This is a genomic window from Streptomyces sp. NPDC050842, assembly GCF_044456565.1.
GTDB lineage: Bacteria > Actinomycetota > Actinomycetes > Streptomycetales > Streptomycetaceae > Streptomyces.
This window is the reverse complement of the sequence record NZ_JBITGA010000003.1, coordinates 838351-888337: the sequence shown is the minus strand read 5'-3', so window position 1 is coordinate 888337 and position 49987 is coordinate 838351. Positions and strand designations below refer to the sequence as shown.

34 protein-coding genes are annotated in these 49987 nt (G+C 74.4%); 10 read left to right on the top strand and 24 right to left on the bottom strand.

The genetic code is table 11. The features are described from left to right. From ACIBG6_RS13140 to ACIBG6_RS13110, 7 genes are all read right to left on the bottom strand, one after another. A partial coding sequence (locus tag ACIBG6_RS13140; protein WP_399222670.1) for a biotin/lipoyl-containing protein occupies positions 1 to 804 on the bottom strand: 804 nt, incomplete at its 3' end. A gap of 29 nt (positions 805 to 833) precedes the next feature. After that, positions 834 to 1838: an alpha-ketoacid dehydrogenase subunit beta gene (locus ACIBG6_RS13135; protein ID WP_399222669.1), complete on the bottom strand. Its 1005-nt coding sequence runs from the start codon at positions 1836 to 1838 to the stop codon at positions 834 to 836. Positions 1839 to 1840: 2 nt separating this feature from the next. Continuing rightward, positions 1841 to 2962, bottom strand: a complete 1122-nt coding sequence (gene pdhA / locus ACIBG6_RS13130) for a pyruvate dehydrogenase (acetyl-transferring) E1 component subunit alpha (RefSeq protein ID WP_399222668.1) — start codon at positions 2960 to 2962, stop codon at positions 1841 to 1843. Positions 2963 to 3108: 146 nt separating this feature from the next. Beyond that, complete coding sequence (locus ACIBG6_RS13125; protein WP_399222667.1) at positions 3109 to 4110, bottom strand: hypothetical protein; 1002 nt, start codon at positions 4108 to 4110, stop codon at positions 3109 to 3111. A gap of 110 nt (positions 4111 to 4220) precedes the next feature. Then, on the bottom strand, positions 4221 to 5744 hold the full coding sequence (locus ACIBG6_RS13120; RefSeq protein ID WP_399222666.1) for an MFS transporter: 1524 nt from the start codon (positions 5742 to 5744) through the stop codon (positions 4221 to 4223). 37 nt (positions 5745 to 5781) lie between these two features. Beyond that, complete coding sequence (locus ACIBG6_RS13115; RefSeq protein WP_024761885.1) at positions 5782 to 6006, bottom strand: phosphopantetheine-binding protein; 225 nt, start codon at positions 6004 to 6006, stop codon at positions 5782 to 5784. Continuing rightward, positions 6003 to 7940: an HAD-IIIC family phosphatase gene (locus ACIBG6_RS13110; protein WP_399222665.1), complete on the bottom strand. Its 1938-nt coding sequence runs from the start codon at positions 7938 to 7940 to the stop codon at positions 6003 to 6005. The genes ACIBG6_RS13115 and ACIBG6_RS13110 overlap by 4 nt, the downstream gene beginning before the upstream one ends. A gap of 266 nt (positions 7941 to 8206) precedes the next feature. On the opposite strand from ACIBG6_RS13110, the gene ACIBG6_RS13105 reads away from it, so the two are divergent. Continuing rightward, positions 8207 to 9010, top strand: coding sequence for an AfsR/SARP family transcriptional regulator (locus ACIBG6_RS13105; RefSeq protein ID WP_024761883.1), 804 nt, complete (start codon positions 8207 to 8209; stop codon positions 9008 to 9010). A 19-nt stretch (positions 9011 to 9029) separates the two neighbouring features. Further along, complete coding sequence (locus ACIBG6_RS13100; RefSeq protein ID WP_399222664.1) at positions 9030 to 9371, top strand: YrdB family protein; 342 nt, start codon at positions 9030 to 9032, stop codon at positions 9369 to 9371. A gap of 33 nt (positions 9372 to 9404) precedes the next feature. Here the strand turns inward: ACIBG6_RS13100 and ACIBG6_RS13095 are convergent, their stop codons facing one another. The 14 genes from ACIBG6_RS13095 to ACIBG6_RS13030 form a co-directional block, all read right to left on the bottom strand. Further along, positions 9405 to 10442: a ketoacyl-ACP synthase III family protein gene (locus ACIBG6_RS13095; RefSeq protein WP_399222663.1), complete on the bottom strand. Its 1038-nt coding sequence runs from the start codon at positions 10440 to 10442 to the stop codon at positions 9405 to 9407. 72 nt (positions 10443 to 10514) lie between these two features. Further along, entirely contained in the window at positions 10515 to 11303 is a 789-nt protein-coding gene (locus ACIBG6_RS13090) for a thioesterase II family protein (RefSeq protein WP_399222662.1), read from the bottom strand. Then, a complete protein-coding gene (locus ACIBG6_RS13085) occupies positions 11300 to 13699 on the bottom strand; it encodes a beta-ketoacyl synthase N-terminal-like domain-containing protein (RefSeq protein WP_399222661.1) in 2400 nt (799 codons plus the stop codon). Before ACIBG6_RS13085 ends, ACIBG6_RS13090 begins: the two co-directional genes overlap by 4 nt. A gap of 78 nt (positions 13700 to 13777) precedes the next feature. Continuing rightward, a complete protein-coding gene (locus tag ACIBG6_RS13080) occupies positions 13778 to 22813 on the bottom strand; it encodes an SDR family NAD(P)-dependent oxidoreductase (protein WP_399222660.1) in 9036 nt (3011 codons plus the stop codon). A gap of 82 nt (positions 22814 to 22895) precedes the next feature. Further along, a complete protein-coding gene (locus tag ACIBG6_RS13075) occupies positions 22896 to 29177 on the bottom strand; it encodes an SDR family NAD(P)-dependent oxidoreductase (RefSeq protein WP_399222659.1) in 6282 nt (2093 codons plus the stop codon). Further along, entirely contained in the window at positions 29170 to 30501 is a 1332-nt protein-coding gene (locus tag ACIBG6_RS13070; RefSeq protein WP_399222658.1) for an FAD-dependent monooxygenase, read from the bottom strand. Before ACIBG6_RS13070 ends, ACIBG6_RS13075 begins: the two co-directional genes overlap by 8 nt. Next, entirely contained in the window at positions 30498 to 31253 is a 756-nt protein-coding gene (locus tag ACIBG6_RS13065; RefSeq protein ID WP_317594512.1) for a 2-oxo acid dehydrogenase subunit E2, read from the bottom strand. The genes ACIBG6_RS13070 and ACIBG6_RS13065 overlap by 4 nt, the downstream gene beginning before the upstream one ends. Next, the gene (locus ACIBG6_RS13060; protein ID WP_399222657.1) at positions 31250 to 31543 is read right to left on the bottom strand and encodes a hypothetical protein; all 294 of its coding nucleotides are present in this window, start codon (positions 31541 to 31543) and stop codon (positions 31250 to 31252) included. The genes ACIBG6_RS13065 and ACIBG6_RS13060 overlap by 4 nt, the downstream gene beginning before the upstream one ends. Further along, positions 31533 to 33416, bottom strand: a complete 1884-nt coding sequence (locus ACIBG6_RS13055; RefSeq protein WP_399222656.1) for an HAD-IIIC family phosphatase — start codon at positions 33414 to 33416, stop codon at positions 31533 to 31535. The genes ACIBG6_RS13060 and ACIBG6_RS13055 overlap by 11 nt, the downstream gene beginning before the upstream one ends. Then, positions 33416 to 34468 carry a 3-oxoacyl-ACP synthase III family protein gene (locus ACIBG6_RS13050; RefSeq protein ID WP_399222654.1) on the bottom strand — a complete coding sequence of 351 codons (1053 nt, stop codon included), beginning with the start codon at positions 34466 to 34468 and terminating at the stop codon, positions 33416 to 33418. Before ACIBG6_RS13050 ends, ACIBG6_RS13055 begins: the two co-directional genes overlap by 1 nt. Further along, on the bottom strand, positions 34465 to 34725 hold the full coding sequence (locus ACIBG6_RS13045) for an acyl carrier protein (RefSeq protein WP_024758534.1): 261 nt from the start codon (positions 34723 to 34725) through the stop codon (positions 34465 to 34467). Before ACIBG6_RS13045 ends, ACIBG6_RS13050 begins: the two co-directional genes overlap by 4 nt. Before the next feature lie 192 nt (positions 34726 to 34917). Beyond that, positions 34918 to 35874 carry a 4'-phosphopantetheinyl transferase family protein gene (locus ACIBG6_RS13040; RefSeq protein WP_399222653.1) on the bottom strand — a complete coding sequence of 319 codons (957 nt, stop codon included), beginning with the start codon at positions 35872 to 35874 and terminating at the stop codon, positions 34918 to 34920. Next, entirely contained in the window at positions 35871 to 37646 is a 1776-nt protein-coding gene (locus tag ACIBG6_RS13035) for an acyl-CoA dehydrogenase (RefSeq protein ID WP_399222652.1), read from the bottom strand. Before ACIBG6_RS13035 ends, ACIBG6_RS13040 begins: the two co-directional genes overlap by 4 nt. Before the next feature lie 176 nt (positions 37647 to 37822). Next, positions 37823 to 38545 (bottom strand): alpha/beta fold hydrolase, encoded by a 723-nt coding sequence (locus ACIBG6_RS13030; RefSeq protein ID WP_399222650.1) that lies wholly within the window; start codon positions 38543 to 38545, stop codon positions 37823 to 37825. Positions 38546 to 38815: 270 nt separating this feature from the next. On the opposite strand from ACIBG6_RS13030, the gene ACIBG6_RS13025 reads away from it, so the two are divergent. Continuing rightward, positions 38816 to 39205: a DUF6059 family protein gene (locus tag ACIBG6_RS13025; RefSeq protein ID WP_399222648.1), complete on the top strand. Its 390-nt coding sequence runs from the start codon at positions 38816 to 38818 to the stop codon at positions 39203 to 39205. Positions 39206 to 39219: 14 nt separating this feature from the next. Here the strand turns inward: ACIBG6_RS13025 and ACIBG6_RS13020 are convergent, their stop codons facing one another. Beyond that, entirely contained in the window at positions 39220 to 40542 is a 1323-nt protein-coding gene (locus tag ACIBG6_RS13020) for a sensor histidine kinase (protein WP_399222647.1), read from the bottom strand. 269 nt (positions 40543 to 40811) lie between these two features. Between ACIBG6_RS13020 and ACIBG6_RS13015 the strand changes: the two genes are divergently transcribed. The 6 genes from ACIBG6_RS13015 (at position 40812) to ACIBG6_RS12990 (ending at position 46582) form a co-directional block, all read left to right on the top strand. Continuing rightward, positions 40812 to 41129, top strand: coding sequence for a hypothetical protein (locus tag ACIBG6_RS13015; protein ID WP_399222646.1), 318 nt, complete (start codon positions 40812 to 40814; stop codon positions 41127 to 41129). A 37-nt stretch (positions 41130 to 41166) separates the two neighbouring features. Continuing rightward, positions 41167 to 43383 carry a TOMM precursor leader peptide-binding protein gene (locus ACIBG6_RS13010; RefSeq protein ID WP_399222645.1) on the top strand — a complete coding sequence of 739 codons (2217 nt, stop codon included), beginning with the start codon at positions 41167 to 41169 and terminating at the stop codon, positions 43381 to 43383. 241 nt (positions 43384 to 43624) lie between these two features. Continuing rightward, complete coding sequence (locus ACIBG6_RS13005; RefSeq protein WP_399222702.1) at positions 43625 to 44230, top strand: DNA-binding response regulator; 606 nt, start codon at positions 43625 to 43627, stop codon at positions 44228 to 44230. Between the two features lie 142 nt (positions 44231 to 44372). After that, positions 44373 to 45149, top strand: a complete 777-nt coding sequence (locus ACIBG6_RS13000; protein ID WP_399222644.1) for a BTAD domain-containing putative transcriptional regulator — start codon at positions 44373 to 44375, stop codon at positions 45147 to 45149. 103 nt (positions 45150 to 45252) lie between these two features. Further along, entirely contained in the window at positions 45253 to 46191 is a 939-nt protein-coding gene (locus ACIBG6_RS12995; RefSeq protein ID WP_399222643.1) for a glycosyltransferase, read from the top strand. A gap of 136 nt (positions 46192 to 46327) precedes the next feature. After that, entirely contained in the window at positions 46328 to 46582 is a 255-nt protein-coding gene (locus ACIBG6_RS12990) for an acyl-CoA carboxylase epsilon subunit (protein WP_399222641.1), read from the top strand. 90 nt (positions 46583 to 46672) lie between these two features. Here ACIBG6_RS12990 and ACIBG6_RS12985 read toward each other — a convergent pair whose 3' ends face one another. Together ACIBG6_RS12985 and ACIBG6_RS12980 are read right to left on the bottom strand one after the other, a co-directional pair. Beyond that, positions 46673 to 47659, bottom strand: a complete 987-nt coding sequence (locus tag ACIBG6_RS12985; RefSeq protein WP_399222640.1) for an MBL fold metallo-hydrolase — start codon at positions 47657 to 47659, stop codon at positions 46673 to 46675. Continuing rightward, positions 47656 to 49215, bottom strand: a complete 1560-nt coding sequence (locus tag ACIBG6_RS12980; protein WP_399222638.1) for a class I adenylate-forming enzyme family protein — start codon at positions 49213 to 49215, stop codon at positions 47656 to 47658. Before ACIBG6_RS12980 ends, ACIBG6_RS12985 begins: the two co-directional genes overlap by 4 nt. A 172-nt stretch (positions 49216 to 49387) precedes the next feature. On the opposite strand from ACIBG6_RS12980, the gene ACIBG6_RS12975 reads away from it, so the two are divergent. Then, a complete protein-coding gene (locus ACIBG6_RS12975; RefSeq protein WP_399222636.1) occupies positions 49388 to 49816 on the top strand; it encodes a nuclear transport factor 2 family protein in 429 nt (142 codons plus the stop codon). Positions 49817 to 49987: the final 171 nt, after the last annotated feature.

Here is a 49987-nt window from a genome sequence, read left to right as displayed (position 1 = left end):
CCGCGTGATGTCGAACGTCACGAACTCCGTGACGTGCGGCGCCGTGAACGCCGAACCGACCATCGCGGCCGCCGTCGCCTTCCGCACACCCTTGACGGGGATACGGGTCTCCCGGGCGTCCGGCACCGCGACGGGGGGTGCGGCCGGCTGGTGCACGACCTCCCGGGTGCCGATGTCGACCACGGCGGCGGCGTGCACGTCGGCGCGCGTGATCGTGCCTCCCCCGCCGGAGGGGCGGACGACCGTCAGGTCGACCCCGAGGTCCTTGGCGAGCTTGCGCACGGGGGGCTTGGCCAGCGGCCGGGGGCCGGCGGCGGGTCCGCGGCCGCCGGAGGCCATGCCGTTGGCCGGCTTGCGGGGGCGGCGCTTCGCGGAGGACTCCACGACGCCGTAGCCGACGAGTACCGGTCGTCGTTCCGGCGGTGCCTCGGGGACTTCGCCGGCTTCGGGGGCCGTGGAGGTCACGGAGGCCGTGGAGGTCGCGGAGGCCGTGGAGGTCGCGGAGGCCGTGGAGGTCGCGGAGGGCGCGGGGGCCTCCACGACGATCCGTTCCTCCGCGCCCGGCGCCGTGTCGACCGAGATGATCACGGCGCCGACGTCCACCGTCGTGCCCTCGGGGAAGCCGATCTCCCGTACGACGCCGTCGTAGGGGACGGGGAGTTCCACCGCCGCCTTGGCCGTCTCGATCTCGCACACGACCTGCCCGTCCACGACGGGGTCGCCGGGCTTGACGTACCAGGTGAGGATGTCGGCCTCGGTCAGCCCCTCCCCCACGTCGGGCATCCTGAATTCGCGAATCGCCATGATCTCTTTCCCTGTTGCGCCGGGTACGCCTAGTACGCCAGCGAGCGGTCGACGGCGTCGAGCACCCTGTCGAGGCCCGGCAGGTACTCCTCCTCCAGGCGGGCCGGCGGATACGGCGCGTGGTAGCCGCCGACCCGCAGGACGGGGGCCTCCAGGTGGTGGAAGCTGCGCTCCGTGATCCGGGCGGCGATCTCCGCGCCCGCGCCGAAGAAGACCGGGGCCTCGTGGACGACGACCAGACGGCCGGTCTTCTCGGCCGAGGCCTGGACGGTGTCGAAGTCGATCGGGGACACCGAGCGGAGGTCGAGGACCTCGATCGACCGGCCCTCCTCCTCGGCGGCGGCGGCCGCCTGGAGGCAGACCTTCACCATCGGGCCGTAGGCGGCGAGGGTGAGGTCGGTGCCGGCGCGGGCGACCCGCGCCTTGTGGAGCCCGCCGGGGACAGCGTCGCCCGCGGCGGAGCCGCTGTCGGGCACAGTCACCTCGCCCTTGTCCCAGTACCGGCGCTTCGGCTCGAAGAAGATGACCGGGTCGTCGCTCTCGACGGCCTGCCGCAGCATCCAGTACGCGTCGGACGAGGTCGACGGCGAGACGATCTTCAGGCCCGCGACGTGCGCGAACAGCGCCTCCGGGGACTCGGAGTGGTGCTCGACCGCGCCGATGCCGCCGCCGTACGGGATACGGATGACGACGGGGAGTCGCACCTTGCCCTGCGAGCGGGCGGGCATCTTCGCGAGCTGGGTGACGATCTGGTCGTACGCGGGGAAGACGAAACCGTCGAACTGGATCTCCACGACCGGCCGGTAGCCGCGCAGGGCCAGACCGATCGCGGTGCCGACGATGCCGGACTCGGCGAGGGGCGAGTCCATGACCCGGTCCTCGCCGAAGTCCTTCTGCAGGCCGTCGGTGACCCGGAAGACACCGCCGAGCTTTCCGATGTCCTCGCCCATGAGCAGGACCTTGGGGTCGGCCTCCAGCGCCGCGCGCAGGGCCTCGTTGAGCGCCTTCGCCACGGGAAGACTCTTGGTGACCATGACTAGTTGCTCCGTCCGGCGTCCTCGAAGGACGCCTGGTAGGCGGCGAACCGGGCACGTTCCTCGTCGACGAGCGCGTGCCCGTCCGCGTACACGTTGTCGAACATCACCGTCGGGTCGGGGTCGGGCATCGTCCTGACGATCTCGCGGACGCGCCGCGCGAGCGCCTCCGCCTCCTCGTCGAGGGCGGCGAACCACGCCTCGTCGGCGTGGCCCTCGCGCTCCAGGAGCCGCCGGAGCCGCAGGATCGGGTCCTTGGCCCGCCACTCCTCGACCTCCGCCTCGTCGCGGTAGCGGGTCGGGTCGTCGGAGGTGGTGTGGGCGCCCATGCGGTACGTGTACGCCTCGACGAACATCGGTCCGGAGCCGGTCCGTACGTGGTCGAGGGCGGCGCGGGTGACGGCCAGGCACGCGAGGACGTCGTTGCCGTCGACGCGGACGCCGGGGAAGCCGAAGCCGGGGGCGCGCCGGTAGAGCGGGACCCGCATCTGGCGCTCGGTGGGCTCGGAGATCGCCCACTGGTTGTTCTGGCAGAAGAAGACGATCGGGGCGTCGTAGACCGCGCCGAAGGTGAAGGCCTCCGCCACGTCGCCCTGGCTGGAGGCGCCGTCGCCGAAGTAGGCGATGACGGCGGTGTCGGCGCCGTCCTTGGCCACGCCCATCGCGTAGCCGGTGGCGTGCAGGGCCTGGGAGCCGATGACGAGGGTGTAGAGGTGGAAGTTGTTCTCCGCCGGGTCCCAGCTGCCGTTGCTGGCGCCGCGGAAGAGCGACAGGAGGTGGGCCGGGTCGAGGTTCCTGACCAGGGCCACGCCGTGCTCGCGGTAGCTGGGGAAGGCGTGGTCCCGGGGACGCAGGGCGCGGGCGGAGCCGATCTGGGCGGCCTCCTGGCCGAGCAGCGAGGGCCACAGGGCCAGCTCACCCTGGCGTTGCAGGGTGACGGCCTCGGCGTCGAGGCGGCGGGCCAGCACCATGTCCCGGTGGAGGCCGCGCAGTTCCTCCGCGCTCGGGTCGGCGGCGTACTCGGGGTGGTGGACCCGACGGCCCTCGGGCGTGAGCAGCTGGATGAGCTCGGTGGTCATTCGGGGTCTCCGGCTCTCGTTCGGTCGGTCCAGACCGACCGGCACATGGGGGGGTGGAAGAAGGAGCGGGGCTGGGTGCGTGCAGCTGCAAGGCGGAGGATTGAGGCATGGCGGAGCCATGGTGATTGACGACAACGCGGCAGATGTGCGCACCCAGCCCCGCGACGCCGCCCCCCATGTGCCGGTCGGTCTCAGTCGGTGCCGCGGCATATGTGGGGCTCCGCCGCCGCTCCCTCGGGCTCGCCCGCGAGGAGGACGAACGGGGGCACGGTCGAGGGGGTGGGCGGCTCGGCGGCCGGGGCGAGGGGCGTCGCGGGGAGGGCCGCCGTGCGGCCCAGGGCGTCGTCGTACACGAGGTTGAAGAGCTCGACGCAGGGCAGCGTCCGGGCCAGGTGGGCCTGGAGGCCGGGGGCTTCGAGGGTGAGGCGGACGTCCGAGACGGCGATGCCCCGGTCGGTGGCGCGCAGGTCCACGCGGAAGACGCCGAAGCAGAGTCCGAGGTGGAGGACGGCCGCGGCGGCCTCGGCGGCGAGGGCCTGGCTGCCTTCCCCGGTGGCCGGTTCCCAGCCGTCCTCGGTGGGCACGGCGAGGAGGAAGACGTGGGGCCGGCCCGAGACGAAGGCCCCGACGGCGGTGAACGCGGTGCCTTCGGGGGCCCGGTCGGGGTCCTCGTCGACGAGGAATCCGCCGGCGGCGAGGGCCGCGAGCCGGGCGCCGGTGTCCTGGACGCGGCGGACGGCGTCCGGGTGGTTGCCGGGCAGGTGCAGGGCGGCCGCGAGGTCGGCGGCGGCGAGCTGGACGTCCTCGCGCAGTCCGAGGACGAGGTCGAAGCGCCGGCCGGCGGCCTGCCGGTCGCGGGCCCAGGCCACACAGGCGTCGGCGTCGACGCTGTCGAGTCCGGTCGCCTCGTCGGAGAGGATCCGGGCCTCGGGGCCGCGGGCCGCGAGCAGCTCCGCGCGGTCGAGGACCCAGGTGCGTACCCCGCTCGACCAGGTCTCCAGGAGCGTGGAGTTGGCGGCGGCCTCGCCCGGGTGCCGGTGGGGTGCCGCCGCTCCGAGAAGGAGGGCGACGGGGGCCTTGGTGCCCGGGGCGGTGGTGGCCGGGGCAGTGGTCGCCGGGGCGGCGGTCGCCGTGGCAGAGGTCGCCGGGGCGGTGGTGGCCGGGGCGGCGGACCGGTGGCGTTGCTGGAGCATCTGTCTGCCTCTCTGCGCGGAGAGAGCGGGCTGGGGATCTCCTCGACCCGGTGCGGGTACGGAGGAGGGCGGGGCCGCCGGGCGGGTGGGGGGCCGCCCGGCGGCGCTGGTCAGGACTTCGGCGCGTCGCCGGCGGCCGGGCGGCCGGCGAACCCGAAGAGGCCGATGGCCAGGTTCGCGGCGATCCAGACGAAGAGGACCAGGAAGCCGCGCTGGAGCGCCTCGGTGAACGCCTCTGCCGTGCCGACTCCCTGGGCGGTGAGCTCGGCGAGGCGGGAGCCGACGACGGTCGCCGTGACGGCGAGGGCGAGGGCGCCGCCGACCTCGGTGGAGGCGTTGAGGATGGCGGAGGTGGTGCCCGCGTCCTGCTCCGAGGCGTCCTGCGTGCCGACGACCGGGGCCGTCATCATGCAGAGCACCAGGCCGACGCCGAGCAGCGCGGTGACCGGCAGCAGCAGCGACCAGTAGCCGCTGGTGGTGGCGGCGCCGAGCATCAGGACCAGCATGACGGCGAGCAGGACCGTACCGATGACGTACGGGACGCGGGGCCCGAACTTGGCGATGAGCACCGGGACGGCGCCGGACACGCCGAGCATCGCGAGACAGGTCGGGATGTAGGCGAGGCCGACCTCCATCGGGGTGTAGCCGAGGCCGAGCTGCATGTACTGCGGCAGCATGAAGAAGGCCGGCAGCATCAGGCCCGCGGTGATCAGCTGGGCGACGGTGCCGGTCGCGACGGACCGGCGGCGCAGCAGGTGCAGGGGCAGCAGCGGCGCCTTGGCGGTGCTCTCCACCCGGACGAACACGGCGAGCAGCACGACGGCGGCGGCGAGCGAGCCGAGGGCGATCGGATCGGTCCAGCCGTCCGTGCCGGCGGTGACGATGCCGAAGACCAGCGCGAGCAGGCCGAGGGTGCCGGTGAGGGCGCCCAGGACGTCGGCGGGCGGGCGGGCGCCGGTGCGGACGATCTTCGGGACGTACACGAACGCGGCGGCGATCAGCAGCACGCCGATGGGGATGTTGATGAGGAACGCCCAGCGCCAGTCGACGTCGGTGACGGCGCCGCCGAGCAGGGTGCCGAGGCTGGCGCCGACGCCCATGACGGTGCCCCAGATGCCGAGGGCCTTGGCGCGCTCGGCGGGCTCCGGGTAGGTCGTGACGAGGATGGAGAGGGCGGCCGGCGAGAGGACGGCGGCGCCGATGCCCTGGAGGCCGCGGCCGGTCAGCAGCATGCCGCCGCTGTCGGCGGTGGCCGCGGCGAGGGAGCCGAGGGTGAACAGGGCGATGCCGCTGACCAGGACGGTGCGGCGGGCGAAGACGTCGGTGAGGCGGCCGCCCAGCAGCATGAGGCCGCCGAAGAGCAGCACGTAGATGTTCATCACCCACTGCAGGCCCGTCGTGCCGAGCCCGAGGTCGCCGCGGAGCTGGGGAAGCATCACGTTGGCGATGGTCGCGTCCAGGACGCAGACGAGCTGGGCGACGGCGACCACGGCGAGGATCAGTCCGCGCTTGCCGGGGGCGGGCGCCTCCGGGCCGGCGGCGGACGGTCCGGGTGGTCCGGTCGGCGCCTCGGGCGACGCGGGCCGGACGTCCCGCGTGGTGTCCCGAGCGGTGTCCCGGGCGTCGATGCTCATGGTGTTCTCTCCTGCCTCTGCTGGAATGCTCGGCGGTTCACGCCGCGCTGATGCGCTCGTAGATGGCGGCGAGGCTGCGGTCGGCCAGCAGCTTGCCGACGGGGACGCGGGAGCCGGTCTCGCGCTCGACGGCGGCGACGAGGCGCAGCATGTGCATCGAGTCCCAGCTCACGACGTGGTCGAAGTCCGCGGAGAGGTCGTCGACGCCGAGGGGCAGGTCGAGCTCGTCGCGTACCAGGTGGATGAAGTCCTCTTTGGTCATGACGCGGTGCCTTCCAGGGTGGAGTCGAGCAGGATGTGGGAGGGGACGACCGGGAGGTTCTCCAGGTCGTGGCGGAAGTGGAGCTCGTCGTCCGCCGTGGAGTCGTCCGCCGTGGAGGTCGGGGTGAAGCCCATGGAGGGCCAGAACTCCCGGACGTTCTTGTTCTTGGCGGTCGGCCGGTAGCTCGCGAGGACCGTGCGGACGCCGGTGGCGGCGGCGTGGGCGAGGAGGCTCGCGATCGCGGTCTGCTCGATGCCGCGGGCGAAGACCCGGCAGGAGAGCAGCATGTTGTCGATGTGCAGGTCGTCGCCGGTACGGCGGGCGAAGACGGTTCCCACGACGCCGTTGTCGCCGAAGCGGTCGCCGGCGCGGATCGCGAGGACGAGGTGGTCGGGGTCGTCGGACCTGGCGGTCACGTCGGCCGGCTGGAGCCGTACCGTCGTCAAGTTGAACTGGTTGGTCCGCAGGGAGAGTTGCGCGACCCGGTCGATGTCGCCGGGGCCGGCCTCGGCGAGCCGGACGCGGACGCCGAGCCCTTCGAGGTACTCCTCCATGGAGCCGGCGCTCTCGAGGAGTTCGGCGCGCTCGGACTCGGTGCGGTAGAGCGCGGCCCGCGCGCGGTCCTCGTCGGTGAGGCGGGCGGTGTCGAACCAGCCGTCGGCGAGCAGCTTCTCGATGTGCAGGGCGGGCTCTTCGTCGAGGCGGACGACGGCGACCTGCGGGAGGCTGTCGGCGACCAGACCGCACTCGAAGGGCGAGTCGTCGGCGAAGACGAAGCTGTCCACGCCGAGGTTGAGCTTCTCGGCGATGTCCAGGAGATTGGCGTCCTTGGGCTGCCAGTTGGCGTTGACGCGGGCGAAGTCGGCCTCGCGCAGCACCATGTCGGGGTGGTCCTTGAGGACCTGGACGACCGGCTCGTGGTCGTTCTTGCTGCTGACCGCGAGCAGGATGCCCTGGGTGCCGATCTGCTTCACGACCCGCTGGAAGTTGCCGAAGGCCTCGCCGCGGAAGGTGGTGGCGGCGGCGATGCCGTCCGGGCCGTCGTCGCCGAGGATCCCGTCCCAGAGGGTGTTGTCGGCGTCGACGACGAGGACCTTCTTGGTGCGGCCGCGCAGCATGCGGGAGAGGTGGGCGACCTCCCGGGCGTAGCGGGCGAGCAGGTCGTCGCCGAGGTTGGCCTTGGCGTAGGCGGCCATGCGGGGCTCGTCGAGCGGGACGCCGGAGGCGACGACCGGGTCGAGGTCGACGACGTGGATCCGCGGGTTGCCGAGGGCGAGGCGCAGGAGTCCGCTGTTGAAGTCGCGCCAGGCGATGCCGGCGCGGGCCCGGGACTCGTGGTCGATGAGCTGGTGGGTGACGCTGCGGGGCAGCGGCACGGTGTTGAGGACCAGCGCGGCCGTGGCGTTCCCGGTGAAGGCGGTGGCGAGGCTCTCGATCTGGGCGAGCTTGCGCTCGGCGGTCCGTACGAGGTCGTCGGCCTGCCAGGGCGTGCCCATCTCGTCGAGGAGGGTCTGCGGGTCGAGGATCCACAGGGCCAGGTCGACGTCGGGGGCGTGCAGGGCGCTCGCCGGGTCGCGCAGGTCGCGCAGGTAGGCGTCGAAGTCGCCGAGGCGGTCCTCGACGAGGACGCCGTGGCGGGCGAACTCGGCGGTCAGCGGCGCTCGTACGCCTCCGATCGTGGAGTGTCCGGTGAGGGCGACGACCGCGGTCTCGGTGTCCGGGCGGGCCGCGAGGACGGCCTGCCGGTCGAGCTGGGCGAGGAGGTTGCCGGCGCGCCGGAAGTCGGCGTCCGCGCCGCCCGACACCATGGCGGCCAGGAGCGGGGCGACGGACGGGTAGTTCTCGGCCAGAGTGCCGTCGGCGCGCAGTGCGCGCAGTGATTCCAGCGGAGACTTCCGGGTTTCGCGATCCGCCGGGCTGGATACCGTGGTCAATGATCTCTCCTCACGCGTGCGCCTCCGTCGGCCGGGCCCTGTCCTCGGTGTGCGGACAGCTCGTCGGTACGGGCCGATCGTCGGCGGCGGCGCTTGAGCCGGACTCGCACTCGCGTCCAGCGCCCTCGTGCGGACCGTGCATTTCTCATGCATCGGCCTGTTCGGGGTTCATGGGACGGCGGTGACCTGGGCACTGTCGCCTCAACAGGCGGGCGGGCCAGACTCGGTAGCACCATTGGAGCTGGCGAGTGGAGGGGTGGAGCTGCATGGACATCAAGGTCCTGGGGTCCTTCGAGGCTTCGGAGAACGGGGTCGCGCTCCTGCCGACCGCGGGGAAGCCCCGCCAGATCCTCGCGCTGCTCGCCCTGCAGGCCGGCCAGATCGTGCCGGTGCCCACGCTCATGGAGGAGCTGTGGGACATGGAGCCGCCGCGGAGCGCGCAGACGACGCTGCAGACGTACATCCTCCAGCTGCGCAAGCGCATCGAGGCGGCGCTGCCGCCGGAGGGCCCGCGACGGGCGAAGGACGTGCTGGCCACGCGGTACGGCGGCTATCTCCTCGACATCACGCCGGAGGAGGTCGACGTGCACGCCTTCGAGCGGCTCGCGGCCGCCGGGCGGCGGGCGCTCGATCTCGGCGACCGGGAGACGGGTTCGCGGCTGCTGCGGCAGTCGCTCGCGGTGTGGCGGGGCCGGGCACTGGTCGACGTGCACCACGGGCTGCGTCTCGGCGTGGAGGTGACGCGTCTGGAGGAGAGTCACCTGTGCGTCGTGGAGTCCCGTGTCGAGGCGGATCTCGCGCTGGGCCGGCACCACGCGCTGCTGAGCGAGCTGGCGGTGCTGACCGCCCGCCATCCGATGCACGAGAACCTGTGCGCCCAGTACATGACGGCGCTCTACCGGTCCGGTCAGCAGTGGCGTGCGCTGGAGGCGTTCACCGCGCTCCGCGGCTTCCTCGTGGAGGAGTTGGGCGTGGAGCCGTCGCCGCGGCTCCAGGAGCTCCAGCGCGCCATCCTCAGCTCCGACCCCCGGCTGACCCGTTTCACGCTCCGTACCGATCTGACGGTCTGACCCGCTCTAGGAGTCCTTCATGCTCTCGTCCCTCAAGGCCTTCAACCTCCTTGTGATGTTCCTGCTGGAACTCTCGGTGTACGCGGCGGTCGCCCTGTGGGGGTTCACCACGACCGACAAGTGGCCGATGAAGCTGCTCCTCGGCGTCGGTGTGCCGATCGGTCTGATCGCCGTGTGGGCGCTGTTCGGGGCGCCGCGCGCCACGTACGCGGTGCACGGCGGCGGCCGGGTGCTCCTGGAGGTGCTGTGGTTCGGAAGCGGCGCCGCCGCCCTGGCCGCCTCGGGGAGGCAGGGCTGGGCGGCGGCGTTCGTGGGGATCTTCCTGGTCAACGCGGGGCTGCGGTTCCTCTGGGACCAGTGAGTCCGCCGGACCCGGCGGCTTCGTGGTGGGGCGTCACCACCGGGGCGACTCGGTGAACTCCAGGACGGCGACGGTCCACATGAAGCCGACGCCGACGCCCATGGTGACGAGCAGGTCGCCGGGCTGCGGGTTCCTGGCCTCCACCACGTGGTTCATGCCGATGAGCTGGTCGCCGGCGCCCATGTGGCCGTAGTCCTGGCCCCAGTCGTACGTGGTGGTGGCGCGGTCCACGCCGAGCAGCGAGTAGAACGAGAACTGAGCGATCGTCTCCGCGATGTTGGCGTGGACGAAGAAGCGGGCGTCGGACAGCTTGGCGTCCGCGTCGTCGAGCGCCTCCTGGAGCACCTGGGAGGCGTTCTTCGTCATCTGCTGGATGACGTGGTCGTAGGCGCCCTCCTCCTTGAGGAGGTAGTCGGACTTGCGGGTGCGCAGGTCGACGGGCTTGCCGTCGAGGAAGGGTCCGTCGGTCCAGCCCTGCGTGCCGCGGTAGATGGGCTCCAGGGAGGAGTCCGTGTAGGTCGCGGTGGACTTGAGGCGGGCGAAGCCGCCCTGGTTGGAGAGGACGAGGGCGCCGGCGCCGTCGCCGTACGCCTGCTGGCTGTCGGAGCCCCAGCGGTCGAAGTACGGCAGCCGGAAGGCGTCGCCGGTGGTGACGAGGGCGGCGGCGGGCTTGCTGCGGCTCGCGAGGTGCGAGGCGGCGATCTCCAGGCCGGCGAGGCCGCCGTTGGAGCCCTGCCGGATCTCCAGGGAGAGGCCGGTGCCGCCGACGGTCTCGTTCTGCACGTAGTTGACCGGGGTCCAGAAGTCCTGGCCCTGGTGGCCGACGCAGCCGTGGAGGACGATGTCGTACTCCTCGTGGGGGCGGCCGGCGCGCTCGACGGCCTGGCGGCCGGCGTGGGCGGCCATGACCGGGCCGGGCTCGTCGGCGCGGGCCACGCGGACCGCGCGGATGCCGTTCGAGGTGGCCTCCTCGGCGTCGTAGCGGCCGGCGGCGACGGCCTCGGCCGCGGTCTCGACCTGCTCCGGAAGGTAGGCCCCGAGTCCGGCCACGTACAGGTTGTCCCAGCGCATCTGTGTTCTCCCTCTGATCTGAACTGATCCGTGTGTGGTGTGGTGCGACTACTGCTGCCGTGCGGTGGGCGCTTACGCGACCTGTACGTCGTCCGCCAGGTCGAGGCAGGTCTCGATCTGGCCGACCACCTGGTCCGCCAGGGCCGGGAAGCCGGAGTCCAGGAAGTAGAAGTGGCCGCCGGGGAAGAACCGCTGGGCGAATCTCGCCCCGGTCTCGCGGCGCCACAGGTGCATGGCGGAGGCCGGGGCCCAGGCGTCCTGGGTGCCGCCGAACACCGTCAGCGGCGAGCTGATCGGCGAACGACCGGGTGCGGGGCGGTAGTTGTCCACGGCCTTCAGGTCGGCGCGGACGGTCCGCAGGAACCGGTCGAGGAAGTCGCTCGCCTCGGTGACCCGTTCGGGCATGCCCCCCAGGTCCAGCATCACGTCGAGGAGCGCGGCGTCGTCGAGCGCGTGCAGGGGTACGGCTCCGACGCCCGGGTGCCGGGGCGCGACCCGCCCCGACACCCCGGTCCACACCGGGTACCGGCCGAGGGCCTCCAGGGCCCGGGCGGTCTCCAGGGCCACCACCGCGCCCATGCTGTGGCCGAACAGGGCGAGCGGCGCGCCGTCGTCCGCCCAGGGCAGGACGTCGGCGACGGCGGTCTCCACCACCTCGGCCATGTCCTCCAGTTGGGTCCCGGCCGCCCGCCGGCCGCGCCCCGGCAGGTCGAGCAGGAGCAGGTCCCAGTCGGCGGGCAGATGGCGGACGAAGGGGTAGTAGACGGCGGCCGAGCCGCCCGCGTGGTGGAAGCCGATCAGCCGGACGGCCGGCTCGTCGACCGGGCGGGGCCGCAGGAACGGGCTCCTTACCGCGGTCACGCGTCCACCCCCATGGCGACGCAGACCTGCTCGCTGAGGTGGGCGAGGAGATCGGCGACCGGCATCTCCACCGGGCAGTCCAGGGTGGGCAGTTCCACCCCGTACTGCTGCTCGACGCTCTTGGTGAGGAGCATCGCGGTGAAGGAGTCGCCGCCGACCTCGCAGAACGGCACGTCGGGGGCGAGCGCCCCGTCCGCCTTGAGGACGGCGGCGAGCTCGGTCGTGAGATAGGCGCCGATCTCGGCCCGGTCGAGCGGTGCCGTACGGGTGGGGGCGACCGGGACCGGCATGGCGTGCACCGGCTCGGGGGCCGCCTCCTCGATCCAGAACCGCTTGCGCTGGAACGGGTAGGTCGGCGCGTCGACGAACACCGCGCCGGGCGCGCCGAGGCGGTCGAGCCGCAGGGGCGCGCCGCCCCGGTAGAGCACGGCCAGCGCCTCGGCGAGGAGGCGGGGCGTGTCCTCGGGGGCTTCGCCCGTGAGCGGCAGGTTCTGATCGCCGGCCGTGATCCGGGCGGCGCCCGGGGTGGCCGTGTCGCCGCCGGTCGCGAGGGTCGTCTTGACGCCGAGCAGCGTCAGGACGGCCCGCAGCCGGGTGGCGGGCGTGCCCTCGGTGCCGGTCGCCTCACCCAACCCGGGGAAGTGGCGGGCCAGTTCGGCCAGCGCGCGCTCCAGCAGGTCGGTGTCGGTGCCGGTGTCCAGGACCACCCGGTCGGCGGTGCGCGCGCCGTCGGCGGGCTGCCCGGCGGCGAGGGCGTCGGCGAGGGCGGCCGCGTCGGTGCCGACGACGGCGAGCCGGTGGCCGAAGTGGACGCGGCCGGCGCGCAGGGTGTGGCAGAGGGAGGCGGTGCCCGCGGCGTCGAGCCCCGTCAGGGCCTCCCGCACCCGCTCGGACAGTTCGGCGAGCGCCCGGGGGTCCTTGGCGGACAGGGTGAGCAGCTCCGGGTGGTGCGCCGGTACGTCGGCGGGGGCGGCGGGCCCCGGGCGGTACGAGGAGAGCACGGCGTGCGCGTTGGTCCCGGAGAGACCGAAGGCGCTGATACCGGCGGTGCGGTCCTCGGGGCCGCCCGCCCACGGTGCCGCCTCGCGGGGCACGGTGAGCGCGATCCGGTCCCAGGGGATGAGGGGGTTGAGCCGGCCGTCGCCGGGCTGGGCGCCCGCCGGGACGGTCCCGTCGCCGAGCATGAGGACCAGCTTCAGGACGCCGGCGATGCCGGCCGCGGCCTCCAGGTGCCCGATCCGCGCCTTGACGCTGCCGAGGGCGACGGGGGCGGTCCGCTCCCCCGCGCCGGTGCCGAGGACGGCGTCCAGGGCGCCGACCTCGATGGGGTCGCCGAGGGCGGTGCCGGTGCCGTGGGCCTCGACGTAGCCGACGGAGCCGGGGGCGACCCGGGCGTCGGCGAGGGCCGCGCGGATCACCTCCTGCTGGGCGGGGCCGCTGGGCACGGTGAAGCCGGAGGAGGCCCCGTCGTGGTTGACGGCGCTGCCCCGGACGACGGCGAGGACGGGGTGGCCCTGCGCGAGGGCGTCGTCGAGCCGCATCAGGGCGACCATGCCGACGCCCTCGCCCCGGCCGTAGCCGTCGGCGTCGGCGAGGAAGCTCCGGGACCTGCCGCCGGGAGAGAGGGCCTCGCCCTGGCACAGGGAGACCATGAGGTCGGGGCCGAGGATCAGGTTGGCGCCGCCGGCGAGCGCGTAGTCGCACTCGCCGCCGCGCAGCGCCCGGACCGCCTGGTGGATCGCCACCAGCGAGGAGGAGCAGGCGGTGTCGACGCTGGTCGCCGGGCCGGAGAGGCCGAGCGCGTAGCTGATCCGGCCGGCGACGAAGCAGTGGCCGCTGCCGGTGGAGTGGTAGGGGTCGATGCGGCTGTAGTCGCCGTCGTGGACGAACCGGCGGCCGTACTCGGAGGCCATGACGCCGACGAACACGCCGATCGGCAGCCGGTCCTGGCGGCGGGCGGCGATGCCGCCGCGCTCCAGCGCCTCCCAGGCCACTTCGAGCAGGAGGCGCTGCTGCGGGTCCATGGTCTCGGCCTCGCGCTGCGAGATCCCGAAGAACGCCGCGTCGAAGGAGGCGATGTCGTCGAGGAACCCGGCCCGGTCGACGTAGGAGTGGCCCTCCTTGCCGCGCTCCGGGTGGTAGACGGACCGCAGGCCGGTGCGGTCCTCGGGGATCGGGCCGACGGCCCGGGTGTCGGGGTCGGGCGCGTACAGGAACGTCCGGTACGCGTCGGGGGTGTCGATCCCGCCGGGCAGCCGCATCGCGGTGCCGACCACGGCCACGGGGGCGTGGGTACGGGCCTCCAGCTCGGCCACCCGGTCCTTGAGGCGACGGGACAGCTTCAGCTGGTCCTGGATCACCTGTCGCAGTGCCGCGGTGTCGGGGACGGTCGCCATCACTGTGCTCCTGCGTTCGTGTGTGTCGCCGTGGTCGTTCGCGCGGTTATCGGGGTCGGTATCGCCTTCATCGCCTGCTCACCGCTCCTGGGAGAGGTCGTCGTGGACGGCCTGGAGCAGATCGTCGAGGGAGAGCTCGTCGAGCTCCTCGGACGACGGCCCGGCCTGCGGGGTGTCGGCGGTGCTGGGCACCAGGGCGGACACCGGCGTCGGCGCCGGTGCGGGGGTGGTGGCGAGGGCGGCCGGCGAGGCGGCGTCCTCGGCCAGGAGGAACTCGCTCATGGACAGGACGCTGGGGTGGTCGATGGCGACGGTGGCCGGCAGGTCCTTGCCCATGGCGTGGGCGAGGGCGGCCCGCAGGTCGATCGCCATGATCGAGTCGAGGCCGAGCTCGGAGAAGCCCTCCGCGTCGGCCGAGCCGTCGGCGGGGAGTCCGTCGTCGGAGCCGAGCATCCGCGCGACGAGCGAGCGGACGGCGGCGCGCAGGACGTGCTCGCGCTCCTCCTCGTCGGTGCCGTGCAGCCGCTCGGTGATCCAGCCGGCCGGTTCGGTGTCCGCGGCCTCGGTGCGTTCGGCGGCCGGCGCGGGGCCGGTGAGTTCGGCGACGAGCGCGGCGCGGGCGTGGCCCGCGTTCTGCTCGGCGTACCGGGCGGGGTCGAGGCCGACGACGACGAGCCGGGCCAGGGGCGCGTCCGTGGCGAGGCCGAGCGGCCCGGCCGCGTCCGCGTCGGACAGGGCCCGGATGCCGAGCCGTCCCGCGGCGCGTTCGACGGCCGCGGCGGCCGCCATGCCGCCCTTCGCCTCCGGGACCCAGGGGCCCCAGTTGACGCTGACGGCGGGGACGCCCCGGGCGCGGAGCCGTTCGGCGAGTCCGTCCAGGTAGCCGTTGGCCGCGGCGTAGTTGGCCTGTCCGGCGGCGCCGAGCACGGCCGAGACCGAGGAGAACAGCACCAGGGCCCGCGGGTCGTGGCCGGTGATCGCCTCGGCGAGGACGTCCGCGCCGCGTGCCTTGGCGTGGAAGACCTTCTCGTACGAGGCATCGGTGAGCGAGCCGAAGGCCGCGTCGGCGTTGACGCCGGCCAGGTGGTAGACGGTGCCGAGCGGTCCGTCGGCGGTGGCGGCCGCGACGGCGGCGGCCACGTCGGCGGGGTCGGTGACGTCGCCGCGGACGACGGTGACGCGGACGCCCGAGGCGCGCAGTCCGTCGATGACGCCCTGTTCGGTGTCTCCGGGCGCGGACCTGGCCATCAGGGTGAGGCGGTCGCCGCCGCGGGCGGCGTGGGCGGTGGCGACGGCGAGGCCGAGGGCCCCGAGTCCGCCGGTGACGAGGGCGCCGCCGGCGGGACGGTCCCCGTCGGCTTCGGCCGCGACCTTGACGAGCCGGGCGGCCCGGACGCCGTCGTCGGTCAGCGCGAGCCGGGTCTCCCCGGGCAGCGCGCCGATCAGCTCGGCGAGGGGCCGGGCCGCGTGGGCGGCGTCGAGCCGGACCCGGGTGAGGCGCCGGTCGGCCTGCTCGGCCTCCAGAGCGGTCGCCATGCCGAAGAGGGCCTCGCGGAGCGGGGCGCGTCCGGCGGAGCCGTCGACGGCCAGGACGTACGGCAGGGTCTGCGGGAGGGTGCGCAGGTCGGCGGCGAGGGTCTGGGCCGCGTGCAGGGCGTCGCCCGCGTCGCCGGTGCCGGGGGCCTGGGCGGGGGCGGCCCAGCGGGCGTCGACGACGAGGTCGGCGTCGGGGTGGGCGGGCAGGTCGCCGGTGTGGACGGAGGCCCGGTGTCCGGCGGCGGTCAGCGCGGAGACGAGCTCGGGGACACCGGCCTCGGCGGCATCGGCCGCGAGGACCAGGACGCCGAGCTTTCCGCCGGCCGCCGGGGTCTCGGGGAGCGGCGCCCACTCCACGGTGTGGACGAGGCCGTCGCCGCGGAGGCTGGCCTCCAGGACGGCCCGGGAGGCGTGCCGGATGCGGAACTCGTCGGCGGTGAAGACGCTGTGCTCGGCGCCGGTGGCCGCGTCCCTGGCGTACAGGTGGAGGTCGGCGGTCTCGACGCGCAGCCGGTCGTTCGGCAGGGGCTCGGCGCGCAGGACGCGCACCCGGCCCCACAGCTCGCCGCCCTCGGCGAGCGGACGGCCGTGGAAGGAGAGCTCCTTGGCGGCGAACGGGATGGCGAGCGAGGGCGCCTCGACGGCTCCGTCGTCGACGAGGAAGACGGCGATGCTCTGGAAGCAGGAGTCGATGAGGCCCGGGTACAGCTCGTATCCGGCCGGGTCGTCGGGCAGTTCGGGCATCGTGTAGCGGACGAGGGCCTCGTCGCCCCGGATCCACACCTCGTCGATCCACTGGAAGGACGGGCCGAGGGTGTAGCCGAGCTCCCGGAAGTAGTCGTAGAACTCGGTCCGGGTCAGGTGCCGGTCGCTGGAGTCGATGAACGCGGTACGGCTCTCGGCGGGCGGCCGGTGGGCCTCCGGGCGGTTCGAGTACCGGCCGCCGATGTGCTTCTGCCAGACGCCGCGCTCGGGGTCGAGGAGGCTCTGTACGGAGAGTTCGGCGGCGCCGTCGGCGGTGGGCCGGTCGACGACGATCTGCGCCTCGTACTCCTCGCCGTCCTTGATGACCAGGGCCCGCGGGCAGATCAGGTCGCGGACGACGACGGGGCTGCCGTCGTGGCCGAGGGCGGAGAGGACCGTGGCGAGGTGGGACGCGGCCGGGGTGACGACCGTGCCGTAGAGGCGGTGGTCGGTGAGGTACGCGGGGAAGCCGGAGCTGCGCGCGAAGGAGAAGGCGCGGCCGGCGAGGCCGGGCGAGCGGAGTTCGGCGCCCCAGTGGCGGCCCGCGCCGGCCCGGAGAGCCGGGGAGGCCGAGGAAGCCGCGACCGTCGCGGAGTGGGTGCCGGTGCCGGTGCCGGCCGTGGTCCAGTACGACGTGTCCGCGAACGGGTAGCGGGGGGCGGCGGACCGGTCGGTGCGGGTCCCCGTGATCTTCGCCCAGTCGAGGCTCTGGCCGCGCTCGTAGAGCGTCTTGGCCGCGCCCAGCAGGACGGCGCGGTCCTGGCCGCCGCGGCGCAGCGAGGGCGTGGAGCCGCCGTCGGGGGTGAGTCCGGCGGCCCGGACGAGGTTGACGAGGGTGCGGTCGGGGCCGACCTCCAGGAGCACGTCCACGTCGAGGGAGCTCAGCGCGCGGGCGCCTTCGACGAACCGGACGGGCCGGCGGATGTGGTCGGCGAAGTAGGCGGGGGTGAAGGTGTCGGGCCCGGCCTCGGTGCCGGTGACGTTGGCGATGACGGGGAGCTTCGGCGCGCCGAACTCCAGTCCGGCGAGGGCCTGTCGGAACTCGTCGAGGACCGGGTCCATCAGCCGGGAGTGGAAGGCGTGCGAGACGGTCAGCGGCTTGCACCGGACGCCCTGGTTACGGAGGCGTTCGGCGAGCGCGTCGAGCCGGTCGGAGGGGCCGGCCACGACGACCGACTGAGGTCCGTTGACGGCGGCGACGTCGACTCCGGCCTCGGCGGCCCAGGCGGCGACGGTCTCCGGGTCCTCCGGGACGGACAGCATCCCACCGGGCTGGGTGGACTGCATGAGCCGGGCGCGGTGGGCGATCAGCGTCATGCCGTCGTCGAGGCTCATCACCCCGGCGTGGACGGCCGCGGCGATCTCGCCGACGCTGTGGCCCATGACGGCCACGGCGCGCACGCCCCAGGACTCCCAGAGCGCGGCGAGCGACAGCTCCAGGGCGACGAGGGCGGGCTGGGTGATCCGGGTCTGGTTGACGACGTTCGGGTCGTCGCCGTAGAAGACGAGGTTGAGGAGCGAGTCGCCGAGGTGCGGGGCGAGGGCCCGGTCGCAGGCGTCGAAGACCGCGCTGAACACCGGCTCCGTCTCGTACAGTTCGCGTCCCATGCCGAAGTACTGGGCGCCTTGGCCGGAGAAGAGGAACGCCACCCTGGGCGCCTTGACGGGGCCGGTGGCCGGGGTCGCCGAGGCGAGCGCGGCAAGCAGCTGCTCGCGGTCGCGGCCGAACACGGCGCGGCGTACGGGGAGATGGGCCCTGCCGGCGCCGGCCGTGGCCGTGAGCTGGGCGAGCGCCTCCTCGGGGGTCTCCTCCAGGGTCTTCCGCCACTGCTCGGTGAGCCGGTCGAGGCCGGCCGCGTCGGGGGCGGAGAGGGGCAGGAGGAGTCCGTCGGCGGAGTCGCGCGGCGGTTCCACCGTGCCCGCGGCGGGTGCCTCGCCGAGGACGACGTGGGCGTTCGTGCCGGAGAAGCCGAAGCCGGAGACGCCGGCGAGGCGCGGGACGTCGCTGCGGGCCCAGGTGGCGCGGGAGTCGACGACGCGGACGTTCATGTCGCGCCACGGCACGTGCGGGTTGGGGTTCTCGAAGTGCAGGTCGCCGGGGATGCGGCCGTTGCGCAGGGCGAGGACCGTCTTGAAGACGGAGGCCATGCCGGAGGCGGACTCGCAGTGGCCGATGTTGCTCTTGACCGAGCCGATGAGCAGCGGCTCGCCGGGGCGGCGGCCGGGACCGAACACGTCCCAGGCGGCTTCGAGTTCGATCGGGTCGCCGAGCGAGGTACCGGTGCCGTGGGCCTCCAGGTAGCCGATCTCGGCGCCGTCGACGCCGGCGTCGGCGAGCGCGGCCCGGATGACCTGGCGCTGCGCGGTGCCGTTGGGGGCGGTGAAGCCGGAGGAGGCCCCGTCCTGGTTGACGGCGCTGCCGTGGATGACGGCGAGGACCTGCTCGCCGTCGCGCAGGGCGTCGGAGAGGCGGCGCAGGACGAGGACTCCGCAGCCCTCGGCGCGGACGAAGCCGTCGGCGGAGGCGTCGAAGGTCTTGCAGCGTCCGTCGGGGGCGAGCATGTGGGCGCGACTGACGGCGACCGAGCAGGAGGGTGCGGCGATGACGTTGACGCCGCCGGTGAGGGCCCGGTCGGTCTCGCCGGAGCGCAGGGAGCGGACCGCGAGGTGCAGGGCGACGAGGGAGGACGAGCAGGCGGTGTCGACGGCGAGGGCGGGGCCCTGGGCGCCGAGGTAGTAGGAGAGGCGTCCGGCGGCGGCGTTCAGCGCGGTGCCGGTCGCGAAGTAGGCGTCGAGGGGTTCGAGGCCGCCGCTCTCCAGGACGCGGGCGTAGTCGGAGTTGGAGATGCCGACGAAGACTCCGGTGCGGCTGCCGGCGAGGGACTTCGGGTCGGTGCCCGCGTCCTCCAGGGCGTGCCAGGCGGCTTCGAGGAGGAGGCGCTGCTGCGGGTCGAGGCTCTCGGCCTCGCGGGCCGGGATGTCGAAGAACGCGGCGTCGAAGCGGCGGATGTCGCGGAGGAAGCCGCCCTGGTCGGTGGAGATGGAGCCGGGGCGGGCACCGGCCGGGTCGTGGAGGGTGCCGGTGTCCCAGCGGTCGGCGGGGACGGGTCCGACGCCGTCGCGGCCCTCGTCGAGCAGGGACCAGAACTCCTCGACGGAGTCGGCGCCGGGGAAGCGGCCGGCCATGCCGACGATGGCGATGGGTTCCTGGTCTGCGGGCTCGACCGGCGTGACCGGTGCGGACGGCGCCGCGGCCGGTACGGGGCGGGCCGCCGGGGCCTTGCGCGGTGCGGGGGCCGTGGCGCGGCCGTCGAGGCGGCCGGTCAGTTCGGCGGAGAGCCGCTCGACGGTCGGGTGGCCGAAGACGTCGCCGATGCCGACGTCGACGCCGAGGGTCTCGGTGAGCGCGGCCGCCGCGTCCACGGCCATGATCGAGTCGAGGCCGAGGTCGAGGAAGCCGGTGGTCTCGGGCAGGGCGGCCGGGTCGTCGTGGCCGAGGATCCCGGCGAGGACCTCGCGGGTGCGGCGGGTGACGAGGGTGGGGCGGCGGTGCTCCGGTGCCTCGGCGAGTTCCCGGGCGAAGGCGGTGGCCGGGGACTCGGCGGGGGGCGGGGTCGGGGCGCCGGTGGGCGTGTCCGCCCCGGTGAGGCCGTCGAACAGGGGCCGGGCTCGTACGGAGTTCATGACCGTGCGGAACCGCTCGGCGTCCAGGCGGCAGGCGACCGTGTGCGCGCCCGTGCCGTGTCCGGCGAGTCCGGCGAAGCCCTCGGCGGGGGCGACGGGGCTGACGCCCATCCGGGCGAGGAGCGCGCGGGCCTCGGGGCTCGCCATGCCGTCGAGGTCCCAGGGCCCGAAGGCGACGCTGGTCGCCGGGACGCCCTCGGCGGCGCAGAGCGCGGCGACCGCGTCGAGTCCGCCGTTGGCCGCGGCGTAGGCGCCGTAGCCGTCGGTGCCCCAGACCGCCGAGACGGAGGAGAGGTGGACGAGGAAGTCGAGGGGCCAGTCGGCGGCGAGAAGGCGCAGCCAGGCGGCGCCGGTGAACTTGCCGGCGAGGGCGGTGGCGAAGGTGTCCGCGTCGGCCTCGGCGAGCGGCAGCCGGTCGATGCTCCCGGCGGCGTGCACCACTCCGCGGACGGGCGGCATGCCGTCGAGGACGGCGAGGGCCGCGGTGAGGGCGGCGGCGTGGCCGGTGTCGGCGGAGGCGTAGACGGCGTGGACGCCGTCCGTCGCGAGTTCGGCGAGCAACCGGCGGGCTTCTTCCGGCAGTTCGTCCTGCGGCCGGCGGCCGAGGAGGACGAGGTGCCGGGCGCCGCGGGCGGCGAGGTCGCGGACGAGTCCGGTGCCGATGGCGCCGAGTCCGCCGGTGAGGAGGTACGTGGCGTCGGGGCGTACGGGCAGCGGGCGCAGCGGCTCGGCGGCGGGCCGCAGGCGCGCGGTGTGGGCGGCGCCGGCGCGGACGGCGATCAGGTCCTCGGCGGAGCCGTCGGCGAGCGCCGCGAGGGCGGCCGTGGCGTCGGCCGCGGTCGGGACGGCCGGCAGGTCGAGGATGCCGCCCCAGGTGGCGGGGAACTCCAGGGCGAGGACCGGCGCGAGGCCGTGCAGGACGCCGTGGTCGGCGGCGGCGACCGGATCGGAGCCGGTCACCTGGCGGACGCCGGCGGTGACGAGGTGGACCCGGCCGGTGCCGGCGGCACGGACGGCGGTGGTCGCGGCGGCGCAGAGGGCCGCGGCGTGCGCGGTGGGCGCGGCGGCGTCGAGCGCGTCGGGCAGCGGGGCCGCGGCGAGCGCGAGGAGCAGGTCGCCGGGCAGGCCGTTCCGGGCCTGGGCCCACTCCTCCGTGGTGGCGGGGAGGGTGTCGAGGACGGTGACGGTACGGCCCGCGGCGCGGGCCGCGTCGGCGAGGAGGGCGACGGCGGCGCCGTCGTCGCCGGCCACGACCAGCGGGGTGTCGGGGGCGGTCGCGGCCGGGATGTACGGGATCCACTCGACGGCGAGCGCGGGGAGGGGTTCCGCGGCGGGTTCCACGGTGTCGGGGGCGACGGCTGAAGGAACGGCTTCCGGCGCGTACCGGACCCGCTCCCACGGGTAGGCCGGCAGGTCGGCGACCCGGCGCGGGAGCGCGGGCGCACCGGCGGCGGCGGTCTCCGGCGTCGTGGTGCCGTCGAGCTGTACGGCGTCCGAGGCGGTGCCGTCGGCGAGGGCGCGCAGGGCGCTCGCGGCGGCGGCCGGGTCCCCGGCGGTGATCGCGGCGCGGACGGTGTGGCGGGCGCGGCCCTCGGTGACGGTGTACGCGAACGCCGGGTAGGCGTCCTCCGGTAGTGCGGCGACGCGGTCGGCGAGCCGGCCGGCCCAGGCGCGCAGGGCGTCCTCGCTGCGGGCGGTGATCTCGAAGCCGGTGACGGGCGCGGCTCCGGTCGCGGGGGGCCCGAGCTCGTCGGCGGTGAGCGGGCCGAGGACCACGTGGGCGTTGGTGCCGCTCATGCCGAAGGAGCTGATGCCGAGGCATTCGCCCGCGCCGTCCTCGCCGGTCCACGGGGTCTCGGCGCGGGGGAACTCGATGCCGGTGTCCGCGATGTCGATGCGGGGGTTCAGGGTGTCCAGGTGGACGACGGGCGGGACCGCGCGCCGCTTGACGGACGCGACGCCCCTGATGAGGCCGGCGATGCCGGAGGCGGCCTCCAGGTGGCCGATGCTCGTCTTGACGGAGCCGATGCGCAGCGGGGCGCCGCCGTCGCGGCGGCCGAGCGCCTCGACGATCGCCTCGACCTCGATCGGGTCGCCGAGCGCGGTGCCGGTGCCGTGGGCCTCCAGGGCGCCGATCGCGGCGGGCGTCAGGCCCGCGTCGTCGAGCGCGGCCTTGATGAGGCTGATCTGGGCGCGGACGTTGGGGGCGGTGAAGCCGGAGGAGCGGCCGTCCTGGTTGACGGCGCTGCCGCGGATCACGGCGTGCACCCGGTCGCCGTCGCGCAGGGCCTCGGAGAGCCGCTTGAGGACGACGACCCCGCAGCCCTCGCCGCGGGTGAAGCCGTTGGCGCGGGCGTCGAAGGTCTTGCAGAGACCGTCCGGGGAGAGGGAGTTGGTCTGCTGGATGAGGCGGGTGGAGCGGGGCGACAGGATCAGGTTGACGCCGGCGGCGATGGCGACGTCGCACTCGTCGCGGCGCAGCGCCTGCCCCGCCAGGTGGACGGCGGTGAGCGAGGACGAGCAGGCGGTGTCGACGGCGACGGCCGGGCCCATCAGGCCCATGGTGTAGGCGATCCGGCCGGCGGCGAAGCAGTGGCCGTTGCCGGTGAGCCAGTAGGCGTCCTCCTGGCCGGCGGGCTGCCAGTCGCGGTAGTCCTGGCCGGTGACGCCGACGTACAGGCCGGTCCGGAGGCCGGAGAGGTACTCCGGCGCGAAGGCCGCGTCCTCCAGAGCCTCCCAGGCCACTTCGAGGAGCAGGCGGTGCTGGGGGTCGAGGCTGCGGGCCTCGCGGGGGCTGATGCCGAAGAATCCGGCGTCGAACTCCAGTACCTCGTCGAGGTAGCCGCCCCGGCGCGGGAGGGTGTCCCACTCCGCGGCGAACGGGCCCTTGCGGTCCTCGGGCATCGGGGCGACCAGGTCGCGGCCCTCGGACAGCGCGGTCCAGTAGCCGTCGAGGTCGACGATGCCGCCGGGCAGGCGGAGTCCGACGCCGACGACGGCGAGCGGTCCGCTCTGCCCGGAACGGGCCTCTTCGAGCTCTCCGCGCAGCCGCTTGATGGTGTCCATCGCGCGGCTGAGCGGGGTGGTGGTGCTTCGCCCGGCACCGGTCTTCCGGTCTGCCGATTCCTCATGGGTCGGTTGCGTCGTCACAAGAAGGTCCCTCGCGGTCGGCATGTCGTACTGACTGGTTTCAAGGAGCCGGGCGGAGCTCCACCCGTCCACGGGACGGGCTCTACGGGTGGGCGTCGTCGGTTCCGCCGAGACGTCCGGTGAGCATTCCCGCGAGGGCCGCCGTGGTGCCGTAGGTCCACAGCAGCGTGGGCGACAGCTTCATCCCGAAGGCCATTTCGAGGCGGTTGCGCAGCTCCAGGCTCATCAGTGAGTCCAACCCAAGTGACTTGAAAGGAGCTTCACGGTCGATGGAGCCCGCCTCGAGCCGCAGTACACGGCCCGCGAGTTCACGGATCTTGCCCTCGACGAGGACGGGTCGTTCCGTGTCGGAGGAGCCGCGCAGCCGGCCGAGGAACTCCTCGGCGCCGCCGCCGGTGGTGGCACCGTCCTTGGCGAGCTCGGCGATGGCGCGCCAGCTGGGCTGTGCGGCCGTCTCCGGGTACGCGTCGAACCAGTGCCGGGCGTCCAGCGGGACGTACGACACGACCTGCCCCGGTGCGTCCAGGAGGTGGAACAGCGCCTGCCAGCCCTCGGCGGCCGTGAAGCCGGTCATGCCGTGGTCGGCGAGGCGTTCGCCGCGGATCGCCTCGTCGGCGGCGAGGCCGATGTCGGCGAACGGGCCCCATTGGACGGCGAGCGCGGGCCTGCCGCGGTGCCGTCTGGCCTGGGCGAGGGCGTCCATGTAGACGTTGCCGGCCGCGTATCCGGCCTGTCCGGGGTTGCCGACGAGGCCGGCGACCGAGGAGAAGAGCACGAACAGGTCGAGCGGGTCGTCCTCGGTGAGGGCGTCGAGATGCCGGGCGCCGTCCACCTTGGGGGCGAGGACCGTGTCGAGCTGGGCGCCGGTGAGGTTGGCGACGACCGCGTCGTCGAGGACGCCGGCGGCGTGGAAGACGCCTCGTAGCGGCGGGAGTTCGGCCCGTACGCGGTCGAGGACGGCGGCGAGGCCTTCCCGGTCGGCGACGTCCACCGGGAAGGTGGTGACGGTCGCGCCGCGCTCCCGCAGCGCCCCGATGCGTGCCAGGGCCGCGTCGCCGGGTGCGGAGCGGCCGAGGAGGACGAGGCTGCGGGCGCCGTGGTCCACGAGGTGTTCGGCCAGGGAGAGGCCGAGCGCGCCGAGACCGCCGCTGAGGAGGTAGCTCGCGTCGGGGCGCAGCCGCCCGCCGGGAAGCGGTTCCGGTACGACGGCGGTGACCCGGCCGGGCTCGGTGAGGACCAGCTTGCCGGTGTGCTCGCCGCGCGCCATGGTGCGGAGCACCTCGGCGGCCTTGTCGAAGGCGTACGGGGTGACGGGCAGCGGCGGCAGGGTGCCGTCGGTGACCTTCTGCCACACGGCGTCCAGGAGCCGGGCGAAGCGCTCCGGGCGGCGGGTGATGAGCCCGGCGACGTCGACGGCGGCGAAGCTGATGCCCTTGGCGAAGTCGCGGAGGCTGATGGTGCGGGAGGCGTAGATGTCCCGCTTGCCGACCTCGACGAAGCGGCCGTCCTCGGCGAGGGCGGCGAGACCGAGGTCGATCGCGGCGCCGGAGAGCGAGTTGAGGACGACGTCCACGCCCCGGCCGCCGGTGACCCAGGCGACGTCCTCGGCCCAGGACAGGTCCCGGGAGTCGAAGACGTGGTCGATGCCGAGGGCGCGCAGTCCGGCCCGCTTGGACTCGGTGCCGGCGGTGGCGATGACGGTGGCGCCGAGGGCCTTCGCGACGCCCACGGCGGCGAGGCCGAGGCCGCCGGCCGCCGAGTGGATCAGTACGGTCTCGCCGGCCTCCAGACCGGCCTGCTCGGCGAGCGCGTACCAGGCGGTGGCGGTGACGAGCGGGAGTCCGGCCGCCTCGGCGTCGGTCAGGGCCGCGGGGACGGGCCTGACGTGTCCGGCGGGCACGGTCAGGTGGGAGGCGACGGCGCCGAAGCCGCAGGCGACGACCCGGTCGCCGACGGCGAGGCCGGTGACGCCGGGGCCGACGGCGGCGACCACGCCGGCGCATTCGCCGCCGATGAGGCCCGCTCCGGCGGAGGTGTCGGGGTAGGTGCCCATCGCCTTCATCACGTCGATGAAGTTGAGGGCGGCGGCGGTGACCTCGACCTCGACCTGTCCGGCGGCGGGCGCCGTCCTGGCGTACGGGCGGAAGGCGAGGCCCTCCCAGAGTCCGGTGCCGTCGGGGCTCAGCCGGAAGGGCTGGGCGGGTCCGGCCCAGGGGGCGGTGACCGTGCCCTCGGTGTCCGCCGTCTCCTCTCCGCGTACGACCCGGCCGACGTGGCGGTCGGTGCCGCGCAGGACGACCTGGTCCTCCGCGTCGGCGACGAGCAGCTGCCGGGCGCACTCCCCGGCCCAGTCGTCGGCGGTGGTGCGGACGTCGAGGAGGGTGGCGGCGAGTTCGGGGTGCTCGCGGCGCAGGACGCGGCCGAAGCCCCAGTAGAGGGCGGCCCCGGGGTCGGGTGCCGTGTCCTCCGGTACGGACTGGGCGCCGTCGGTGACGACGAACGTCCGCGGCGGCACGGGCTGCGCGGTGACGGCCTTGACGGTCGCGGCGAGGGTGAGCAGCCCGGCGCGCTGGGCGTCCAGGCCCCGGTCGGCGCCGGGTGCGAGGAAGACGAGGCCGGTGGCGCGGTCGCTGTCGCGCAGGGCGGCGGCGAGACCTGCGGCGTCGGCGGTGTCGGCCTTGAGGATGTCGACGCTGGCGCCCGCGGCGGTGAGCGCGGCCGCGAGCGGGCCGCCTCCGCCCGAGGCGTCGCAGACGACCCAGTGCCCGGGTGCGCGGTCGGCGGCGCCGGGCGCCGCGGGGGCGTCCTCGGCGGGCCGGAAGGCGAAGCGGTGCAGGCGTGCCGGGTCGACGCCCTCGGCGGTGGCCGTCTCGATGGTCTGGAAGGCGAGGCCGGCCATCCGGAGCAGCGGCCGGGTGTCCTCGTCGTAGCAGACCAGGTCGAAGGTGTCGTCGTCGTTGCGGACGGCGTGCGCCAGGAGCGTGGAGACCTGCGCGTCGCGCGGCAGGGCGTAGTCGACGCGCCGGACGGCGGTGGGGACGACGGTGGCGTCGCCGGGCAGCAGGGCCAGGGTGACCTGGAGCGCCGCGTCCCACAGGGCGGGGTGCAGCTCGCCCGGGCGGACCCCGGCGAGGCAGCGGTCCGGCAGCCGTACCTCGGCGAGCGCCTCGCGGTCGGCGACTGTCAGTGTGCGCAGGCCCTGGAAGGCGGGCCCGTAGTTGAGGCCCCGCTCGCCGCAGGCCGCGTAGAAGGCGTCCGGCTCGACGTCCCGGGCGTCCGCCGGTGTGCCGGGGAAGGCGGGCAGGTCGGGGTCGGTGTCGCCGCCGACGCGGGCGGTGGCGTGCCGGGTCCAGCCGTCGGCGCCGGGGGCGAGCGAGGCGAGCGTGAAGCCCGCGGACGCGGCGCCGTCCTCGCGCCAGACGGCGCCGAGACGGACCGGCTCGTCGGTGAGGGTGAGGTCGCTGCGGAACCGGACGGTGTGCAGGGCGCCGGGGTTCTCGCCGGTACGGGCCCGGGCGGCGGCGACGGCGAGCGCCAGCATGGCGGCGCCGGGCAGCACGACGGCGTCGTACACCTGGTGGTCGCGCAGCCAGGGCAGGTCGTTCAGGGACAGCTCGGTGCGGCCCTCGTGGACGTCCTGCTCGGTGGTGGCCGGCGCGAACTCGAAGGCGAGCCCGCCGGGTCCCGCGGTGCGGCGCACGGCGTCCGGCAGCCAGAAGCGGGAGCGCTGCCAGGGGTAGGCGGGCACGGGCGCGCCCGCCCGGGCGGGCAGCGCGCCGAAGGGGGCCAGGCCCTGGACGTACGCGCGGGCGAGGGCCTGGGTGAAGTCGCCGAGGGAGCCCTCCTGGCGGCGGAGGCTGCCGAGGACGGCGACCGGCTCCTGCCGGGTGGCGGCGAGCTGCTCGACGGCCGGGGAGAGCACCGGGTGGGGGCTGATCTCGACGACGTGGGTGACGCCGGCGTCGAGGAGCTTGCCCATGGCGTCGGCGAAGAGCACCGGCTGCCGCAGGTTGGCCGCCCAGTAGGCGGGGTCGAGGGAGTCGCCGTCGAGCTCGCGGCCGACGACGGTGGACATGAGGGGGACGGCGCCGCGCCGGGGGCGGATCGGCGCGAGGGTCTCGATCAGCTCGTCGGTGAGCTCGTCCATGTGGTGGCAGTGGGAGGCGTAGTCCACGTTGACCAGGCGGCAGAAGGTGCCGTCGGCCTCCAGGAGTTCGCGGAGCATGAGGACGGAGTCGGTGTCGCCGGAGAGCACGCAGGACGAGGGTCCGTTGTTGACGGCGAGCGAGACGGTGTCCTCGAAGCCGTCGAGGGCCTTGAGGGCGCCCTCGACGTCGAGGTCGACGGCGAGCATCCGGCCGCGGCCCGCGGTGCGCTTGGCGAGCGCGCTGCGCACGGCGATGATCCGTGCCCCGTCCTCGTACGACAGGTGGCCCGCGATGGTGGCGGCGGTCACCTCGCCCTGGCTGTGGCCGACGACGACGTCGGGTTCGACGCCGGCGGCCCGCCACAGTTCGGCGATGCCGATGGACATCGCCCAGAGGGTGGGCTGGACCTGGTCGTTGTGGTCGAGCCAGTCGTCGCCGGCGGCGCCGGAGAGGACGGCCTCCAGGTCCCAGGAGATGTACGGGCGCAGGGCCTCCGCGCAGCGGCGTACGGTCGCGGCGAAGACCGGCGACCGCGCGTACAGGTCCTGGCCCATGCCGGCCCACTGGGAGCCCTGGCCGGGCAGGACGAAGGCGACCTTGCCGCGTTCCTTGGCGCGCCCGGTGAAGGTGCCGGGGAGTTCGGCCTCCGGCTCCTCGGTGAACTTCCTGAGCCTGTCGCGGAGTTCTGCGGGGTCCTCGGCGACGACGGCCGTGCGGGCGGCGAAGTGGTCGCGCTCCCGGCCGAGGGTCGCGACGAGGCGGACGGCCTCGGGCGTGGTGACGTCCTCGGACAGGACGTCGAGGAGGTCGGCGGCGCGCTGCCGCAGGGCGGCGTCGCTGTGTCCGGTCAGGGGAAGCAGCAGCGGGCCGGGGGCGACGGCGGCCGGGGCCTCCTGGGCCGGGGGTGTGCGGAGCACCACGTGGGCGTTGGTGCCGCCCCAGCCGAAGGAGTTGACGCCGGCGAACCAGGTGCCGTCGGCGGGGAGTTCGGCTGGCTCGTTGGCGACCGCGAGGTTCAGCTCGCCGAAGGGGATGTTCGGGTTGAGCTCCTCGGCGTGGAGGGTGCGCGGGATCGTGCGGTGCTTGAGGGCGAGGACGGTCTTGACGATGCCCGCGAGCCCGGCCGCCGCCTCCAGGTGGCCGATGTTCGACTTGGCGGAGCCGATGAGGAGGGGGCCTGCCTCGGCGCCGCGCGCGGTGCCGAGCGCGGTGCCGAGGGCCTCGGCCTCGATCGGGTCGCCGCGCAGGGTGCCGGTGCCGTGCGCCTCGACGTAGCGGAGGCGGTCGGGGTGGACGCCGGCGTCGGCGTAGACCCGGCGGAGCAGTTCGGTCTGGGCCTCGACGTTCGGGGAGACGAGGCTGTGGCCGCCACCGTCGTTGTTGACGGCGCTGTTGACGATGACGCCGTGGATCCGGTCGCCGTCCGCGAGGGCGGTGTCGAGCCGCTTGAGGTAGAGGCTGATGGCGCCCTCGCCGCGGACGAAGCCGTTGGCCTGGGCGGAGAACGCCCGGCAGTGGCCGTCCGGCGAGAGGCCGCCGAAGTGGGTGAGGCCGATGGAGTTGTCGGGCGTCAGGATCAGGTTGACGCCGCCGACGAAGGCGCCTTCGAGGTCGCCGGAGCGCAGGGCGGCGACGGCGAGGTCCAGGGCGACGAGGCCGGAGGAGCAGCCCGTCTGGACGACGAGGCTGGGGCCGCTCAGGCCGAGGAAGTACGAGAGGCGGGCGGCGACGATGTCGAGGCCGTTGCCGACGGCGCTGTGCTGGGTCGTCTGGACCCCGCGCTCCTTGCGGGCCAGCTCGTAGTCGTGCCAGAGGGCGCCGACGTAGACGCCGGTACGGGTGCCGCGGACCCGGGAGGCGGGGATGCCCGCGTCCTCCAGGGTCTGCCAGCCGACCTCCAGCATGAGGCGCTGCTGCGGGTCGAGCTCCTCGGCCTCGCGGGGGGAGATGCCGAAGAAGCCGGGGTCGAACTCGTCGACGCCGTCGACGAGTCCGGCGATGCCGGGGATCTTCTTGACGGGGTCGAGCTGGGCGGAGGTGTCCCAGCGCTCGGGCGGTACGGGGCGTACCGCCTCCTCCCCCGCCGTCAGGAGCTGCCAGTAGCGGTCCACGTCGGGGGCGCCGGGGAACCGGCCGGCCATGCCGACGATCGCGATGTCCCGCGCGGGGTCGCCGTGGGCGTCGGCGGTCTTGTCGTTCTGCGGCAGGTCAGTCACGGCTCACCTCGTGCAGGATCGGGCCGGTGGCGGAGGCGGCGGACGCGGGCGCGGGCGCCGGGGCGTTCCGGGCGGCGGCCAGGTCGACGGGGTCGATGTCGTGCCGGGCGTTGATGACCTTGTTGAAGATCCGGTACTTGCCGGGGAGCGAGTTGAGGACGCGGAAGCGGAGGCGGCGCAGCTTGATGCCGCGCGGGTCGCCGATGGCGAGGAGGCCCTCCTGCATCCGCTGGAAACCGGTGACGTGGACCTTGTGGGCGCGACGCCTGGCGACGAAGTCGGCGAGCTCGGCCTTGGTGACGACCCGGTCCTGCCCGCCCTTGGCGAGGGACGCGGCGATCACCGGGACGATCGTGATGGCGTCCTGCATCGCGAGGTTGACGCCCTGGCCGAGGATGGGCGTCGCGGTGTGCGAGGCGTCGCCGATGAGCAGGAGGCCGTCGCGGGCCCACTCCTCCAGCTCGGCGGTGAAGATCTCCAGGAAGCCGGTGTCGTCCCAGGTGTGCAGGTGCTCGTCGACGAGCGGGGCGAGCTGCGGGGAGATCGCCATGATGCCGCGCTTGAACGCGTCGAAGCCGGCGGCCCGCAGGTCCCCGAGGCCGCGCTTGGGCAGGTTGTGCCCGATGCGCAGGGAGTCGGGGAAGGTCGGCAGGACGACCAGGTGGCGGTCGCCCTCGATGACGAGCTGGGCCTCGCTGCCCCACTCCGGCGGGCGGGGCACCAGGAAGGAGAGGAAGTCGCGGGCCATGGGCTGGACGTCGGCGACGAGGCCGGAGGCCTTGCGGACCTTGGAGAAGCGCCCGTCGGCGCCGATCACGATCCGGGACCGTACGGTGACCTTCTCGCCGCGCCGGGTGAGGACGGCGCCGCGGACGGTTCCGGCCTCCTCGACGAGGGAGGCGAAGGACCAGCCGGAGAGGTAGGTGTGGCCGGGCAGCTCGGCGGTGTGCCGGTTGAAGATGCGGATGAGCGCGGGCTGCGGGATGTCGATGGGGAGCGGCAGGCCGGCGAACTTGGAGTAGTCGACGCGCAGCACGGGGCGCTGCTCGGCGATCGTGGTGACGGCGGTGGTCTCCAGGAAGCCGTGCTCGCGCAGGGCGGGGCCGAAGCCCAGCTGGTTGAGCGAGGCCACCGACGGTGCGGCGATGGTCTCGCCGCGGAAGCTGCGCTCCAGGCTGGTCTGCTTCTCCACGAGGACGGTGCGGATGCCGCGGCGGGCGAGGAGGCAGGCGAGCAGGGAGCCGGCCGGGCCTCCTCCGACGATCAGTACGTCGGTCTCGTCCGGTATTCCGGCGGAGCTGTCCCGGCGGTCGGATTCGGTCATGCCAACTCCCAGTTGTCCAGGCGGTTCTTGATGCCCGCGAGGATTTCGGCGGCCATCGCGCCGTCGAGTACGCGGTGGTCGAAGACGAGCGAGAGGGTGAAGACGGGGGCGACGGCGACGGCGCCGTCGCGCACCACGGGGGCGTCGGCGATGTGGCCGACGCCGAGGCCGAGCGTTCCGGTGATGAGCGGCAGGATCGCGCCGACCTGCTCGTGGCCGATGGAGGTCACGGCGAAGGTGCCCTGGAGGGCGGCCCGGCGCACCGGGTTGCGCATCATGGTCCGGTAGACGGCGCGGAAGGCCGGCAGCGGCAGCCGCTGGAGGCGCTTGATGTTCGCGAAGGGGCCCTGGTCGTCGACGTCCGCCGTCTTGTAGTGGTCGATGGCGGACTGGACGGCGGTGACGTCGAGGGCCTGGACGTCCCGCACGATGCCGGAGACGACGCAGCGCTGGCCCTCGACGGTCTTGTCGAAGAGCACCTTGGCGTGCACCTCGGGCGAGGTGGTCAGCTTCGGCGAGCGGCCGCCGAGGAGGACGGCGCGGGCGTCCGGGTAGTCGGCGAGGACGTCGGCGGTCGCCTTGACGACGTAGCTGACGTAGCTGACCGGGGTGGCGGCGCGGGTCCGGGCGGCACGCAGCGCGGTGGCGTCGACCTCGGTCATCAGATAGACGTGGGAGGTGCGCCGGGCGTCTTCGAGGAAGACGTACGTCTGCTTGCGGGCGGCGGGCAGCGGCGAGGTGACCGCGCTCATGTCCGGGCTCCGGCGGCGGCCTCGGTGTCGGCGACGAGGGACGCCAGGTCGCCGAGGATCTCGGCGGCGGTGAACCGGTCGTAGTCGAGGGGGGCGCCGACCTCGCGCTCCAGGAAGACGAGGATCCGCAGCTGGTTGACCGAGTCCCAGCCGTCGATGGCCTGGAGCGGGGCGTCGAGGACGAGGGTGTCCTCGTCGACGTCGAGCAGCTGCGCGACGGCCTCGACGACGGTCGCCACGGCGGCGTCCTCGTGGACCGGGGCTTCGTCGGTGTGCGCCTCAGGAGGCATGGAACGTCCCTTCGCCGGTGCCGACCGCCACCCAGTCGGGCAGTTCGGCGAGTTGAGTGAGGTCGTGGCGGAAGTCGCCGTCCTGCCCGGTGAATCCGAGGGAGGGGTAGAAGTCCGCGAAGCGGCCGTTCTTGGCCGTGGGCACGTGCCGGCCGCGGACGCCGGGTGCCCCGGCGTCGCGTGCGGCGCGCAGTACCAGGCCGACGACGGCCTGCTCGATGGAGCGGGAGAAGACCCGGCAGGACAGGACGAAGTTCTCGATCGTCCAGTCGCCGTCGGTCTCCGGGCCGCCGGTCTCCCGTACGAGGGCCAGGGCGCCCACCAGGCCGTTGTCGCCGAAGGCGTCGGTGGCCCGGACGCCGAAGAAGGCGGCCTGTCCGGTCTCGACGCGCCGGGCGACGTCGTCGGCGCCGTAGCGGATGCCGGTCAGGTTGAACTGGTTGGTCTTGCCGAAGAGCTGGGTGATGCGGGCGCCGTTGAGCGTCCCGTACTCCTCGACGGTGATCTCGGTGGCCAGCTCCCGGAGGTAGTCCTCGACGCTGACGGCGGTCTGCCGCAGTTCGTCGCGCCGGCCGCGGGCCCGGTAGAGCTCGCCCCGGACGCGGTCCTCTTCGGTGAGGGCGAACTGGTTGAACAGACCGGCGCGGGCGACGGCGGAGGCGTACCCCGCGGGGTCGTCCGGCAGGGCGACGACCGCGACCTCGGGGCGCTGGGCCTCCATGAGGCCGCGCTCGGCCGGGTTGTCGTCGACGAAGACCATCGCGTCGGTGCCGATGTTGAGTTCGGCGGCGAGCGCGGCGACGTTCCCGGGCTTCGGGTCCCAGTCGGCGCGGAAGGCGGAGAAGTCGTCGGGGCCGAGGACCATGTCGGGGTGGGTGGCGACGGCCTCGCGCGCGACGGCGTCGTCGTTCTTCGAGCAGACCGCGAGCAGGACGCCCTGCCGCGACAGGTCCTTGGCGAGCGCCTGGAGTTCGGCGTGGGCGGAGCCCGGGAAGGAGCCGCCGATCTTCAGGGCGGGGATGCCGTCGTCGCCGACGACGCCGCCCCACAGGGTGTGGTCGAGGTCGAGGACGAGGCACTTCCTGGCGCGGCCGAGGCGGGCCAGGACGACCCGGGCTACCTCGCGGGCGTACGCGTCGAGGAACTCCTGGCTCCAGGCGTGGCCCGCGATGTGCCGCATCCGGTCGGTGGCGGCGAGCGAGCCGGCGCGCCCGGCGAGGCTCTCCGTGGCGAGGACCACGACGTTGGGGCGGGCGGCGAGGTCGAGGATGCCGGCGTTCATGCGGTGCCAGGCCGCTTCGACGCGGGCCTTGGTGGCGTAGTCGACGTACCGGTCGCGGCGCTGCGCCGACAGCGGCAGCGTGTTGAGTACGGCGACGCCGCCGGGCGCGCCCTCGAAGGCCGTCAGCCAGGCGTCGAGCTCGGCGGGGACGGCGGCGCACCGGGCCTCCACCTCGGCGGCGTCCAGCGGGTCGGCGACCTTCTCGAAGACGGCGGTGTCGTCGAGGAGGCAGGCGGTGACGGCGGGGGCCGGGTCCTTGAGGTTCGGGGCGCCGGAGAGGATCTCGAACCGCCACTGGTTGAAGCCGGTGGTGGCGGTCTCGGGCTGGACGCCCTCGGCGAGGAGCGCGGCGGTCAGCAGGTGGGGCAGCGGGTCCACGGTGGCGCTCGCGAGCAGCCCGAGGGCCACGGGCGCGTACCGGCCGGTGGAGGCGAGGGCGGTCCGGGCGGACCGGCCGCCGAGGAGCAGGCCGGCGGCCTCGCGGTCGAGGGCGTCGTCGAGGGAGCGGAGGAGCCCGGGGACGCGGTCGGCGGAGTCCGCGAGGCCCGCGCGCTTGAGGGCGCGGAGTTCGGTGAGGGCGTCGCCGGACATCACCGGGCTCCGTTCTGGTGGCGGAGCGCGAGGCCCGAGGTGATCCACTTGGAGGACTCGACGTTGGCGACGAGGAGCCGTCCTTCGACGCCGAGGCCGGAACGGATGCGCCGCATCGCCCGGTTGAGCTGGATGAAGGGGACGGCGTTGCCGTTGTTGCCGGTGTCCGCGACGCAGTTGACGGCCTGCTCGGGGCGGACGCCGAGGCGCTTGCGGATGGAGTCCGTCATCACGCCGTTGAGCTGCGGGAGGAGGACGTGCTCGACCTCGTCGAGCTGCCAGCCGGTCTCGGCGGTGAGCTCCTTGAAGATGGACTCGGCGTGCTCGGGCACGTGGTGCTCGATCGCCTTGTAGTCCTCCTCGCCCCAGGACTCGCGGTACGGGCCGTCGGGGCCGTCGAGGAGCGGGGCGCCCTCGACGCCGAACCAGCGGGCGGTCTGCGCGGGCTTGCGGCCCATGCCGGTGGTCCGCAGGAAGAGGTGCTCGACGAGCAGGCCGGGTCCTTCCGGGTCGGCGTCGACGACGGCCGCGCCCGCTCCGTCGCCGAAGAGGGCGAAGTTGATGAGCTCGGCGGGCGACATGGACTCGATCGCCCCGCTGGAGGGGAAGAAGTTCAGGCAGGTGTCGGCGCCGATGACGAGGCCGCGGCGGAGCCCGGAGGCGAGGAGCGCGCGGGCGGTGTAGAGGCCGGTGAGGGCTCCGGCGCAGCCCGACATGAGCTGGAAGGTGGGGACGTCGTTGAGCCCGATGCGGTCGGCGACCAGGTTGACGGTGGCCGGCATCAGGTGGTCGGGGGAGGCGGTGGTCAGGACGAGGAAGTCGAGCGAGGCGACGTCCACGTCGGCGTCCGCGAGGGCCGCGGTGGCCGCGGCGACGGCGAGGTCGCCGGTGCTCTTGGGTACGGAGGGTGGGGAGTCGGCCGCGCAGAAGTAGCGGGTCCGGTTCCCCGTCATCATGTCCAGCCACTTCTCGTGCAGGCCGAACCGCTCGGCCATGTCCCGATTGGTGACGGGTTCGCCCGGAAGGACTTCGCTGAATCCGGTGAGCCTCATGCCGTCGCTCCAGTCAATGTGGTGTTGACCAGGTCGAGCAGCGCGCGCGGCGTCTCCGCCGAGGCCACCCCGTCCCGGTCCAGTTCGACGCCGTACTCGCGTTGGATACGGCCGGTGGTCTGGAGCAGCGCCAGCGAGTCGTACCCCAGGTCCTGGAAGACGACGTCGAGGCTGCCGGTGTCGAGGACGCCCGGCGACTCCCGGTCCTGGAACTCGAGAAGGATCTCGCCCAGCTCCCGCAGGGTGAGTTGTGCCATCGTCAATTACCCCTTCACCACGGCAGATTCATCCGCTCCGGCGCGTCGGGGGCGGGGCAGCGGGCTTGTGGCCGGCTGCCCCGACCCGGGCGCCTGCGGTGTGAAACCTCCCCGGATCCCGAGGAGGCCCCACCGGCTCCACCACCTTGGCGGGGGTGACTCGACGGCCCCTTGAGTGCAGGTGGATAGGGGTCAGGCGGGCATGGAGCGCTTGATGGCGGCCAGGATCTGGCGGTTGAGGGCGGTGCTGGCCCGGGTGTCGGGCCGGCCGGAGCGCCGGGTGTCCTGGAGGGCGACGGCGGCGACGTGGCCTCCGGGCACCGGGCAGGTGGCGAACCGCCAGGTGTGGTCCTCGACGAGGGTGCCGTCGGCGCGTTCGAGCCGCGCGTGGCGGCCTGTCGCACCGCTCGCCGCGCCGGCCGCGCCGCCTCCCACGCCGCCCGCCGCCCCGCCCGCCGCGCCGCCTCCCACTCCGCCCGCCGCGCCGCCTCCTGCCTCGTCGTCCGTGCGGAAGCCGAACTCGGTGAAGGGAAAGCGCAGTCCCTGTCCGAGCGCCTTGCTGTAGGCCTCCTTCAGCGTCCAGAGGCTGAGGAGCCGGCCGTTGCGCTCCGCCTCCGGGGCGCGGGCGATCCTCCGCCGTTCCGGTTCGGTGCACATCAGCCGCTCGACGTCCTGGCCGCTGAGCCTGCGGTTCGCCGGTTCGGTGTCGATGCCGACAACGCCGAGGGAGGTGATGCCGCAGAGGAGCAGGTCGGCGGTGTGGCTGAGGCTCACGTCGATCTGGTCGTAGCCCCGGAGGTGGACGCGGCCGTTGAGCCCGTACCGCAGCTCCAGGGAGTACGGCTCCGTGCCCAGGGCGACGGCGGCGGTGTGCCGGATGAGCATCCGGGTGGCGAAGAATCGTTCCCTCAGGTGGGTGCCGGCGAGCTTGCTGTAGCGCTCCCAGTCGCGGCCGAGGAGCTCCCTGCGCTCCTCCTCCGGCGGCAGCTGGGTGCGCCACTCGTCGAGCGAGGCGTGCACCATGCCGAAGCCGGAGCCCTCCAGGTCGCGCAGCAGGTTCCCCCACGGCCCGCCCGGACCGCCGACGCGGCTCGGGGCGGGCGGGAAGTCCCGGTCGGCGGCGGCCGCGTCCGTCCCCCGCGTGCTCATCCCGCGAGTCCGGTACGCAGCAGGTCGAGGCTCTGCGGCACGCGCACCCGCGCCAGGACCTCCTCGCACAGCCGGGTCTCGATCGCGCGGGGCAGCGGCGGCACGGACCGGCCGACCCGGCGCAGCAGCCGGTGCAGGGCGAGCGCGAGCCAGGTGGGTTCGTCGAGGAACTCGTCCGGTCCGGCGCCCGCGTTGAGCCAGACGCCGACGCAGGCCGAGGCGGCGAGCAGCAGCGCGTACCGCTCGCTGAGCGGGAAGGTCCGCGTGTCGAAGAGGAGCCCGTCGTCGTCTCCGGTGAGCCCCGCGGCCTCGCGCCGTATCTCGGCGGCCTCCGCGCACAGGCCGTCCACGAGGGCGGTGAGCAGCTCGGCGTGCGGGTGCCCGGTGAGCGCGTCGGGCAGCCGGCGGGCGGCGTGGCCGAGGTAGTCGAGGAGCCCGTCGCCGCCGCCGAAGCCGGAGAGCCGCTCGCCGTCGAGCGGCGGCAGCGGCGCCTCCAGGCGGAACAGCTCGGCGGGGGTGACGGCGGCGGCCGGGTCGGCGACCGCGAGCGCCGGCAGGTAGGGGGCGATGACGGACTGGCAGATGGCGCTGCTGACGTGCCCGAAGGTGATGGTCGACAGGTCGCGGAGCTGCTTGCGGAAGACGGCGTCGTGCCCGCTCTCCGCGTGGAACGCGTCGCCCATCACCGCCGACAGGTCGTACAGCGCCTCGCCGACGATCTTCGGGACGATGTACTTGGTGACCGCGGCCAGCACGTCGCACTGCTCGGGCAGCAGATGGGTGGAGCGGCCCGCCGTCAGGGCCAGGCAGTCGGCGATCAGCAGGTCCGCGAACGTACCGGCGAGCGCGGAGCGCGCCGAGGCGTCGCCCACCACGCCCTGGGTGCCGAGGTCGCGTTCCTGGGCGGCGCGCACGGCGGCCCGCAGCGCGGTGTCGGCGAGGCCGATGGCCATCGAGGGGAAGGCCGCGTGCACGGCCGGGTAGGCGCGCAGGCTGAGCGCCACCCCGTCGCCCCAGGTGCCGACGAGGGACTCGCCTGGCAGCGGGCAGTTCACGAACTCGAGCCCGGCGGCGTGGAGTCCGCGGACCCCGGTCGTACGGTGCCGGGGCAGCGCCCGCACGTGCGCGGGCGGGACGGACGCCGGGTCGAACATCAGGATCGAGTAGTCGGTGGCGCCGTCCCCGGTCGAGACGAAGCCGACGATCAGCTCGGCGTTGTGGGCGTTGTTGATGGCGCTCTTGCGGCCGTTCAGCCGCAGCATGCCGTCGTCGGCCCAGGCGGCGGTGAACTCCTGGGCGTGGAACTCGCTCTCGTGCTCGAAGCGCTGGCAGGCCACGCCCACCATGCCGCCGCGCAGGATGACGTTGGCCATCCGGGAGCGCTGGCGCGCGTCGCCGTTCAGCCACACCATCTGCGCGCCCAGGAAGGGCGTGAAGCCGTGGCTGAAGGCGAGGGCCGGGTCGCGGCGGAAGAACGGCCGCATGACCAGGCCGAGGAGGTCGACGCCGGCCATCCGGCCGCCGAGGTCCACCGGTACCGTCTCGGCCGGCATGCCGAGGTTCTGGAACCGCCGGATGCCGATGACGGAGCTCTCCCCCGAGTCGTCGGCGGCGAGGACGGCGGCGAGGCCGACGGGGTTGTCGGGGCTCCACGGGTCGCCGAGACCGTCTTCGATCTCGGCCACCCGGGCGCGGGTGCGCGTCAGCCGGTCGGGCTGCCACTGCGGATCGGCGCCTAGCGCGGCGGCGATCAGTTCATCGGGTTCGTACATGGTCACCCCAGGGCGTCAGAGGGGGCATCGGCGGACAATCCCTCGCACCCTGTCGACAGACGCTGGAGACAGCCTTGACCGGGAGTCGACCCGAAGGCGGCAGGCCGGAGGCTCCTGGGTGGACGACGTGCGTCCGGCGTACGCCTGGCGTGCGCACGACGCGCGTCCGGCAGGTGTCAGCGCGCCGCCGAACCCGCCCTGCGCACCCCGTCGACCAGCCAGCGGTACACGGCCCCGCCGCGCGGCGACGTCCCCCCGGTCGGGCCGAAGTCGTGGAACACGGAGCGCTCCAGGGTCAGTTTGAGCAGGGCCAGGTCCTGGGGCGCGGTGAGCGGGTCGTCGGGGGCGTGGCCGACCCACACCCGGCCCCGGATCTCGTACAGCTGCTCGGGGCGCAGGGCCAGACCGCCCAGGAGGTACGGGAGTTGCTCGCCGCCCGTCGCCCCGGTGGCGTCCACCAGCGCGTCGACCGCCACCGGGGGCAGGCGGAGGATCCGGTCGGCCTCCTCGAAGAGCCGGGAGACCGGGGCGCCGACGAGATGGACGGAGTCGATCCGGGGGTCGGTCGCGGCGGCGGCGAGCGCGGGACGTCCGCCGAGGTCGAAGCCGATGACGCGGGCGCGTCCGGTGTCCGCGGCGGGGGCGTGGGCGTCGATCAGCCGGGAGACGGAGGCGGCGGTGCACTCGGCGCACGGCACGGGCCGGGGCAGGCGCACGGCGACCACGGCGTGTCCGCAGGCCACGAGCCGGCCGAGGAGCCGGACGCACTCCGGGCCGCCGCCCAGGGCCCCGCCGACGACGAGCACCAGCGGCCGTGCGGGATCGAGCCCGCCCCTCCACCAGACCGGGTCCCGACCGTTCGCGGGCACCGCACCCCGACGGGTGTCGCGCACGGCCATCCCTCGCTCCTCTCGGCGGCCACGGCCTGGCATCGGCTTGTCCGAGTCGTCCGTTCGGCGAACGGCAGGACAACCCCGGGAGCATGCTGACACCGCCCGCTCGAATATCGCAGGAGTCGTCGGCCACTGGCTCTGAAGCGGCTGCGGCCGTCGGCCGCCGTTCCACCCGTGTTCGAGCCGGACGTGAGCGGCGCGGACGACGCTCCGGGGACGGCGGCGGCCCGAGGGACCCCCCGGCCCCGGCCGCCGCCCACGAACGGAGGTCGAGCGGTGCACGGAGTGCCGAACCGCGCCCTGGGACACGTGGTACGGGTGGCCCTGGGCTGCTACCGGGCCCTGGTGGCCTTCGGATCCTGCTGGCTGCCGCTGCCCGAGGACCAGTTGCGGCGCATCCTGTACGGGGAGAGCGAGGACCACGGACCGGAGACGGGAACCGCGGACACGAGCCCGAGCGAGGCACCGATCACGACCACGGCGCCGATCGCCCCCGCGCCCGTACCCACTCCCGCGCCCCCGGCGGGCGGCCGGGGTGCGACGACCACGCCCAGAGCCTGGGCGACGACACCCGGCCCGCCGCCCGGCCATCCGGAGCGGCTCTGCGTCGAGGTGCCGCTCAGCGACCTGGAGAGGCGTCTCGCCCGGCAGTTGAAGGGCGTCTGACGCCCGCTCCCCGGTCAGGCACTGCGCCGGGACTCCAGGGTGGGGCGCTCGGCCGGCGCGGGCTCGGCGGGGCACTCCGCCCGGGGATCCTCCGTCAGGAGGGCTAAACCGTCCTTCACGGCGGCCGCGTCGGCCGGGACGGCGACGACGAGCCGGAAGGTGGTGCCCCCGGGGTCCACGCCGCTGCGCAGCCGGCCGCCCACGGCGGCTGCCCGGGTCGCCAGGTTGGTGAGTCCCGTGCCGGTGCTGTCGGAGTCGACGAGCCCCCGCTGCCCCACCCCGTCGTTGACGATCTCCAGCCGGATGAACCCCTTCCGCTCGGGGTCCGCGCTGGTCGTGATGGAGCAGGTGCGGGGCTGGCTGTGCCGGAGGACGTTGGTGACGCCCTCCCGCAGCACGGTCGCCAGGATCGTGTTCGCGATCGACGAGAGCCCCGTGCACTCCACCTCGATCTCGGCCCTGATGCCGGCCGCCTTGAGCACCGATCCGGCGGACTCGGCCTCGACGAGGAGCGACATGTCCCGGTAGCCGCGCGCCACTTCGCGGACGTCCGCCAGGGCCTGTCGGGAGATCACGAGGACCTCGGTGACCTCCTCGCAGGCCCGCTGCGGGTTGCTGGTGATCAGCCGCTGGATCAGCTCGTTCTTCAGCGTGATGGAGGAGAGGCTGTAGCCGAGCAGGTCGTGCAGGTCCCGGGCGAAGCGGAGCCGTTCCCTGGCGACGGCCATGCGGGCGAGCTCGCCGCGCGAGTCGTGGATGGCGGTGGCCAGCATCGCGAGCCGGGCCATGGAGTACAGGACCAGGCCGGTGAGGGCGGTCGAGACGCCCATGTAGGCGATGTCGACGGGCCGCAGTTGCTCGGTCGCCGAGATCGCCATGACGCCGGCCACGGTGAGTCCGTAGAGCACCCAGCCCAGGACCGGGGAAAGCCGAAGGAGGAACGATCCGGCAAGGAAGCCCGCCATGCCTCCCCAGTGCCATCCGAAGAGGGCGAACGGCACGAAGGTGACGAGCGCCTGGAGGATCAGGGACCAGGGGTGCAGCCGCCGCCTGAGGTGCGCGAGGTGCGGTGCGAAGTGCACGTACTGGAGGGCGGCGAGCACCGGCGGAATGATGAGACAGGCGGTCAGCTCCGACCTCCCCGGAGCGAGTTCGAGGACGTTCACGGCCTGCATCAGCAGGTAGCCGAGGAAGACCACCACGACCAGGACATTGGCGATGCGGGGAGCCGGAGCGGCGGAACTGATGGCCGACAACTCCCTTTTGCCGCCGGACCGTTCCGTGGCACCCGCGCGCAGCGCGGTGAGTCTGAGTCGAGAGGTGCCCTGTGCTGTCATCGGATCCAGCCCCCTGTCGGCCCCTCCCCCGGGGCCACCCATGGCCGGATCATAACCACACGGATCCGCTTCATGTCGCTCCGTGGCCGGATTCTGGGCGTCCGGATGTCCGTATCGCGGGCCGATCCGCCGACTGGAGCGAATTGTGACCGTGGTGAAAATCTCATGTCGGTGAGGGTGAAGGGATCACTTGTGGAGAAGTCGCGAAGTTTCGTCTACTCCTATCGAGCCTCACGGCCTCACCAACCGCTGACATCACGGGAGTTGCCATGAACAAGTCTGTCGTCACGGCCCTGGAGATCGGCTCGATCGAGCAGGAGCTGGCCTTCGCCGAGCTCATGCTCCACACCTTCGTGGACCCGGCCTTCGCCGCCCGCTACGCCAGCGACCCGGACGCCGTCCTGAAGGAGTCCGGCATCGACCTCGACGAGGGCGCCACCGCCCCGGTCATCCCGGCCGGCACCGGGCTCGGCGCCGTCACGGAGGAGTACGCCGCGATAGCCCCCGACGGCACCACGCTCCTCACCCTCTGCATCCGCGCCCTGCCCGCCGCCGCCCTCGCCCCGCTGTCCTCGGCCGGCCACTGATCCCGTACGTCCGACACGCAAGGGGAGGGGCACACGCATGCGCATGGGGTTCAAGGAGCATCTGCGGGCCGAGGTCGTGCCCGGCGAAGCGACGTACGTCATCTCCGAACGGGGCATCACCGCCTTCGACGACGCGCGGGTCGCGGTCGTCGCACCACTCCTCGACGGCACCAGGGACTTCCGGTCCCTCGTCGCCGAAGCCTCTCCCCACTGCTCGCCCCGGGACGTCGCCCTGGCGATCGGCCGTCTCAACGAGGCCGACCTTCTGAACCGCGACCCGGCGCCGGCGACACCCACGGCGGCCGCGGCCGCCGCGTACTGGGAACTGGCCGGCGCTCCCGGCCCGTTATCCCTCTCGACCGTACGGGTCCGGGCGGTCGGCGGCGCCGACGCCCGGGCCGCCGAGCAGGCCTGCACCGCGTCCGGCCTGCTGCTGACGAACGGTGCGGGCGTCCCGGGCGACGCGGTCGCCACCGGTGCCCCCGCCGAACTCACCCTGGTCGTCTGCGACAACTACCTCGACCCCGAGCTCGCCGCCGTCGACGCGGAACAGCGCGCGACGGGCACGCCCTGGCTGCTCGCGAAGCCACACGGCACCACCCCCTGGATCGGGCCGCTGTTCCGGCCCGGCGACGGCCCCTGCTGGCAGTGCCTGTCCCACCGGCTCTCGGGCCACCGGGGCGCCGAGACCCATCTGCGCCGGGCCCTGGGCCGCCCGGTCGCGCACCCGCCGGCCGAGACGCCCGCGAGCCTCCTCCTCGGCAACCAGCTCGCCGTCGCGGAGTGCGTGAAGTGGCTGGGCGGGCACCGCCACCCCGGCCAGGACGGCGTCCTCACCTTCGACACCTTCAGCCTCACGACCCGGGTCCACCCGCTGCGGGCCCGCCCGCAGTGCCCCGGGTGCGGCAACCCCGGCCTGGTGGCGCGCCGCGTCCTCGCCCCCGTCACCGTGCGGTCCCGCCCCAAGGCCGACCTCACCGGCTCGGGCCACCGCTCCGCCACCGCCGAAGAGACCCTGCGGCGGTACGAGCACCTCATCAGCCCCATCACCGGCGTCGTCAAGGCCGTGCAGCGCGACACCCGCGGCCCCGCCGGGCTCAACTCCTTCCGCGCCGGACACAACCACGCCCGGGGACCGCGCGGCCTGACCGGGCCCGACGCCCACCTGCGCAGCGAGAGCGGTGGCAAGGGCATGTCCGAACTCGACGCCCGCGTCGGCGCCCTGTGCGAGTCCCTGGAGCGGCACTCCGGGATGTACGAGGGCGACGAGCCGACCGTACGGGCGAGCTGGCGCGAGGTCGCCGACCGGGCCGTCCACCCCGCCGCCTGCCAGCTCTACGACCCCCGCCAGGGCATGGAGCCCTTCGACGACGACGCGCCCGTCGACTGGACGCCCGTCTGGTCGGTGACCCGCGGCGAGCACCGGCTGCTGCCCACCGCGCTGCTCTACTTCGACGCCCCGCGCACCCCGGGTCTCGGCCACGTCCGGGCCGACTCGAACGGCAACGCCGCCGGGAGCAGCCCCGAGGACGCGATCGTCCAGGGGTTCCTCGAACTGGTCGAGCGGGACGCGGTCGCCCTCTGGTGGTACAACCGCACCCGTCAGCCCGGCGTCGACCTCGACGCCTTCGAGGAGCCCTGGATCGGCCGGATGCGGGAGCTGCACGCCTCGCTCGGTCGCGAGGTGTGGGTCCTCGACGTGACCGCCGACTTCGGCGTCCCGACGTTCACCGCCGTCACGCGGCGCACCGACAAGCCCGCCGAGGACATCCTGTTCGGATTCGGCGCGCACTTCGACCCGAAGGTCGCGCTGTGCCGCGCGCTCGCCGAGGCGAACCAGATGATGCCGGCCGTCGCCGAGGTCCGGGCCGACGGAACCGGATACGGCTGCCGGGACGAACGGCTGCTGCGCTGGTGGCAGTCGGCCACCGCGGCCGCCCTCCCCTACCTGCTGCCGGATCCGCAGGCCCCGCTGCGCGGCCCCGCCGACTTCTCGTACGTCCCGCGCACCGACCTCCGCGAGGACGTCACCGCGATCGGGGAGGCGGTGCGCGAGCGTGGCATGGAGCTCCTCGTCCTGGACCAGACCCGCCCCGACGTCGGACTCCCGGTGGTCAAGGTGATCGTGCCCGGCATGCGGCACTTCTGGGACCGCTTCGCCCCCGGCCGCCTCTACGACGTGCCCGTGAGCCTCGGCAGACTGGCCGCTCCGACGCCGTACGAAGATCTCAACCCGACCCCGCTGTTCCTCTGAGGCCTCTCTGATGTTCCTCCGACCGGGGCTACTCCCCAGTACCTCCTGACGATCGTGTGAACAGTCGAAGACGACGGAGGCGGCCGCTCCAGGGCCGCCTCCGTCGTCGTTCGAATCCGGCCGTCCCACCCCCGCGCGGCGATCGAAAATAGCCAGTACGCTCCATCCCCGTCGTGCGAGTGCGCACGTCGTCGTGCGCGTGCGCACGGAGTCCACGGAGTCCGCGGGGGTGGAACGAGATTTGATCAGGATCCTGATCGCCGAAGACATGCGCATGCTGCGCCGTGCTCTGGTGGAACTGATTTCCCTGGAGCCCGACATCGAGGTCGTCGCCGAGCTGGAGAACGGCACCGACATCGTGCCGCGCGTCGAGGAGCTGAAGCCCGACGTGGCCGTCCTCGACATCGAACTGCCCGGTGTCGACGGCATCGCGGCCGCCGAGGCCCTGCACCGGCGGGGCGCCGGGGCCAAGGTGCTGATCCTCACCAGCCTGGGCCGGCCCGGCAATCTGCGCCGGGCCCTGGACGCGCAGGTGCGCGGCTTCCTCCTGAAGGACGCGGAGCCCGGCCGGCTCGCCGACGCGATCCGCGCCATCGCCAAGGGCGAGCGCGTCTTCGACCCGCAGCTGATGCTCGCCGCGCTCGGCGCCGCCGAGTCCCCGCTGACCCCGCGCGAGGCGGACGTCCTGCGCCTCGCGGCCGAGGGCGACGACGTCGACGAGATCGCCGGCGCGCTCTACCTCTCGTCCGGCACCGTCCGGAACTACCTCACGGCCGTCGTCTACAAACTCGGTGCCCGCAACCGGGTGGACGCCATCCGCATCGCGCAGACCTCCGGCTGGCTGTGAGCCGTTCGCGTCACCGTGCACCGGAACCATGAATCCGTCACGGTCCGGCCGGGCACGGTTCATCCTCGGTCTGTTTCGCGCTCACTGGTCCGCCGCCACGGGCCCGTGCGACGGTGGAACCCACGACGAGGAGGAGGCACCGATGAGGATCGACATGCTGGGCCCGTTCTCCGCGGCCATCGCCGGTGTTCCGATCACCCCGAGCGCCCGCAAGCCCCGCCGGATCCTGGCGCTGCTCGCCCTCCACGCCGGCCAGGCCGTCCCGGTCTCCGCCGTCGTCGACGAGGTGTGGGGGGCGGCCGCCGCCCCCAAGGCGCACATCACGGTCCAGACGTACGTGCTCCAGCTCCGCAACTTCATCGGCCAGGCCCTCAACGACCCGCGCGCCGCCCGGGACGTCCTCGTGACCCGGCCCGGCAGCTACGCCCTCCTCGTCGGCGAGGGCACGGTGGACGTCCACACGTACGACCGGCTGTGCGCCCAGGGGCAGTCGGCCTTCGAGACCGGCGACGACACGGCCGCGGCGGCCCGGTTCCGGGAGGCCCTCGCCCTGTGGAAGGGGCGCGCGCTCGACGGCGTCCAGGACGGTCCCGCCCTCGGCCTCGAGGCGATGCGCCTGGAGCAGAGCCGTACCGACGTACTGGAGCGGTGCCTGACCGCCGAGTTGCGGCTGGGCGCCGGGGAGCGGCTGCTGCCCGAGCTGTCCGCCCTGGTCGAGGAGCACCCGCACCACGAGGCACTGCACGGGCTGCTGATGACCGCTCTGGCGCGCACCGGCCGCGTGTCCGGCGCGCTCGGCGTGTACGAGTCGGTCAGGGCCCGCCTCGACGAGCGCTTCGGGCTGCTCCCCTCGCCCGACCTCCGGCGCCTCGGCCAGGAGTTGCGGGAGCGCGCCGGGCAGGCCTCCCACCACGCCTGACGTTCGGACTCCAGCGTCCCCCTAACGAGGCTGGACCGCCTGGGGGTCCCCTGGTCGCAAGAGCGTGCGCGACGGAGCGCACGGCGCGGCCGAGGGGGAACCCATGCGTGTCCTGTTCACCGCACGGCACTCCGTGTCGCACCTGCTCGCGATGACGGCCGCCGCACAGGCCTGCGCGTCCGCGGGCCACGACGTCCGCACGGCGGGGCCGCCCGGCGCCCCTCGCTCCGCCGCACTGCGGGGCACGTCGCCGCCCGGCCGCGACTGGCTCCCCGACCTGGTGGTGTCGGCGGAGGACGACACGACGGCCGGGGCGCGTCCCGGTGCGCGGGTCGTACGGTGGACGCCGCTCGACCACCGGAGCGCCGACGGAGCGACGCCGGTCCGCATCGACCCCTGCCCGCCGGGGCTGCGCGGGAACCAGGAGACGGACGGCCTGTCCGTGCGCCAGCCCACGTGCCACGCCGGACAGTTGCCGTACGAGCTGCGCGAGCCGCACCACCTGCTGCGGGTGTGTCTGCGCCCCGGTCCGCCCGGTTCCCCGCGGAGCTGGGAGCCCGAGCGGCTGCTCCTCGTCGCCCGGGCCGCGCTCGGTCTCGACGTCGAGGTGATCGTCCTCGTCCCCGCCGCCGAGCGGGCGCGGGTGACCGGGGTCCTGGGCTCCCTCGGCCGGGCCGGCGCCCAGCTCCGGTTCGCCGAACCGGAGCTGCTGGGCCCGGTCCTGGCCACCTGTGTGGCCGTCGCCCACGAGGGCGGCCCCGACGTGACCCTGGAGGCCGCGGCCCACGGCGTCACCCAGCTCGTGATCGCCGACACCCGTCCCGCGGGCGACCGGCTGGACCGGATCGGCGCCGGTCGCCGGCTCGTCGCCGCCGAGGAGCCCCGGGAACCCGGGAGTTCCCTGCGGCTGCGCCGCCATCTCGCCGACCTCCTCTACGGCGGCCGGGCGCTTGCGACCGCCCAGCGGCTGCGCTCGGCGATCGCCGCCCTGCCCTCGCCGGAGGACTTCGCCGGGCGTCTGGAGGACCTCGCCGCCCGATAGGACCTGTCCGGCCCCACTCCGTACACCTGCCGTCCGGCCGGGCCCCGTACATCTGTCCCCAGGCCCGCCTCACACACCATCCGTCCGTCCATCGTCCGTCCGAGGGGCCCGCCCCTCCCCGCAGGAGGCCACCGCCATGAGCGCATCGACCCCGTTCCCGCTTCCGCCGCACCCGGCGGAGTCCACCGCCACGCCGGTCCGCCCCCTGCGGATCCTCAACGGCAACCCCACGCCGGAGGAGGTCGCCGCCGTGACGGCCGCCCTGCTCGCGACGCTGCACCGCGAGCCGCCCCGCCCGGCGGGCAGCGGAACCGACCGAGCGGCGCGCTGGAGCAGGTCGCACACCTCGCAGGCGGCGGGTTCCTGGCGCTCGGTGCCCCGCGGCCGCTGACCGCCCGGACAGCCGGGCCGCCCCATACGCGTACGCGCCGTACGGGATGCCCTCACATCCCGTACGGCGCGTACGGCGCGTTGTCTACGGCTACGGCGCCGGCGGCAGCGACCGGCCCTCCCCGACCGCCAGCGGCCACAGGTCAGCCGGCGCCCGGCCGGTCTCCCGCCAGGCGGCGCGGGCCCGTTCGAGCGGGTCGAGCAGCGGCTCGCCCGACAGCGCGAACGTGCCCCAGTGCATCGTCGCCATCCGGGCGGCGCCCGCGTCGAGGCAGCCGCGCACGGCCTCCTCCGGGCTGACGTGCGCGTGCGAGAGCAGGGCGCGCGGCTCGTACGCGCCGATCGGCATCAGCGCCAGGTCGATGCCGGGGAAGGCCTCCCCGATCCGCGCGAAGTGCGGCCCGTACGCCGTGTCCCCGGCGAAGTAGACCCGGTGCCCGGGGCCGGACAGCACCCAGCCCGACCAGAGCGTGCGGCACAGGTCGAAGGGGCCGCGGCGGCTCCAGTGGCGGGCCGGGACACAGCCGAACCGGACCCCGTCGAGCTCGGCCTCCTCCCACCAGTCCAGCTCGGTGACCCCGCCGAACCCGCGCTTCCTGAACCACCGTCCGAGCCCGGCGGGCACGAACACCGGTGTCGTGCGCGGCAGCCGGTCGATCGTGGCGGCGTCGAGGTGGTCGTAGTGGCTGTGGCTGATCACCACGGCGTCGACCGTCCCGACGGCGTCCCACTCCACTCCCGGCGGGGTGAGTCTGCTGCCCGCCCCGAGGATGGCGGACGACCACACGGGGTCGGTGAGGACGGTGAGCCCGCCGATCCGTACGACGTAGGTGGCGTGCCCGATCCAGGTGGCGGAGGTCCCGGCCGGATCGGACCCGAACCCGCCGTGCGGTTCCGGGTGTACGGGGATGAGCGCGGCCTGCGACCGGTCGCCCGGCCGGAGTTTCCCCGCGACGACGGCGGCCAGCATGTCGCGGGGGCTCGGCAGCGGATCGGCGAGCCGGTGCTGGTACCCGTCGGCCCGGTCGCACCGCGCCCCCAACGGCCGCCGTACGACCTCGGGCCGGACATCGGTCATCCGGAGACCGCCGCCTCGGCGGGACGGGCGCCCAGTGCGCGCAGGGCGGCCTTGTCGAGTTTGCCGTTGGGCAGGCGCGGCAGGGCGCCGACGCGGACGACACGGTGCACCCGCTCGGTCTCGGGGCCTTCCGTTCCCCCGGCGGCGAGCCGCTCCTCCCACGTGTCCTCGGCCCCGTCCCGTGCCACCACGAACGCGGTGGTCAGGAGCGGGCCCTCGGTCCCGGGCCCGGGCAGGCCGAGCACCGCGCACTCCCGGACGGCGGGGTGCGCCGCGAGGCGGCGCTCCACCCGGCCGGGCGAGACGAGGGCGCCGTCGTGGTGGTAGAGGTCGACGACCCGGTCGAGGACGTACAGGTCGCCCTCGGGCGAGAGCCGGCCCGCGTCGCCCGTGGCGAACCAGCCGTCCCGCCCGGCGGCCGGCGTCACCGCGAGCCGCCCCAGGGCGTCCAGCGAGACGTAGCCGAGCGCGACGTGCGGGCCGGCGATCTCGATCTCGCCGAGCCCGCCGTCCGTCACCGGCTCGCGGGTGGTCAGGTCGACGATCCGGGTCGCGGCCTCCGGCAGGGCGGGGCCGACCGAGCCCTCGGGGGCGCCCCCGGCACCGGCGGAGTGGGCGAGGCCCGCCGTCTCCGTCAGCCCGTACCCCTGGACGAGGGGCGCGCCGAAGGACGTGCCCAGCCGGTCGGCCGTGGCGGGCGGCAGCGGGAGCCCGCCCGTGCCGACGAGCCGGACGTCCGGCAGGGCGAGGGCCCGCGGCTCGGGGTGTTCGGCGAGGGCGGCCAGCTGGAACGGCAGGGCGTAGAAGTGGGTGGCCCGCCGCTCCCTGGCGAGCCGGATCGCGCCGGCCGGGTCCCGGCCCGCCGCGAGGAGCTGGGTGGCGCCGGCCGTGACGGCGGCGTTGAGGTGCATCGGGTGGTAGAGCGGCAGCGCGTTGAGCACGACGGCGTCCGCGCCGACGCCGTGCGCCGCGCCGATCTGCCGGGCGCCGGTGAGGAGGTTGCGGTGGGTCAGGGCGACGCCCTTGGGACGGCCGGTGCTGCCGCTGGTGAACATGATCGCGGCGATGTCGTCGGGACCGGCCGGGGCGGTCTCGTACGCTCCCGCCTCCGGGGTGTGGGGCAGCTCCTCGAAGGTCACCACGGCCCGCAGCGACGGCACGGCGGCCAGGGCCGGGCCCACCGTGGCCCGTACGTCCGCCGAGAGCACGACGGCCGCGGCCCCGACGGAGCTGAGGAGACCTTGCCAGGCGGGCGGCGGGAGGAAGGGGTTTATGGGCGCGACGATGTGACCGGCGCGGGCCACCGCGTAGTAGACGGCGGGGAAGTCGGCTCCGAGGACCGAGGAGACGGCGACGACCTCGCGCCGCCCGGTGCCGAGCAGTCCGGCGAGGCGGGCGGCGATCGCGTCGACCCGCGCGTCCAGCTCCGCGTAGGTCAGGGCGCTGCCGGCGGCCTCCACGGCGAGGTGCCGCCCGGACCGGCGTGCCGCCTGGCGCGGCAGTGCGCCCAGCAGGACCGGCGCTCCCTCCGAGAACTCACGACGCTGTACGACCACGACGGCTCCCCCATTCCCTTCACCCGGCAGATTCCGGCGGATTCCGGCAGCCTCTCCAGCCGTCCTCGAGCGGCCGTCGAGCGATGGTGAACAAGGCCCGCCCGAGCGCCCGCCGAGCCGGCGGGGCCAGCCTGCGTCCCCACACCCCACGCACCCCGACCGAGGAGTCTCCGTGACCGCTACCGCCGCCCGCCGTCAGTCCCTCCTGGACTTCTACGCCCGCCAGATGCACGCGGCCGACGGCGACGACGTCGACGCGTACGCGGGGACGTTCACCGAGGACACCGTCTTCCGGAGCAACGCGCTGCCCGGCCCGGTCCAGGGCCGGGAGAGGATCCGCGAGGCGACCCGCAGGCTGGGCGAGGCGCGCCGCGCCGGCGGGGTCGTACGACGTCACCTGCTGACCTCCCTGGCCGTGACCGAGCTGGCCGACGGGGCGCTGGCCACCCGCGGGTACGTGCTCCTGGTGGAGACGGCCCGGGAGGGCGCCCCGGAGGCGTACCTGAGCACGGTCATGGAGGACGAGGTGGTCGCGGTGGACGGCGGATGGCGGGTGCGCCGCCGCGACGTGCTGCGCGACGACCTCCCGCCGCTGGGCTGAGACGGCCGGGCGGCAAACGCCGAGACGGCACGACGGCGGACGAGGAGCGGGGGGGGCCCCCGCCCGCCCGGGGGCCCCCCCCCCCCCGGCCCCCCGCGCCCCCCCCCCCCCCCGGCGGGGGGGCCCCCCCCCGGGCCCCCCCCCCCCCGCCCCGGCGCGCTGGTCGGGGGC

Excerpts from the sequence above, each read along its gene's own strand:
- ACIBG6_RS13020 (WP_399222647.1), bottom strand. The coding sequence starts at position 40,542 with ATGACAGCACAGGGCACCTCTCGACTCAGACTCACCGCGCTGCGCGCG.
- ACIBG6_RS13010 (WP_399222645.1), top strand. The coding sequence starts at position 41,167 with ATGCGCATGGGGTTCAAGGAGCATCTGCGGGCCGAGGTCGTGCCCGGC.
- ACIBG6_RS13040 (WP_399222653.1), bottom strand. The coding sequence starts at position 35,874 with ATGAGCACGCGGGGGACGGACGCGGCCGCCGCCGACCGGGACTTCCCG.
- ACIBG6_RS12985 (WP_399222640.1), bottom strand. The coding sequence starts at position 47,659 with ATGACCGATGTCCGGCCCGAGGTCGTACGGCGGCCGTTGGGGGCGCGG.
- ACIBG6_RS13095 (WP_399222663.1), bottom strand. The coding sequence starts at position 10,442 with ATGCGCTGGGACAACCTGTACGTGGCCGGACTCGGGGCCTACCTTCCG.
- ACIBG6_RS13105 (WP_024761883.1), top strand. The coding sequence starts at position 8,207 with ATGGACATCAAGGTCCTGGGGTCCTTCGAGGCTTCGGAGAACGGGGTC.
- ACIBG6_RS13100 (WP_399222664.1), top strand. The coding sequence starts at position 9,030 with ATGCTCTCGTCCCTCAAGGCCTTCAACCTCCTTGTGATGTTCCTGCTG.
- ACIBG6_RS13125 (WP_399222667.1), bottom strand. The coding sequence starts at position 4,110 with ATGCTCCAGCAACGCCACCGGTCCGCCGCCCCGGCCACCACCGCCCCG.
- ACIBG6_RS13015 (WP_399222646.1), top strand. The coding sequence starts at position 40,812 with ATGAACAAGTCTGTCGTCACGGCCCTGGAGATCGGCTCGATCGAGCAG.
- ACIBG6_RS13115 (WP_024761885.1), bottom strand. The coding sequence starts at position 6,006 with ATGACCAAAGAGGACTTCATCCACCTGGTACGCGACGAGCTCGACCTG.
- ACIBG6_RS13085 (WP_399222661.1), bottom strand. The coding sequence starts at position 13,699 with ATGGCGACCGTCCCCGACACCGCGGCACTGCGACAGGTGATCCAGGAC.
- ACIBG6_RS13135 (WP_399222669.1), bottom strand. The coding sequence starts at position 1,838 with ATGGTCACCAAGAGTCTTCCCGTGGCGAAGGCGCTCAACGAGGCCCTG.
- ACIBG6_RS13060 (WP_399222657.1), bottom strand. The coding sequence starts at position 31,543 with ATGCCTCCTGAGGCGCACACCGACGAAGCCCCGGTCCACGAGGACGCC.
- ACIBG6_RS13045 (WP_024758534.1), bottom strand. The coding sequence starts at position 34,725 with ATGGCACAACTCACCCTGCGGGAGCTGGGCGAGATCCTTCTCGAGTTC.
- ACIBG6_RS13050 (WP_399222654.1), bottom strand. The coding sequence starts at position 34,468 with ATGAGGCTCACCGGATTCAGCGAAGTCCTTCCGGGCGAACCCGTCACC.
- ACIBG6_RS13030 (WP_399222650.1), bottom strand. The coding sequence starts at position 38,545 with ATGGCCGTGCGCGACACCCGTCGGGGTGCGGTGCCCGCGAACGGTCGG.
- ACIBG6_RS13120 (WP_399222666.1), bottom strand. The coding sequence starts at position 5,744 with ATGAGCATCGACGCCCGGGACACCGCTCGGGACACCACGCGGGACGTC.
- ACIBG6_RS12995 (WP_399222643.1), top strand. The coding sequence starts at position 45,253 with ATGCGTGTCCTGTTCACCGCACGGCACTCCGTGTCGCACCTGCTCGCG.
- ACIBG6_RS13035 (WP_399222652.1), bottom strand. The coding sequence starts at position 37,646 with ATGTACGAACCCGATGAACTGATCGCCGCCGCGCTAGGCGCCGATCCG.
- ACIBG6_RS13070 (WP_399222658.1), bottom strand. The coding sequence starts at position 30,501 with ATGACCGAATCCGACCGCCGGGACAGCTCCGCCGGAATACCGGACGAG.
- ACIBG6_RS12990 (WP_399222641.1), top strand. The coding sequence starts at position 46,328 with ATGAGCGCATCGACCCCGTTCCCGCTTCCGCCGCACCCGGCGGAGTCC.
- ACIBG6_RS13055 (WP_399222656.1), bottom strand. The coding sequence starts at position 33,416 with ATGTCCGGCGACGCCCTCACCGAACTCCGCGCCCTCAAGCGCGCGGGC.
- ACIBG6_RS13065 (WP_317594512.1), bottom strand. The coding sequence starts at position 31,253 with ATGAGCGCGGTCACCTCGCCGCTGCCCGCCGCCCGCAAGCAGACGTAC.
- ACIBG6_RS13000 (WP_399222644.1), top strand. The coding sequence starts at position 44,373 with ATGAGGATCGACATGCTGGGCCCGTTCTCCGCGGCCATCGCCGGTGTT.